Here is a 57671-nt window from a genome sequence, read left to right as displayed (position 1 = left end):
GAGCCCGGCGAGGAGAGGTCATGACCGAGCGCACCCACGACCAGTGGCTGGACGAGGAGGCAGGGCCGGTCGTCCCGGCCTACGCGCTGACCCGCGGGCGGGTGCTGCCCGCGAACAAGGCGATCGACCTGGTGGCCATCGTGACCGCCACAGGTGGGCCCACGCCGGTCAGCCTCAACCCGGAACAGTGGATGATCCTCAGCCTCTGTGCGCGGGCGACTCCCCTGGCGGACATCGCCGCGGCGATCGACCTTCCGCTGGGCGTCGTGCGCGTGCTGGTGGGCGACCTCCACGAGCAGGGGCTGGTGCAGGTGCGCCCGCCCGCGAGCGTGTCCCAACTGCCGAGCGCGAGCATTCTGACCGAGGTGATCAGCGGGCTGCGCGCCCTCTGATCCAGACTGATCCAGTCCTGAGCCAGATGGCCGCGCAGCCCCTGAACGCGTCTAGAACGCGTGGGGGTAGTACCGCCTCGCGTGCTCGGCGGTGATGTAGCCCTCCCGCAGATCCGCCTGGACGGCCCGGGGGTCGCGCTCGGACGGCGGGCCGTACCCGCCGCCCGATCCGGTGCGCAGGTGGACGACCGCGTCCTTGGGCAGGAAGATCCGCGTCTTCAGTGAGAACTCCTCCTCGCGCCCGTCGGAGTACTCGACCGTGAGCCGGTTGGGCCGCCCGGCCAGACCGCCGGACAGGCCCCAGGGCTCCAGCGCGGTCCTGGCCAGACCGGCGGTGAGGTACTGGTCCTCGAGCACGCGGAAGGAAAGGTCGAGCCCGAGCCCGCCTCGGTACGTTCCGGCGCCGCCCGAGTCCTCGGCCAGGGCGAGGCGCTCGATGCGCCAGGGGTTGCGGGCCTCCCAGATCTCGGCGGGCGTCAGACGGGTGGCCGACTCGGAGATGTACATCAGCGCGCTGGCGCCGTCCGCAGTGGGAGACGCGCCCTGCCCGACCGGGTGCGGCGCTCCGTCGGCCCAGGGCTCGCCGGTCGCCTCCCTGTTCCCCCACCACACCAGGGCGTTGATGTCGCCCCCGCTCGCCGCCGGCACGGAATCGGGCACGGCCTCGGCGAGCGCGCGGATGATGAGCTCGATGGCGTGGTCGGACGGGATCCCGTACATGAAGCAGGGGGCCGGCCGTACGGGATGGAAGAGCGACCCGCGCCTGGTGATCAGCTCGAGCGGCCGGAAGTGCCCCTCGTTGGGCTGCTCGCCCGAACCCGCGAGGAAGGCCACGGCGATCCGGACGGCCGCCACCGTCGAGGGGAGCGGGCAGTTGACCGGGCCGCCCACCTGGTCGGGGCAGTTCGTGAGGTCGACGGTCACCGACGACCCGCTGATCGCGACCTCGACGCCGAAGGGGATCGGCAGACCGTTCACGCCGTCGGAGTCGATCACGCTCTCGGCCGTGTAGACGCCGTCGGGCAGCCGCTCGAACCAGCCGCGCACCAGTGCCTCGCCGTGGGCGTACATGCGGGCCACGGAACGGCGGAAGGTGTCCAGGCCGTAGCGCCGCACCAGCGCGCCGAGCGCCTCGGCTCCCGTCCTGGCCCCGGCGACCATGGCGTTGATGTCCCCGATGACCATCTCCGGCATCCTGCTGTTGGCCAGGATCATCCGGTAGACGTCGCTCACCAGCCGCCCCGCGTCGTAGAGCTTGACCCCGGGGAAGATGGTGCCTTCCTGGTGCACGTCGACCGTGTCGGTGCAGTAGGGATCCTTGCCGCCGATGTCGAGCCAGTGCGCCTTGATCACGGCGTAGCCGACGAGGACGTCCCCCTCGCCGGTGAAGATCGGCGCGACCATCGCGGCGTCCTGCGGGTGCGAGCCGGTCCCGTAGGGGTCGTTGTAGAGGATCACGTCGCCGGGGCACAGGGCACCCGCCCCGCCGACGCCCTCCACCGCCTCCTGCACGCAGAACCCCAGCGTGCCCATGAACGCGGGCAGCGTGGGCGCCTGGGCGAGCATGCACAGGTCGACGTCGTAGAACGCGACGGCGAAGTCCAGCGCCTCGTAGATGATCGGTGAGAACGCGGTGCGGATCAGCGACTGCTTCATCTGCTCGGCGGCGGCGTTCAGCCCCTGGCGGATGATCTCCGTGGTGACCGGGTCGGCCCCGTCGCCGAGCCCGGGGTTCGCCTCGGTGTAGCGGGTGCGGACGATGCTCGTCATCGGTCGCCGTCCTTCCGTGTGATCAGCAGACAGCCGCTGGGATGCGCCTCCGCGATGAAGCCCGTGTCCACGTACGTCGTCGCGGTCGGCTCCACCACCAGGAGCGGCCCCTCCGCGGGCCCGGAGAATCCCTCTCTCGGCACGACCTGGGCGTCGGCCCAGGCGCGCCTGCCGAACGACCACAGCCGGGTCGTCCCCGCGGCGGACGCGCCCGACGGCGGCGCGGGCACCAGCGGGCGCGCCGCGTCGAGCACGATCCGCGTCGTCGCCCTGACCGTGACCACTTCCAGCGGATCGGGCAACTGGTGGCCGAACGTCCGGTGGTATGCCTGGGAGAACCGGTCCGCGACGGCCGCGACGTCGTCCTCACCCAGGCGCAGGGGGACCGTCAGCGTGTGCTCCTGGCCGCGGTGGCGCAGGTCCAGGTCGACCTCCCGTACGGCTCCCGCCGTGGACAGCCGTTCGAACAGCGCGCCGGCCATCGCCTCGATCGCCGGCAGTGCCTCCTCGTCGAGGGGCCGGACCATCGTCCGGGCCGCCGAGCGCACGATGTCGGCCTGGACGAGCCCGACGGCGGAGAAGTTGCCCGCGTTCGGCGGGACCACGACCGTGTCGACGTCGAGCTCGACCGCGAGGAGGCAGCCGAACAGCGGGCCCGCCCCGCCGAACGCGACGATGGCCGCGCCGCGCGGGTCGACTCCCCGCTCGACCGTCACCCCGCGCACCGCCTGGGCCATGTTGGCCGCCGCGATCCTGATGACCCCCTCGGCCACGGCGTCGGTGCCGGCGATCCCGGTCGGCTCCGCGAGGGGCGACAGCACCTCGGTGGCCTTCTCCGGGGAGAGGGATATCCCGCCCGATATGTGGCCTGCGGAGATCATGCCGAGATGCAGGGCCGCGTCGGTGACCGTGGGCTCGGTTCCTCCGCGCAGGTACGACGCGGGACCGGGCACGGCGCCCGCGCTGCGCGGGCCGACGCGGAGCAGGCCGCCGGCGTCGGCGTGGGCGACGGACCCGCCGCCCGCCCCCACCGATCGCACGTCGACCCAGGGGCTCTGCAGAGGGAGGCCGACGACCTCGCCCTGGAACATCAGGGGAAGCCTGCCGTCCTCGATCAGGGCCGTGTCGAAGCTGGTGCCGCCGACGTCCGCGGCGACGGCCGTGCGGAGCCCGAGGGTCTCCGCGAGCCTGGCGGTGGCGACGGCTCCGGCGACCGGCCCCGAGAGGATGGTCTCGAACGGCCGCGCGGCCGCCTCCGCGAGCGTGAGCGCGCCGCCGCCCGACCGGGTCACGAGCAGCTCGCCGGCGAATCCGCGCTCCCGCAGCTCCCGCTCGAGGTTGTGCAGGTAGGGGCCCATCCGATGGCGGACGAACGCGTCCACGACCGTGGTGCAGGTCCGCTCGTACTCCCGGTACTCCCCCGACACGTCGTGGGACAGCGAGATGGGCCCGTCGAACCCGGCCGCGCGGAGCAACTCGGCGGCCAGCACTTCATGACGGGGATTCGCGTAGGAGTTCATCAAGACGATCGCGACGGCGTCGACTCCCTCGGCCGCGAACAGCCGGGCCGCCTGCCGTACGCTCTCGGGGTCGAGCTCCCTGACCAGCGTGCCGTCCGCGGCGACCCGCTCGGCGGCCTCGGCCCGCAGCCGGCGCGGGACGAGCGGCGGCGGCGGCGTCCAGAAGAGGTCATAGGGATCGTCGCGGTCGCCGCGCCGGATCTCGAGCACGTCGCGGAATCCGGCCGTGGTGATCAGCCCCACCGTCGCGCCGCGGCGTTCGAGCAGCGCGTTCAGGCCGACGGTCGTGCCGTGGACGAAGTGGCCGCTGCGGGCCAGCAGTTCAGGGGGCACCGCCGCGTCCACCGCGGCCAGTACGCCGAGCTCGGGCGCGGACGGTGTGGTGGGCTGCTTGGCCACCCTGATCTCGCCCGTCGCCGCGTCGTGGAGCACGAGGTCCGTGAAGGTTCCGCCGACGTCCACTCCGATGACCGTTGCCATGACTGGCAACGTAGGACCACGGTGAGGTGGCGTCGATGTGGCCTCACAACGACGAGATGGCGTCCGTTGTGCCGGGGAGACATTCCCGATCGAGAACGACGTGGCAGGCCACGTGCAGGGCGAACCGGGTCTGCGGATCCGACAGGTCGGCGCCGAGCACCTCGCTGATGCGCCTGATCCGGTGGGCCACCGCGTTCGGGTGCAGATTGAGCAGCTCAGCGGCCCTGGTCCGCGACCCCCAGCTGTCCAGATACGCCTTGAGCGTGGGCACGGCGTGGTCCGCCAGCACGCCCAGGCCGTCCAGAGGGGCCAGCATGTCCCGCGCGGCGACCAGCGCGCTGTCGCTGCCGCCCAGTTCGGCGAGGATCGCGTAGGCCCCCAGCCGGTCGAACCGCGCCACCTCGCCCGCGGCCGCCCGGCCGGCCGCCGCCCTCGCCTGCGACGCCGTACGGCGCAGCCCGTCGGGGCCGGGCTGGCAGGTGCCGATGCCGGCGGTCAGCCGCGGCCACGCGTCGTTCGGAAGGTCGGCGACGGCCCGCTCGTCCGTCGTGAACAGGACGAGGATGCCGTCCTGCCAGCGGGTGACGACCGGAGACCCGGCGAGGTCCTCGCCCCAGGGAGCCGTGGCGACCGCTTTGCGCACCCGCCGGGTCGTGGTCTCGGCCGGGCCGGCGGGAGAGGCGGGATCGCGCAGGAAGACGGCGACGTGCCAGCCCTCCACCGGCACGCCCTCGTGCCGTGCGCGGCGGGCCGCGGTCCTGACCTCCTTCACCCCGACGCGCAGCAGGGCGAGCACCGCCTGTTCGCGGGCGCCCTCGGCGGCGCGGGCCGACGCGCGCACGCGGCCCAGGGTGGTGGCCACGACGCCCGCGACGATGGCGGCGGCGGGATCCTCTCCGTCCCAGCACACGTAGCCGTCGGGACGGCCGTCGACCCGGATCACGGCCGAGTTGGCGGACGGTCCCGCGACCTCGGCCACCCCGTATTCGACGCCGATCGCGCCCGAGGCCGCCCGGAGGATGTCGTCCTCCCCCGCGCCCTCGATCGCACCGAGTCCTTCGATCGCGTCACGGGTCCTTCGCAGCAGCAGGCTGGGGTCGGCCCGCAACACCGCGCTGAGACCGAGGACGGTCTCGGAGAGCGGCTGGTCGGAGGCGCCTGTCAGCAGCGCGACTCCGGCCCTGCGCGCCGTGCCGACGATGTCCGGCGAGGTGCCCGAAGGGCCCGGCACCACGATCGCGGCCAGTTCCCTGCGGCCCGCGACGGCCAGCGCCTCGAGCACGCCCGCTCCGTGCATGGCGTGGCGGGACAGGATGGCGAGCGCTCCACGCGCGGCCGACTCCAGCTCGCGCATCTCGTCGACCAGGATGACGCTGTCGACCGGCCGGGCGTCCCAGGGGCCCGCGACGAGCGTCAGCCGCCTACCCGCAGGCGTCCGCAGCAGGTCACTTACGTGGTGCACGGGGGACCTCACCTTCGGCCAGCACGTCCTCGGCGCGATGACATGCCACCATACGCCCCTGTACGTCCCGGATCCCCGGTGCCTCCTCCCCACAGACGCCCACGGCGAACGGGCACCGCAACCGGAACGGGCAACCCGACTCCGCCGGCGTCGCCTCGGTCCGCCCGCCGGGGCGGGGCGGCTCCCCGCCCAGCCGCGGCACCGCGTCGCGCAACGCCAGGGTGTACGGGTGGGCGGGACGCGTGAGCAGGTCCGTCGTCGGGCCCGACTCCACCACGCGGCCGGCGAACAACACGTGCGAGGTACGGCAGAGCCGGTCGACGACGCCGAGGTTGTGCGTGATCAGCAGGTAGCCGAGACCGTGCTCGGCGGCCAGCCCCTCCAGCAGGTCGAGGATCCTCGCCTGCACGGTGACGTCGAGCGCGCTCGTCGGCTCGTCCAGCACGAGCAGCCGGGGCTCCACGGCCAGAGCGCGGGCGATCGCGACCCGCTGCCGCTGACCGCCCGACATCTGGTGCGGCCTGCGCGCGGTCAGGGCGGAGTCGAGACCCACGTCGGCCAGGAGTTCCGCCACCCTCGCGCGGCGGTCGGCCTTCGCCATCCGGTGATGCGTGGTCAGCGCCTCGCCTATCGACGCCTCCACGGTCATGCGGGGGTCGAGCGCCTCGCTGCCGTCCTGGAAGACGGGCTGCACGTCGCTGCGGAACCGGGCGCGCTCCTTGCGATCGAGCGACGTCAGGTCGCGGGAGCCGTACGTGATCGTGCCGGAGCGCGGGCGCAGCAGCCCCAGCAGGGCGCGCGCGAGCGTGGTCTTGCCCGAGCCGCTCTCACCGATGAGGCCGATCCCGCCCTCGCCGACCGACAGGCTGACGTCGTGGACGACGGCCGTGTGCCCGTAGGCCAGGGTGACCGTCTCCGCACCCAGCACGGCGGGCCGCTCGCTCATGTCTCCTCCTCGCCCGGCCGCTCACCGGAGTGGCCGGGGAGCCGGGGAACCGCGGCGATCAGCTCGCGGGTGTAGGCGTCACTCGGCCGGGTGAAGACGGCGTCGGCCCGGCCGCACTCCACCACGGCGCCCTCCTTCATGACCACGACCCGGTCGGCGATCGTGGAGACGAGGGCCAGGTCATGGGAGACGAACAACACGGCGAGGCCGCGCTCGTCGCGCAGGCGACGCAGCACGGCGACGACCTCGGCCTGCACGGTCACATCGAGCGCGCTCGTCGGCTCGTCGGCCAGGATCACTTCCGCGCCGAGCGCCAGTGCCAGCGCGATGGCGAACCGCTGCGCCTGCCCGCCGGACACCTGGTGCGGATAGCGCCGCAGGATGGCGGGATCGAGCAGCACCGCCGCGACCGCCTCGTCGGCCCGGCTGCGCGCCTCGCCGCCCTTGACGCCGTGCCGGGCGAGCGCACGGCGCATCAGTGTGCCGAGCCGCATCGTGGGGTTGAGCGCGGCCTGCGGGCTCTGCATGACCAGAGCGGCCCGGGAGCCGCGGATCCGCAGCAGGTCGGCGGGAGCCGCCGTGAGCACGTCGACGTCGCCGACGCAGATCTCCCCGGAGACGGCGGCGCCCTCGACGAGGCCGAGCGTGGCGAGCAGCGTCGTCGTCTTGCCCGACCCGCTCTCGCCCACGATGGCCACGCACTCCCCGGCGGCCACATCCAGCTCGGGGACGGAGGCGATCACCCGGTCGCCGATCCTGACGGCGAGGTTCCTGATCCTGATCATCGAGCCAGCCTCGCCCTCAGTCCCTCGCCGAGCACGTTGAAGGCGAAGGCCGTGATGAGGATGGCCACGCCGGGGCAGGTCACCACCCACCAGTCGGTGGTGAACAGCGACTGGCCCTGCTGGACCATGAGGCCCCATTCGGAGGTCGGCTCGTGGGCCCCCAGGCCCAGATAGGACAGGGCGGCCGCGGTGAGGATGACGCCGCCGCCGTCGAGCGAGAGCTGAACGAGGACCGGCGTCAGGGAGTTCGGCAGGACGTGCCGGAAGACGATGACCGGCGCGGGCACCCCCAGGCAGCGGGCGGAGTCGACGAACCCCCGCGTGGACACCGAGGCCGCCACCGACGCGGTGAGCCTGGCGTACCACGGCCACCAGGTGACCGCGATGGCCACGATCACGGTCGTCACGCTGGGCTGGAGCACCACGGCGAGGGCGAGCGAGAGCAGCAGCGCGGGGAAGGCGAGGAAGACGTCGGTGACCCGCATGATCACGTCACGGACCCAGCCCCCGGCGTACCCCGCCACGACGCCGAGGACGACCCCGACGACTCCGGCGATCACCAGCACTGCCACGGCGATCAGCAGCGACGTCCGCGCGCCGTACAGAACCCGGCTGAGCACGTCGCGGCCGACCTGGTCGGTCCCGAACCAGTGGGCTCCGCTGGGCGGCAACAGCGCCTCGAGTGGATGGGTGGCCGAGCCGCCGTCGTCCGGGTACGGCGCGATCAGCGGGGCCAGCAGCGCGGCGAGCACGATGAGCGCGAGCAGCACCGCGCCCACGGTGGCCAGCCGGTCCATCCCCGCGAGCCCGCGCAGTGCCGTACGGCGAAGCTGCGGCTGGAGCGTGGGAGCCCCGGCCGGGCCTGAGACGGTCATCGCGACCTCACCCTCGGGTCGATCACGCCTTGGACCAGGTCCACGGCCAGGTTGGCGACGACGTACAGGATCGCGACGAGCAGGGTGACCCCGGCGATCGACGGGGTGTCCAGCGAGCGGATGGAGTCGGCGGCGTATCGGCCGAGCCCCGGCCAGTTGAACACGGCCTCGACGAGGAAGCCGTTCACGATCGAGTACGCGAAGACGAGCGCGATGAGCGACAACACCGGGTTGAGCGCCGGGCGGAGGGCGAACCGGGTGAGCACCGCCGTCTCGCCGAAGCCGAGGGCCCGTTCCAGCCGGGCGTGGTCGCGGGACGACTCCTCGATCAGGGCGGCACGCGTCATCTGGGCGATCACACCGGCCGGGTAGGCCGCGATCACCAGGGCCGGCAGCACGAGGTGCGCCAGCGTGCTGAGGAGGATCGGCCAGTTGCCGGTGAACAACGCGTCCACGGCGGTGATGTTGGTGTAGACGTGCAGCGGGCTCGTCGTGTCGAGGTTCGCGTCGTACTCCCCCGCGACAGGGAACCAGCCGAGGCCGCTGGCGAAGAGCGTCTGCAGGGCCAGGGCGAGCCAGAACACGGGGACGGACACGGCCAGCATCGAGGAGATCCGAATCGACAGATCCGGTAATTTCCCCTTATAGCGGGCGGCGGCGATCCCCAGCGGGATCCCCACCACGATCGCCACGACCAGGGCGGCGCCGACCAGTTCCAGGGACGCGGGAAACGCCTGGAACAGGTCGTCGCGGACCGGCCGGCGGGTGTGCAGGCTCGTGCCCCAGTCCCCGCCGAGCAGGTCGCGCACGTAGCTCCAGAGCTGGACGGGCAGCGAGTCGTCCAGCCCGAACCGAGCACGCGCCGCGGCGAGCTCCGCCGGCGACGCCCTCGGCCCCGCGTACGCCACGGCCGGATCCCCGGGGACCAGCCGCATGATGACGAACGTGAGGATGACCACGCCGGCCACGACCAGGACAGCCTGGCCGAGCCGGCGGGTCAGATAGCGGAGCATGCCTCAGGCACCGGGCTTGAGGTCGTAGACGAACACCACGTTGGGGTAGGCCGGGTTGTCCACGTACCCCTGGACCGACTTGGAGAAGGCCCGCTGGTAGTTCTGCACGTACGGAACCGCGACGGCGGCCTCCTGGCCGATGATCTTCGACTGGAGGTCGGCGTACGCCGCCTCCGCCCCCGCCTTGTCGATCGCGGTGAGCTCGGGCAGCTTGTCGATTTCCTTGTCGATCCCGTCGTTCTTCATGTAGGAGAGGTTGAAGGAGATGGGATCCGCGCTCCGGAAGACGTTCACGAACCACGAGTAGGCGTCGGCGTAGTCCGGATACCAGTACATGATGAAGATGTCCTGGCGCTTGGACGTGTCCTTCGACTTGCCCTGGTCCCACTGCGTGGTCCACTGCAGCGGCTTGGCCGTCAGCTTGACGTTGAGCTTGTCGAGCGCCGACGTCAGCAGGGTGACGAGCACCTCCTGGTCGCTGTCGCCCTGGGCGTAGGTCAGGGTGAGGTCGAGCGGCTTGCCGCCCGGCCCGTAACCGGCCTCCTTCAGCAGCGCCTCGGCGCCCGGGAGGTCCTGCTTGGGCGCCTGCCCCGGAGTGAAGCCGAGCAGGCCGTCGGGCACCAGGCCACTGGCCTGCACGCCGGCGCCCTTCAGCGCGGCGACGAGACCGTCGTAGTCGATGGCCTTCTGCACCGCCTGGCGGAGCTTGACGTCCTTGAGCGGGCCGCTCTCGGTGTTGAACAGCGCCAGCAGGTTCTGGAACGAGGGCGTCTGCGAGGTCTGGACGTTCGCGGTGCCGGCCGCCTGGGCGAACAGCTGCGAGTTCAGTCGCTGGACGAAGCTCACCTCGCCGCGCTGCAGCAACTGCCACGCGGTCGTGAGCTCCGGCGTCACCCTGTAGGAGATCTTGGAGTAGTGGGCACCGCTCCAGCCGCCCCAGTAGCCGTCGAACTTCTTCAGCGTGAGCTCGGTCTCCTGGCCCTTCTGCCACGAGTCGATCGTGTACGGGCCCGAGCCGGCGTCGTGTCCCTCGTTGAACCACTTCGCCAGGTCACCCGTGGCGGCGGTGGTGTCGTAGATGTACGACGCGTATCCGGCGGAGGCGACCAGGTCGAGCGCCGTCGGGTACTTGAGCGTGAACACCAGGGTGGTGGCGTCCTTGGCCTCGATCTTGTCGACCGCGCCCCAGATGTAGGCGGCGCCCTGCCCGACCTTCATGGTGCGCTCGATGGAGGCCTTCGCCGCGGCGGCGTCGAGCGGCTTGCCGGTGTGGAACGTCACCCCCGGCCGCAGGGTGAAGGTCCACTGCTTGCCGTCCGGCGTGCTGGTCCAGGACGTCGCGAGCCGCGGCTCCGCCTTCTTGGTCTGCGGGTTGTACCTGGTCAGCGACTCGTAGACGTTCTCCATCGCGATGATCTCGTTGGAGTACGAGCTCGCGGGGTCCCAGTCCGTGACGACGTCGAGGTTGGGGACATATACGAAGGTGGCGTCAGCCGCGCTCTGAGACGTGCCCGGCTGCGGGGAGTCTTCGGTGCCGCGGACCTTGCCACCCCCGCACGCGGAGGTGAGGGCCACGACGGCCACGGCTCCCGCCGCGAGCAGACGCTTGTGCCAGCGCATTTGTGGGGGTTCCTTTCGTTTCCACCGGCCTACCGGCTGAGTGGGCCGGCAGCCTTTACCTGCAGGCGCACAGCGGGCTCCGGCAGGTAGCTGAGGGGGATCTCGCTGAGCTCCACAATCTGGACCGACGCCGGATCGGCCCCGGCGGCGACGGCCCTCGCGGCCGCCTCCTCCTTGGCTTTCTCGATCAAGGCAGCCCGGGCGTTTCCGCCGTTTCCGGTCGGCACGATCGTTTCGAGCCGGCCACTCGCGAGCGCGATCGCCGCGCCGACCGCGTTGGCGACCTCCGCGTGGCGCGGCCGGATCACCTCGCTCGCCCCCGGAATACGTCCCGCCAGCAACAACGCGCCCCCGCCCACCGCGATGAGCGGCCGGTCGGCCTTCCCCAGCGCCACGCGGTCGACCGCGTCCGCGACCAGTTCGTCGGCCCGCGCCACGGCCTCCGCCAGCCGGTCCCGCCACTGGTCGGGAACGCCGTGCGTGCCGACGGTCCCCCTGCCCGCGGCCACCGCGGCGTCGGTCATCGTGGGCGTCGGCCCTCCGAAGACCAGTGCCTCCCGGCCGATCCGGTAACCCACCGAGCGGGGCTCCGCGCCGACCATCGTGCCCCCGCCGAGGGCGATCGACAGGATGTCGGGCATCCGGAAGTTGGTCGTGACGCCGCCGATCTCCACGGCCGCGGCGGACTCCCGGGGGAACCCGCCCACGAGGACGCCGAGATCCGTCGAGGTGCCGCCGACGTCGGCGACGATCGCGTCCTCCACGCCGGACAGGTAGGCCGCTCCCCGCAGGGAGTTGGCCGGCCCCGAGCCGATGGTCAGAACGGGATAGCGGGCCGCGTAGTCGACGGCCATCAGCGTGCCGTCGTTCTGCGCGAAGAACGTCTCCACCTTCAGCCCGCGCGAGTCCAGCGCGTCCTGGAGCGCGGTGGTGACGTCGCGGGCGACGCCGTACAGGGCGGCGTTGAGCACCGTGGCGTTCTCACGCTCGAGCAGCCCCAGCGAGCCGATCTCATGGCTCAGGCTGACCGCGACGTCACCGAGCTCGGCCCGGATGATCTCGGCGACCTGCTTCTCCTGGTCCGCGCTGCCCGGGCTGAAGACCCCCGCGACGGCGACGGCGTCGGCCGCGCTCCCCACCTCAGCGAGGAAGCGCTTGACCGCGTCCGTGTCGAGCGGGGCGATCGGCCGCCCGTCGACGAAGTGGCCGCCGCGCACGATCGCCGTGCCCGCCGCCACCACGTCCCGCAGGTCGGCCGGCCAGTCGCTCAGCGGAGGCACGGACGTCGTCGCCGGCAGGCCGAGCCGCAGCACGGCGACCCGCCCGAGCGCACGGCGCTCCAGGATGGCGTTGGTGGCGTGGGTGGTGCCCAGCATGACGCGGGTCACCAGCGAGGGGTCGTCGAGCTCGGCGAGGACGGCGTCCAGCGCGGCGCGCAGGCCCTCGGTCACGTCGGGACTGGTGGGCCGCTTGGCGGTCGCCACGACGCTGTCGGTCTCGTCGAGCACCACGGCGTCGGTGTTCGTGCCGCCCACGTCGATCCCGACGCGGAGGCGGTGGCGCTGGTCAGGTCGCTCGCTCATGGCGCGATCTTCTCGACGGGAAGGTAGTCGAGGTCGTAGCCGAAGGCCCGCGGACCAGCCGTCTCCAGGCCCTTGGGCGTGCGCCACAGCGGGTCACAGGGCCACGCGAGCACGGTCACCCGCTGACCATAGCGGAGGCCTTCCGTCTGGATGGCGGTCGCCGCCTGAGTATCCACAACTGTGATCAAATCGGGCACCATCGCTCTCACCCGGCCGTCCTCGACGGCGACGAGGTTCTCGTTCTGGATCTCCAGGCCGAGCGTCCTGCCGCGGTCGTCGCCGGTCCCCTCGATCGTCACGGTGCCCCGGACGAAGCCTCCGGTGGTCCGCCGGTCCAGGTCGGTGAGCTTGCCCGTGATGAGCCGTACGGCGCCGAGCTCGTCCTGGAGGGCGGCCAGCGGATCCTGTGCGCCGTCCGTCGCCCGGCCGATCGCGATGGCCCGGCTGACGGTCCCCTCGATCACCGCGCCGCGGCACTCGCCGGCCGTCAGGACGTAGTCGGCCATCAGCGCGCTGGAACCCGAGGCCACGCACACCGCGCGGGCGATCTGCTCCGACCACAGACCGTCGACCGGACGGATCGTCACGACGTTGCCGACCACATCGGACATGATCACGATGTTCGCCGGAATGCCGGCGACGTACATCGACACCATCTGGACCTCGGGGAACGCGCGTCCCATGGCGTCGGCGTCCAGCAGCGGCAGGCCGAGCCTGGCCGCCCACGCCACCGGGGCCACCCCGTTGCCGCCGCCGATCTCCGACGACATCACGGCCGCCGGGGGCCGGCCGAAGATCCGTTCGATCTCGTCGCGGATCCGGACGGGCTCGTCCTCGGCGTGGATCATCTCGTGGCTCACGGTCGGTGCGCCGATGCCGGAGAGCGGGAGGACCAGGGCGTCTTCGGGAAGCTCGTCGAGCCGGACGAGCGGGACTTCCCCGTACTCGAGGATGGCCCGACGTGCGGCCAACCCCCCGGCGCGGACGTCACCGCCACCACCCGTCCCGAGCACTGCGCAGCCACGGGCCAGGGCGGGCACGTCGTCAGTTGATATGCGGGCCTGCATGGCGGGAGCCTTCACCACTCACCGGTCCGGACTCAATGTCACCCTTCGACACCACTCCGACATACGTTGTCGTATCACGACAAAAGGCATACCGACCGGCGGAAACGCAGAAGGCCCGGAGGAGATCCTCCGGGCCTTCTGACCTTTGTAGCGGGGACAGGATTTGAACCTGCGACCTCTGGGTTATGAGCCCAGCGAGCTACCGAGCTGCTCCACCCCGCGTCGGTAATGCAAGATTATCCGGCGCGGGGAGAAGTAGCAAATCGGAGGCTCAGCCACTCGGTGAGGCGCTCGGACTCGCCGGCGGCGAGGCCGTAGACGAGGGCGTGGCCGTAGTCGTGGCCGTGGGCGTCGCAGACGGTGTGGCCGTGCCCTGCTGGCTCTGAATCTTGTTCAGGTCGTCCAGGGCCTGCCTCAGCTGGTCCTGGGCCGTGCCGTAGGCCGTCCAGTCGGGCGGGTTCGCGGAGAGCGCCTTCTGCGCGTCCTCGTACGCCTTCTGCGCCTGCGCGATGACCGACGTCAGCGTGCTGAGGTTGGTCGGATTCTCCTGTGGCGGGGCCTCCGGATTGGCGGGTGCCTGCGCACCGGTGCCGAAGACCTGATCCAGGGCGTCCTTGAGCGTGTCCGCCGAGCCGACCTTGTCGCCGAACATGACCAGGACGCGTCTGAGGATCGGATAGGGCTCCTGCCCCGCCCCCTCGGCCGTCTGGACATAGACCGGTTCGACGTACACCAGCCCCCCGGCGAACGGCAGGGTGAGCAGGTTGCCGTACAGGATCTGGGCCTTGCCCAGCCCCAGGATGTTGAGCTCTCCGGAGAACCGGTTGGTGAAGGTGTTCTGCACCTGCCCCGGACCGGAGATCGTCGTGTTGGCCGGCATCCGCAGGATCTGCAGCTGGCCGTAGCCGGGCCCGGGATTGGCGTCCACCGCCATGAACGCCGCCAGGTTCGGTCCCTGACGGGGCACGAACGTGGTGGTCAGCGAGAACGACGACTGGGCGCCGGGCATCTTGACCGACAGGAAGTACGGCGGCTGCTTGATGTTCTTCTCGCCGGACGACGGGTCGTCGGGGACGTTCCAGAAGTCCTGTCCGCTGTAGAAGGCCGGCGCGTCGGTGATGTGGTAGCGCGACAGGACGTCACGCTGCACCTTGAACAGGTCCTCCGGGTAGCGCAGGTGCTCCTTGAGTTCCGGGCTCATCGCCGTCTGCGGCTGGATGACCCCGGGGAACGCCTTCTCCCAGGACTTCAGCACCGGGTCCTGCGCGTCCCACTCGTAGAGCTTCACGGTGCCGTCGTAGGCGTCCACCGTGGCCTTGACCGAGTTGCGGATGTAGTTGATCTGGTCGCGCGGCTGGGGCGCGATCGCCCGCGGGTCCGTCGCGGTGTCCCTGATCATGTCGGAGAAGCTCTTGCTCTCCGAGTACGGGAACTCGTTCGCGGTCGTGTACGCGTCGATGATCCACACGATCCTGCCGTCGACGACCGCCGGGTAGGGGTCGGAGTCGAGGTTGAGGAACGGGGCCACCTTGGCGACCCGCTGGGCGGGGTCCCGGTCGTACAGGATGCGGGACTGGGAGTTGATGTCGCCCGACAGCAGCAGGTTCTTCTCGCCGTACTTGACGGCGTAGAGCAGCCGGTTGAAGAACGAGCCGAGCGGCACGCCTCCCGAGCCCGTGTAGGTGTTGTTCGACTGGCCGGTCCCGCCGCTCTCGGGGAAGTCGAGTTCCTGCGGCTTGTTCGGCGAGCCGCCGACGACGACATAGTCGGTGCCGCGCTCCCCGAAGTAGACGCGGGGCTCCTTGAGACCGGTGTCCGTGACGAGCGACCCCGATGCCGGCATGTCCTTGGCGTCGAAGTCGGGAAGCCCCTCGGAGTCGACCTCGTTGCCGGGGGCGGCGACGAACCCGTAACCGTGGGTGTAGACCAGGTGCCGGTTGATCCAGTTGTCCTGCTCCGCGGGCGGGCCCGTGAGCTCGCGGACCGCCACCACATGGTCGCGGACGCTGCCGTCCGCCTCCTTGTAACGATCGACGTCCAGCGGGTCGGCGAAGTCGTAGAACCCGCGGATCCGCTGCTTCTGCTGGAAGGTCTTGGCCACCAGCACCGGGTCGAGGAGCCGTACACCGGACACGGTCTCGTCGGTGGTGGCCTGGCCTGCCTCCGGCGTTCCCTTCGCCTGGTACGGCACCACCTTGACGTTCTTCACTCCGTACGCTTCGCGGGTCTCGTCGATGTTCCGCTTGATGTACGGCTCTTCCTTGCTCTGCTGGGTCGGCTTGACCTGGAACTGCTCGACCAGGACCGGGTAGACCGTGCCGATGAGGATCGCCGACAACACCAGGAGCCCGAACGCGACCCCGGGCCACATGCCACCGGGCCGGACCACCCCGGCGAAGAAGATCAGCGCGCAGATCAGCGCGATCCCGGCCAGGATGCCCTTGGCCGGGAGCACCGCGTTGATGTCGGTGTAGGAGGCCCCGTAGACGAAGCCACGGTTGGAGAAGACCAGTTCGTACCGGTCGAGCCAGTACGCCAGGGCCTTCAGCAGAACGAAGACGCCCAGCAGCACCGACAGATGGCTACGGGCGGCCCGGGAGGCGCTGACTCCACCCGGCGACTGCACCCGGAACCCGCCATAGAGGTAGTGCACGATCGCCGCGAGGATGATCGACAGGATGACGGCCGTGAACAGGAAGGTCAGCACCATCCGCAGGAACGGGAAGGTGAACATGAAGAACGACACGTCGACGTGGAACTGCGGGTCCTTGTGGCCGAACGGCGTGCCGTTGACGAACAGCAGCCAGGTCTTCCACTGCCCCGCGATCGACGAGCCGGTGAACAGCGCCAGGACGCCCATGCCGATCAGGAAGACCAGCCGCCGGTGCGGGTCGACAGACAGCCGGTATCGATCGGCTCCCTGCGGCGTCCCGAACATCCCCGGCCCGAACATCGGGCGCATGCGGTGGGCGAGCACCATGTTGCCGCCCACGATGCCCACCATCAGCGCGGCGCCGACGATGAACAGAAGAATCTGGGTGAGCAACATCGTCGAGAAGACCGACGAGAAGTTCACCGAATCGAACCACAGGAAGTCTGTATAGATCCCGTCGAAGATCAGAAGTAACACCACGATGGCTACGAGCGCGATCGTGACGGGAATGAGAAGTCTCGGCCGTCGGGGCAAGCGCATCGCCCGTCCGGCTCCGGGGCTCCGGAAGCTCAACGCCATCCCCTTGTCTCAGAGAGCAACGGTCCGTGCCTGGAAACCTACACCGCGAAATCTGAGGGTGGGTGATCCAGGAAGCCGGGTGTCAACCAGGCTAGCCCGCGGTGCAGGCGGGTACGTCGCCGGAACCCGTGCGGAGCGTGTCCAGTGCCGTGATCGCGCCCGAGAGAGTCTCGACCTTGACGAGCCTGAGGCCTTGGGGAACGGCCTTCACGGCGTCCCCGCAGTTGTCGGCGGGCGTGAGGAAGACCGTGGCTCCCGCGGCCTTCGCGCCGACCATCTTCTGCTCGATCCCGCCGATGGGCCCGACGTTCCCCGCGGGGTCGATCGTCCCCGTGCCGGCCACCGACTTCCCCCCGGTGATCGAACCCGGGGTCAGCTTGTCGTAGATGCCGAGCGAGAACATGAGCCCCGCGCTGGGGCCTCCCACGTCGCCCACGCTGATGTCGACCTTGAACGGGAACTTGTACGACGTCTGCATCCTGACGCCCACCACGGTCCTGCCGTCGTCGGCCTTGCCCGCGGTGAGCGTGACATCGGTCGAAGATCCCCCGCGCCGTACGGCGAACTTGACCGGGTCGCCCGCCTTGTGCTTCTGCACGGCCGTCGCCACCGACTCGAGCGCCGTGACCGGCGTGCCGTCGACGGCGGTGATCACGTCGCCCGGCTTGAGCTTCCCGTCGGCCGGCGCGCCCTTGTCGGTCTGCGCCACGGAGACGGACTCCTCGATCGGGACCTTCAGCGCGTTGAGCGCCGCCGCGGTCGCCCACTGCTGGGAGTCGGACATCTCCTGGGTGTTCTCCTGCTCGACCTGTTCCAGCGACGAGGTCCGAGGGAAGATCGCCTCCTCCGGCACCACGGCGATCGACGGGTTGGCCCAGCCGCGCAGCGCGGTGAGAAGGTCGAGCCGGTTGTCGGGGCCGCCCTGATAGGCGACGGTGACCAGGCTGAGCTTGCCGTCGGTGGGATAGGTCTGGTGCCCGTCGATGGTGATCACCGGCTTGCCGTTGACGTCCCCGATCGTGTTCTCCGTGGGGCCGGGGCTCAGCGCGACGTACGGCACGGGCAGCATGGCGCCGAACAGCGCGAGCACGACCGTCAGGAACCCTGCCACCATCAGGGCCAAAGCGCGTCGGGACATGGACGAACTCTATGCGTTCGCCCGGGCGCTAATCACAGGCCCCGACCCACTCGGCGTCTCCGTCGGTGAACTCCTGGTGCTTCCAGATCGGAACCTCCTGCTTGAGGTCGTCGATCAGGCGGCGGCAGGCATCGAACGCCTCCCCCCGGTGAGGGCAGGCCACCGCGACGATCACCGCGATGTCACCCAGCCGGAGGTCGCCCACACGGTGCACCGCGGCCAAGGCCGTGACCGGGTAGTCGGCGGCCACCTTCTCCGCCACGCGCCGGAGCACCTCGGCCGCCGACGGGTGGGCGGAGTACGACAGCAGCCGAACCGGCCTGCCGTGATCTTGCTCACGTACCGTCCCGACGAAGAGCGACGTTCCGCCCGCCGCATGATCGCCGACGGCGCTCAGCACCTCGTCGACGGACAACGGGGTGTCACGAATCCCCAGCAACCGGATGACGTCCACCCCATGAGGTTAGTACGGCCCAGCTCCTCAGGCCGAGGACGACGTGATCAAACCCATGGGAGGCGTGGCCGTGCCGTCCCCGAGCCACTCACACCCACGAGCAGCGGAACGTGAGTGGAGCGGCCGTGTTAGGACCTCGAACCTCACCACTGGCGCGAGGGGCGCGGCCGTGTCTGGACTGAGGAACGCCCGCAGCGAGGACGTGACGAGGGAAGACGCGGCCTCTATGGCGCCCCGAGCCCGCCGAGCCGGAGGCGAGGCAGGTGGACGCCGCGCCCCGAGCCCGCGCGAGCGGAGCGAGCGCAATCAAATACGCCGCTTTCTGCGGGCGGCGCGGACGATCGCGGCGGTGCCGATGACGGCCACCGTCGCACCGGCGGCGGTGATCGTGGCGTCCTTGCCGGACAGGCGCCGGCCCACGACGGCGTGCCGTCCCTCCCGAAGCTCCAGCAACTCCTGGAGTGCCGCGTCGTTCGTCCAGGCGGGTTTCCATCCGGCCTCACGGAGCGTGGCGGCGTCGACCACCCAGGGGTAGACGACGTAGTGCAGGTCGGTGGCGGGGGCCGGCGTGATCCCCAGCCGATGCAGCCGCTGCGCCGTGCCGAAGGTCAGCCCCGCGGGCAGTTCCAGGCGGCGCAATCCGGAGATCTCCTCCACCTGGTCGGTCTCCAGCCAGCCGTCGGAGCCGACGGCGACCACGCCGCTCACCTGGCCGAGAGCCGCGACCTCCAGTGCGGACACCAGGTCGTCGACGTGGCAGAACTGCCAGTGGGGCAGGCAGCCCTTGACCACCAGAAGCCGGGGAGCCTCGAAGTGCCGGGTGACGACGGTGTCGATCCCCTGCCCGACGAGCGCCGCCGGCCGGAGGACGGTCACCTCCAGGCCCGGGTGCGAGCGCGACGAGCGCCGGACCAGCGACTCGATCTCCAGGAAGTCGCCGACCAGCCCGGTGTCGGGCTCGGCCGCGACGGGGGCGTCCTCGGGCAGCGGCACCTCGTTGTCGGCGGCCGCGCCGTACACCATGGCGCTGGTGACCAGCACCACCCGGCGTACCCGGGCCGCCGCGCAGGCGGTGAGGACGGTTTGGGCGGCCCTGACGTTGTAGCGGCGGCGCTCGGCGGCATCGGAGTCCAGCGACATGTCCGTGCCCAGATGGACCAGGACGTCCACGTCTGAGATGCGGTTCGCCAAGAGCGGATCCCGGATGTCGAGCACCCTCCAGGTGACGTCGGGCACGTCGCCACGGTGGTCGTCGATGGCCACGACGCGGCGGAAATCCGCAGACGAGGCCACTTTTGAGAGGAACGCCCTGCCTATACCGGAGGCGCCGCCGGTGACGGCGACGACGGGCGGACGGAGGCGTTTCGAGGTAGGCACGAGGTCCTCACTTTGCACTGATCCGCCCCGCGGCGGATAACGTGGCGGATGTGGACTACTCCATCCTGCACGAGGTGGCGCGGTGACTGACCTGCCAGGTCGCGAAAACGACCCCAACGAGAACCCGTTCGCCATGTTCGGCAGTCCGGAGCAGGTCGCCGCTGCCATGAGGCAGTTCGCGGACATGTTGTCCGCCTCGCCGGACGCCGGACCGGTCAACTGGGACATGGCGAAGAACATCGCCCGGCATGTCGTGGCCGCTGAAGGTGACCCGAGCGTAATGGAGGGCGAGCGCCGCCAGATCGTCGACTCGCTCAATCTGGCCGATCTGTGGCTGAACGAGGTGACGACCCTTCCGAGCGGAGTGGTGAACCCTCAGGCCTGGAGCCGGTCGGAGTGGATCGAGAAGACGGTGCCGGTCTGGAAGCAGCTGTGCGACCCGGTCGCGGCCCGCATGGTCGAGACCATGGGCGGCACGCTGGGAGCCGCCGGGCTGCCCCCCGAGGCGCAGGCCATGGCGGGGCCGCTCATGGGCATGCTCAAGCAGATGGGCGGCATGATGGTCGGCCAGCAGATCGGGCAGGCCCTCGGGACTCTCGCGCGCGAGGTCGTGGGGTCGTCCGACATCGGCCTGCCTCTCTCGGACACGGCCGCGCTGCTGCCTGGCGGGATCGCCTCGTTCAGCGCGGGGCTGGAGACGCCGTCGGAGGAGATCCGGCTCTACCTCTCCCTGCGTGAGGCCGCACACCACCGACTGTTCCAGCATGTCCCGTGGCTCCGGGCGCACCTGCTCGGGGCGGTCGAGGAGTACGCCCGGGGCATCACCGTGGACGTCTCCGCCCTGGAGGAGAAGCTGCAGGGGCTCGATCTGAGCAACCCGGAGCGGCTCCAGGAGGTCCTGGGCGGCGGTGAGCTGCTCAAGCCGGAGGAGACCGAACGGCAGAAGGCCGCGCTCGTCCGGCTGGAGACCGCACTCGCCCTGGTCGAGGGCTGGGTCGCCACCGTCGTCGACGCGGCGGCCGAGGGCAAGCTGCCGTCCGCCGCGGCCCTGGCCGAGACGGTACGGCGGCGCCGCGCCACCGGAGGGCCCGCGGAGCGGACCTTCGCGACCCTGGTCGGCCTGGAGTTGCGCCCGAGGAGGCTGCGCGAGGCGGCGGCCCTGTGGAAGGCGCTGGGCGACGAGCGGGGGATCGACGGCAGGGACGCCGTGTGGGGCCACCCCGACCTGATGCCCACGGCAGGCGACCTGGACGATCCGGAGAGCTTCGTCAAGGGTGAGGCCGAGTTCGACATGTCCCTGTTCGAGGAGGACGGTCAGCGCCCGGACGCGGACGGCACGGACGAGACCGGCGGCAGGGACGGCTCCGGCTCCTCAGAGTGACGACCCCTTCGGAGCCCCCTCAGAGTGACGCCCGTTCGGGGACGGCCCCGTCGGAGACGACTCTTCGGAGCGCCGGACGGCGAAGGCCATGCCGCCGGTAGGCTGCCGCGGTGAATCTCCATGGTGACGCCCGAGCCGTACTGGAGGGGTGGACGGCCCCCTCCGCCGATGAGGAACTGCTGCGCGAGGAGTTCCTGGAGCACCTGCGAGCTCACGATGACGCGATGTGGCGCGAATGCGTCCCCGGCCATCTGACGGCGACGACCGCGGTGTTGTCGCACGACGGCACGCGGGTGCTGCTCACCCTGCATCCCAAGGCGGGGATGTGGCTCCCCATGGGCGGGCACTGTGAGAGATCGGACACATCCCTCGGCCAGGTCGCCCTGCGCGAGGCGGTGGAGGAGTCCGGCATCACCGGGCTGGTTCCGCTGGAGGGCCCGCTCGCCCTGGACAGGCACAAGGTCTGGTGTCACCCGCCGCACAGCTGGCACCTCGACGTGGAGTACGGCGCCGTAGCCCCGCCCGAGGCCGAGGCCGTGATCAGCGACGAGTCGCTCGACCTGCGCTGGTTCCCGATCGAGGAGATCCCCGAGTTGAGCGACGAGGCGACCCGGCGTCTCGCTCGCAGGGCCCGTGCGAGGCTTGCCACCGCTTGATGATGTTTCGCACGCAATCCTCAGGTCCGGCTTACGCGTGGTTTCACCTTCGCTCGTTAGGGTCGGCAGCATGACCAAGGCGTACGTAGGCGGCGTGATCGCGTCACCTCCGCGACGCCGTTGGCGAGTGTCTCCCGCTTTCGCGTGGGTCGCGGTGGCCCCGTTCATTCTCTGGACGGCCGGGCGGCTGACCGGCGTCGACCAGCGGCCGGTGATCGTCGAGTTCATCACGCTGACGCCGTATGTGGCGGCCGCGTCGCTGGGAGCGGTGCTGATCGCACTCGCCTCCCGCAACCGGGCCGCCGTCGCCGTGTCGGCGGTCACCTCCACGCTTCTGGCGGCGATGGTGCTGCCCCGGGCCCTCCCCTCGGCGCCCACGGCCACCGGGCCGACGTTGAAGATCCTCACCAGCAACATGTTCTTCGGCAGCGCCGATCCGGCGACCATCGTCGATCTGGTGCGGCGGCTCAAGCCCGACATCCTCAGCACCCAGGAGCTCACCCCCGCCGCCGTCGAGGCCCTGGACGCCGCGGGCCTGGAGGAGTCGCTGCCGTACACGTTCAACCAGGCGGCGTTCGGCGCCTACGGCAGCGGGATCTGGTCGCGTTACCCCCTCACCCCGATGCCGGACTTCGCCCTCCACGGCAGCCGCAACATGCCCCGTGCCCGGGTCGCGGTGCCCGGCGGACCGCCCGTGGAGATCGTCGACGTACACACCATCTCCCCGGTGGGCCAGGACGTCTACGAGTGGCGGGCGGACATGGCGTCCCTGCCGGCGCCGTCCTCGGATGTGATCAGAATCCTCGCCGGCGACTTCAACGCGAGCCTCGACCACTCACCGCTGCGGGACGTCCTCGCCCGGGGCTACGCGGACGCGGGCGACGCGACCGGGACGGGGCTGCACCCCACCTGGCCCGCCGACTGGCGTATCCCGCCCGTGATCACCATCGATCACGTCCTGTACGACGAGCGAGCCTCCGCGGTGACCACCAGCGTGCACACCGTGCCCGGCACCGACCACCGGGCGCTGTTCGCCGAGCTCCGCCTGTGATCAGGTGAGCAGGTCCCGGGTGTTGTCCCACCCTTCGAGGCCGGGATCGAGACGGGCGATGTCCGTGGGCTTCCTGAGGCGATGCCAGCCGGGACCGGTCGCGACCATGCGGGGTCCGGGGGCCTGACCGCGGAGCGTCGCGACCACGTCGGGCTCGTCGAAGTCGGGAACGGCCCAGTCCGGCAGCGGCAGGCGGGAGGCGATGGCCACCGCTCCCCCTCCCTCGGCCGGGCAGACGGCGATCGGGGCCCGTCCCAGCTCCCGGAAGAGCTTTCCCACCAGGAGCGGCGGCAGGTCGGGGGCGTCGGCGCCGATCACCACGGCCTCGGTCCCGTACGGCAGAGCCGCGAACGCCTCCGAAGGGGAGCCGATGGGGATCACGGGCGTGCCCGGCCAGGCGATGGCGTCCAGATCGGGGACTCCGGCGGACAGGATCACCGGCTCGACGAGTTCGAGGCCGGCGACCATCTCGTAGGTGTCCTCCGCCATGGCGAGCAGGAACTCTTCCGGGTCGACGCCCGGAGGTGAGGCGTCCGTCATCCCCGCCGTGACGAGGACCGCCACGATCCGGGTCAACACTCCTCCGCTGAGCCGTGTGCCCCCATGGAGAACCCCTCGAGGAACCCTCTGGCGCGTTCCGCCCGCGGGTATCGCTCGACCAGTTCCCAGAAGGCGGGGCCGTGGCTGGGGACGAGCAGGTGGACCAGCTCATGCATGATCACGTAGTCGACGACCCAGGCGGGCATCCCCTGAAGCCGGGTCGACAGCCGGATCGTCCCGTGGTCGGGAGTGCAGGAGCCCCACCGATGACGCTGGTTCTCGACCCACCTGACGCTGGTGGGGGTCGCCTTGCCGTCCAGATAACGGGTCGCCAGATCCGACGCTCGCTCGAGCAGATCGTCGTCGCTCGGCCGTCGCCGCTGCTCTTTGGCGGCGAGCCGGTCGAGCATGCGGCGTACCCATTGCTCCTCATCGGTCAGGCTCAGACCTGCCGGGAGCAGCACGATGGTCTTGTCTCCATCGCGGTATGCGGAAACGGTTCGCCGCCGACGTGTGCTCCGACGAACCTCGACTGTCTCGGGGGGCACATATGAAAGGTAGCCGACACGCGCGGATTTCCACAGGGGGGGAGTTATGTTCCCCCTGGTCAATCGAGCGAACGTGACCTTGCGAGCGCGAAAACGACCGCCCTCGCGTAGTTCACCCGCCACATTCACCCCGGTAATTATCCACAACCCCGAAGATTCCACCCTCACCCGGGGCGGTGTGTGGCAAGGTCTGGCGACTATGAGACCCCGTCTGAAGCCCGTTCTGCGCCGCGTCGACCGCGACGAGCACACCCTCCAGCTCGGCGTCCATCCCCACCGGGCCGTCGTCCTGACCGGCGTCGAGCCCGCCGTGCGCCGCCTGATTGACAGCCTGGACGGCACCCGGACCCTCACCCAGGCGGTGGCCGAGAGCGATCTCGACGACTCCTCGGCTCGCGAGGTGATCGCCCTGCTGACGGCTCGCGGCGTGATCGACGACGCGGCCGTGCGTCCCGAACCTCTGACCGGCCTGACCAGAGCCGAGCGTGATCGGCTCCGTCCCGACATCGACGTCCTGTCGCTCACGTCGCCGGACGGGGGGATGGGCGCGGTCGAGCGCCGGAGATCGGCGCGGGTCCGCGTGCACGGCGCGGGCCGGGTGGGCGCCCAGATCGCGGTCCTGCTGGCCGCCTCGGGCATCGGCCACCTCTGCGTCGTCGATTCCGGTACGGCACGGCGGGAGGACGTCGTGCCCGGCGGACTGGGCTGGTCGCAGGTCGGGACGGCCAGGGAGGAGGGAGCGGTGGCCCTCGCCCGCGAGATCGCACCCGGTGTCAACGCCTGGAGCGGCCGATCGGCGTCGCAGCTGAGCGATCACGGCTCCCGTCCCGATCTCGTGATCCTCGCGCCCGTCGGCCCGCTCGACCCCGTTCTGGTCCGCGAGCTCGGCGCCGAGGAGATCCCGCATCTTCTCGCCACGGCCTTCGAGGGCTGCGGCCTGGTGGGACCGCTGGTGATCCCGGGAGTGACGCCCTGCCTCGATTGCCTCGACCTGACCCGGCGCGACCGTGACCCCTCCTGGCCGGCCGTCAGGGCACGGCTCGGCGGCTATCCCGCCGGCGAATCCGCCTGCGACACGACCCTGTCGTCGCTGGTCGCGGCGCAGGCCGCCGGGCACGCGATCGCCTTCGTCGACGGGGCGGACACGCCGGCCGGGAGCCTCGACATCCTGCCTGATCGACGCTGGCGGCATCGGTCGTGGGAACGTCATTCACAATGTCAATGTGGTCGAAACGGCCCAAATTCGCTAACAATGGTCGCGTGACCGACCTTCCCCATCGCGCTGTGACTCGTTCAGCCAAGCTTGCCTCGCTCCCTCTCGGGTTCGCCGGCAGGACCGCGATCGGGCTCGGCAGACGGCTCGGCGGCGCGTCCGCGGAGATCGTCACCAGGGAGATCCAGCAGCGGACGGCGGACCAGATCTTCAAGGTGCTCGGCGAGCTCAAGGGCGGGGCGATGAAGCTCGGCCAGGCCCTGTCCATCTTCGAGGCGGCACTGCCACCCGAGTTCACCGAGCCGTATCGGGCGACGCTGACCAGGCTGCAGGACGCCGCTCCCCCGTTGCCCGCTGCGAGCGTCCACCGGGTCCTGGCGGAACAGCTCGGCGACGAGTGGCGGGACAACTTCGTCGAGTTCGACGACCACCCGACGGCCGCCGCCTCCATCGGCCAGGTGCACCGGGCAGTCTGGCACGACGGGCGCACCGTCGCCGTGAAGATCCAGTATCCGGGGGCGGGGAAGGCCCTGCTCTCCGACTTCAACCAGCTCTCGCGGCTCGGCAAGCTCTTCGGCGTCATTCTGCCCGGCCTGGACATCAAACCGCTCCTCAACGAGCTCAAGGAGCGGGTGGCCGAGGAGCTCGACTATCTGAACGAGGCCGAGGCCCAGCACGCGTTCGCCCAGGAGTTCATGGACGATCCGGACTTCTGTGTGCCCGACGTCATCGCGGCGAACGAACAGATCCTGGTCACCGAGTGGATGGACGGCACCCCCCTCTCCAAGATCATCACTGATGGCTCGCAGGAGGATCGGGACCGGGCGGGTCTGCAACTGGTCCGATTCCTCTTCTGCTCTCCGGCGAGGGTCGGCCTGCTGCACGCGGATCCGCATCCGGGCAACTTCCGGGTGCTGGAGGACGGCCGCCTGGGGGTGCTCGACTTCGGGGCGGTCAACCGCCTGCCCGAGGGTTACCCCCCGATGTTCGGCAAACTCACCAGGATCTTCAACCAGGGCGACATGGAGTCGGTGGTCCGCGGCCTGCGGGACGAGGGCTTCATCCGGCCGCACATCGAGGTCGACGTCGACGCGCTGCGCTCGTTCCTCGCCCCCTACCTCGAGCCCACCCAGGTGGAGGAGTTCACCTTCACCCGGGAGTGGCTGCGGCACCAGGCGGTGGCCGTCGCCGACCTGCGCCCGACCAACGTGGTGCGTCAGCTCAACCTGCCGCCCTCATACGTGCTGATCCACCGGGTGCACGCCGCCGGGGTGGGCGTGTTGTGCCAACTCGGCGCGACCGCCCGCTTTCGCGACGAGGCCATCCGGTGGGTCCCCGGTTTCGCCGACGACGACCCCGGTGAGCCGGAGGGCACCGTACTCGCCGCCTCCTGAGCTCTCCCCTTCCGAGCTCGCTCGGAAGGCGGCGTCGGTCCAGACGGGCCCTGGCGGCGAAAAGGGGAAGGCCCCGGTCCACATCGGACCGGGGCCGTCGCGTCTTCAGGCACGTCTGCCGTCACACACGCGATAACGCGTCGCTGAGGCGGCGGGAGGCGCGCTCCATCCGCCGGCGAGCCTTGCGCACGCTGTTGACCCGGCTGGCGAGCCGCTCCTCCTCGGCTTCGAGGTGGAGGGTTCGTATTCGCTCGTGAACCATTTCTTGATTCAGATACAACGACGCGCTCGGGGAGAGGTTCATGCGAGTGGTTCCTTTCGGATTGCTACTGCTTGTTGCTGGCGAAATTGCTGGTCAGGCCGCGACGGGGGCCTTCCTGGGACGCCCCCTCGGGCGCTTGCGGGGTACGACGACTCCCCGCAGGATCAGTTCGCCGCCCCAGACGCCCCACGGCTCCTCGCGCTCCAGCGCGCGAGCCAGGCAGGCCTTCTGGATCGGGCAGCCCCCGCAGAGCGCCTTGGCGAACTCGACGTCCTCGGGAGACTCGGCGAACCACAGGTCGGGCTCGGTACGACAGGGGATTTCGGCTTCGATCAGGTCCATGACCGGGGCCGCCATCTGCGTCACCTCTTCGTTCGTTCTGGTCTGGTTGTCCTCGTGGGTGGGCGGGAACGTGGCCGGACAATAAGAAAGGCCGCGGATCCTTTGCGGATCCGCGGCCTGGAGAGAGGTGACCGGTCAGGTTATGACTGGTTCTCTCCAGGCGTACCGCGGACCCTGCGCCCCACCATTGGCGGTGCGGTCGGTCTGCTCATCGCTCAGCGGTCGGACCACAGGGATCCGGACATAAGCGGGGGTGCCGTGGCTGGCCATGCCGGCGAGGTCGCCGAAGGCTGACGTCACACGCTCTCTGACGATCGGAGCCTCGGCGCGAACGGCCTTGCCACCCGAAAGTTCGATTTGCGCGATGACGGCGGCCAGGCATGCGAAAGCGAGCCACGTGGCCAGGAACACGGTCATGTTCTCCACGGGACTCACCTCCACTCGAATGCGATCGGCCGGACGGACTGTCCGGCGGCTTCCTGCGACCTCATGACTGCTGAGATCAGTCATGACCCTAAACGCGAACCGCAGGGGTGGGCAACCTATTTTCTACCTGCGATTTTCACGACTTCATGACATCTTCGCTGACCCGGATCATGCACTCCTGAACCACCGACACCACGAGGTCACCCGAGGGTGTGAACATCTCCCCGCGGGCGAGGCCTCGCGCGCCTCCCGACCAGGGCGACTCCTGGGCGTAAAGCAACCAGTCGTCGGCGCGGAACGGCCGGTGGAACCACATCGCGTGGTCGAGCGACGCTCCGCGGACGTTCGAAGAGCCCCAGGCCAGGCCGTGCGCGAGCAGCACGGTGTCCACGAGTGTGAAGTCGGAGGCGTAGGCGGCGAGCACCACGTGCAGCAGCGGATCGTCGGGCAGGTCCGCGTCGTAGCGGAACCACACGTGGTTCTCCGCGCTGATCAGGCTCGGGTCCTTCTGCGCCTCCCAGGTCAGCGCGTTCACGTAGCGGGCGTCGACCGGGCGCGGCCTCGACAGGTGGTCGCGCCACGCCGGATCGTCGCCGACGACGTTGACCATGCGCTCCTGGAAGGTGGGCAGCGTCTCGGGGGCGGGCACCCGCGGCATCGTCACCGCCTGGTGAGAAACCCCTTCCTCAAGGATGTGGAAGGACACCGACATCGTGAAGATCGCTTTGCCGTGCTGGACCGCCACCACGCGCCGCGTCGTGAACGAGCGGCCGTCCCGGATCCGCTCGACGTTGTAGACGATCGGGATGGCGGGGTCGCCGGGCCGGATGAAGTAGGCGTGCAGGGAGTGGACCATGCGGTCGGAGGGGACCGTGCGACCGGCCGCCACGAGCGCCTGCGCGGCGACCTGACCGCCGAAGACCCGCTGGATGCGCTCCTCTGGGCTGCGCCCCCGGAAAATGTCCAGCTCGATCTGCTCGAGGTCGAGCAGACCCAGCAACTCCTTGAGCGCCGAGTTCACGGGGCCTCCATCACGCGGGGGATTTATTACTCATCAGTAACACTAGTGGTGGCGCGGCACAGATCCAGAACGGCTTCGCCGTACCGGTCAAGTTTGACGCGTCCGATCCCCGCGATCGCGAGCAGGCCCTCCTCCGATGTGGGAACCCGCTCCGCTATGGCCTGCAGCGTCACATCGGTGAACACGACGTAGGCGGGGACCTTCGTCTCCTTGGCCACGGCGGACCGCCAGGACCTGAGGCTTTCCAGCAGGGCCTCATCGTAGTCGGCGGGGCAGGTCGCGCAGCGGCCCAGTTTCTGCTCGGCCGCCACGACCAGGGTCTTGCCGCAGATCCGGCAGTGCAGCGGCGCCGCCGTCTTCTTGGCGCCGCCGGAGGGCCGCTCCACCCGGCTCACGACCGGGGTCCGCGGCGACAGGCCGTCGAGGAAGCGTGAGGGGCGGCGGGAGCGACGTCCGCCGGGCGAGCGGGCCAGCGCCCACGACAGGTGCAGATGCTCGCGGGCGCGGGTGACCCCCACGTACAGCAGGCGCCGCTCCTCCTCGACCTGCTCGGGGGTCTCCGCGTAGATGATCGGCAACATGCCCTCGGTGAGGCCGATGAGGAAGACCGCGTCCCACTCCAGGCCCTTGGCCGCGTGGAGCGAGGCGAGCGTCACCCCCTCGACCGGCGGCGCGTGCTGCTCGGCCGCCCTGCGCTCGAGTTCGGTGACGAAGGCGGCCAGGTTCGCGCCCTCCGCCGCGAGGTCCTCCGCGAGATCGGCGAGGGCCTTCAGCGACTCCCACTTCTCCCTGGCCTTGCCGCCACTGGGCGGCTCGGCGGTCAGCCCGATCCCGGACAGGATCGCGTGCACTCCGGGGGCCAGCGGCTCCTCGTCGTTGGCCGACCGGGCGGCGCCCCTCAGCAGCACGACGGCCTGCCGGACCTCGGGGCGCTCGAAGAACCGCTCGGCGCCACGCAGCAGGTACGGCACGCCCGCCTCGGTGAACGCCTGCTCGTACGCCTCCGACTGGGCGTTGATCCGGAACAACACCGCGATCTCGCGGGTGGGCACGCCGTCGGCGATCAGCTTCTTGACCGTCAGCGCCACCCCGAGGGCCTCGGCCGGCTCGTCGTCGTACTCGGTGAAGACGGGCTCCGGCCCCTCCGGCCGCTGCGCGACCAGTTCCATCCGGTGCACCGACCGCGCGATCACCCGGTTGGCCAGCGTGACCACCTGCGGCGTCGACCGGTAGTCGCGGATCAGCCTGATCACGCTGGCGGAGGGGTGCTCGACGGCGAAGTTGGTGAGGTAGTGCGGGGTCGCCCCGGTGAAGGAGTAGATCGTCTGGTTCGGGTCGCCCACGACGCACAGGTCGTCGCGCCCGCCGAGCCAGGTGTCGAGCAGGAGCTTCTGGAGTGGGTTGACGTCCTGGAACTCGTCCACGACGAAGTAGCGGTACTGCTGGCGGATCTGCGAGGCGACCTCGCGGTGCTCGGTCATGACGGCCGCGGTGAGCTCGAGGATCGTCTCGAAGTCGATCAGGTTGCGCTGCCGGCGCAGGGTCTCGTAGCCCTCGTAGAGCCGGGAGACCTCCTCGGGCGCGACCGGAGGAGTGCGCCGGGCCTTCGCCGCCGCGGCCGGGTAGTCCTCCGGGGCGACCTGGGTGACCTTCGCCCACTCGATCTCGCTGGCGACGTCCCTCAGCTCGCCGCGGTCGGGATTCTTCCGCAGGCGCCTGCAGGCCTCGATCAGCAGCGGCAACTTCGACTCGACCACCTGGGGCGGGTCCCCGCCGATGACCCGCGGCCAGAAGTAGCTCAGCTGGCGCAGCGCCGCGGCATGGAAGGTCCGTGCCTGGACGCCGGGGGCGCCGAGTTGGCGCAGCCGCTGCTTGAGCTCGGCGGCCGCCCGGGTGGTGAAGGTGACCGCGAGAACGCCCTGCGGATCCACGATCCCGCTCTGCACGGCGTAGGCGATGCGGTGGGTGATGGCGCGCGTCTTGCCCGTGCCCGCACCCGCGAGCACGCACACCGGGCCGCGCACCGCCTCAACGACCTCGCGCTGTTCGGGATCAAGGCCCTCGAGGACGTCCAAATGGGCTCCCAATATGCGATGCGGACGGATGTACTGGCATCATCCTTCCAGCAGCCGCCCTGGCGTGTCCTGAGACCGGGTCGGCACACGGTACCAGCGGGGAGGAACCAGCCCGTGCGGAAAGCCGTGGGCGCGGCGATCGGGGTCGGAGCGCTCACCCTCGCCGTGATCCTGTTCGCCTTCCCCGGACAAAGAGCGGTGCCCGAGGCGGTGAAGTCCCCGGTGGCGGTGAAGACCACCTCCACCACGTCGCCCGCGCCATCCCACCAGCCGACGCCCACCACCCGGCCGCTCGCGTCCGCGTCCGACATCAAGGTCCGCACGGTGGCGTACGGCAGTGGCCCCCGGCAGCGGATGGACGTCTGGTGGCACACGAAGGGGCCGAGCCGCCCGGCGGTGTTCGTCATACACGGCGGCTGGTGGTCGGGCGGCGACAAGAAGACCATGACCACCGTCAGCAGGAGCTACGCCCGTCTGGGCTACACCGTGGTCAATCTCGACTACCGGCTCTCGGGGGACGCGCCCTGGCCGGCCCAGCGGACCGACACGATCGCCGCGATCGCCGCCGCGCGCGCTCACGCCGCCCGTTACAACACCGACCCCGACCGCTACGTCCTCGTCGGCTTCTCCGCGGGCGGTCACATCGCGGCCGCGGTCGGCACCTACGAGAACGGCCTTCCGGGCCTGCGCGGAGTCGTCGGCGTCTCCCCCGTGATCTCCCCGCTGACGTCCTACGCCGACGGGGGCGAGGGCGGGAGCCACGACCAGCGCAAGCTCCGCACGACCGCCACCGCGCTCGCCGGGGGCTGCACGCCCTCCGAGTGCCCCGACGTCTGGGCGAGCATGGAGGTCTCCGAGCACGCCTCGGCCGGCGACGCCCCGATGCTCGACGTGCACTCGCAGGACGAGTTCGTCCCGCCGTACCAGAGCGAACTGCTCCAGCAGGCGCTGAAGACGTACGGCGTGCCGATGTCCATCAAGGTCATGCCGGGCACCCAGCACAGCGCGCCGCTCTACCGGGAAAAGGGAGTGGCCAAGGCCGTCGAGGACTGGATAGCGGCACGACTCGAGTCCGACAGGTGATCACCGAACATGGTTCGGGAAAAGGGCCGGAACTGGGAACACGGCGCGAATCCGCCGTGTTGACGGTGATTACTCGGTTCCGCGCACGGAAGGACGATCATGTCGCTCACGGTCTACACAACCAGTTGGTGCGGCCCCTGTAAGCGGCTCAAGAGCCAGCTGACCCGGGAGGGCATCGCCTACAGCGAGGTCGACATCGAACGGCATCCCGACGCGGCCGAGTTCGTGATGAGCGTGAACAACGGCAACCAGGTCGTCCCCACGGTCGTGACCGACTGCCACACGATGACCAACCCCTCGGTCGCCGAGGTGAAGCGCCACCTTCAGGGCGCGTGCTGAGCGCGGCTCAGCCTGTCACCAATCGCCGGGGATCGGCTTGCCGTACCAGGTCTCGATGAGCCTGCGGGCGATCGAGACCTGGCCGGGCAGGCGAAGCCGGCCGGACTCGACCTGGGCGGTCAGTTCGTCCCGCGACAACCACTGGGCCTCGGCGATCTCGACGGGGTCCATGACGATCTCGGTCGTGGTCGCGCGGGCGACGAAGCCGAGCATCAGGCTCCGCGGGAACGGCCATGGCTGACTCCCCATGTAACGAGGAGCGGTGACCGTGATGCCGACCTCCTCCAGCACCTCGCGCATCACGGCGTGCTCCAGCGACTCGCCGGGCTCGACGAACCCCGCCAGGACGGACATGCGCCCCTCGGGCCACTCGGGGCCGCGGGCGAGCAGCACACGGTCCTCGTCGTCGTGGATCAGCATGATCACCGCGGGGTCGACCCGGGGGAAGTGCTGGCTCCCGTCCTTCGGGCAGACCCGCATGTGGCCGGAGGATGTGATCGTCGTACGGCTCCCGCAACGCGGGCAGAACTCGTGAGTCGTGTGCCACGCCTCCAAGGCGACGGCGTACACGACGAGTCCCGCGTCGCGATCGTCGAGCAGGGCGCCCGTCTGCCTCAGCCCCGCGGCCTCACCGGGCGGGAGTGGAGCCTGGACCGCGAAGTAGGCCACGCCGTCGGGGTCGACGCCGAGGAGATAGCGGGGACCCTCCGGCGCGTCCAGTGGAGACAGGAACACGACGGCGGCGCCGTCGGTGAACCTGCGGATGACGGTCTGGCCGTCGCGGACGACCAGGACCCGTGTCTTCTCGTCGGCCCACGCCCGGGCCAGCCACTCCTCGTCGCCCCTGAGCGCGGCCGACCGGTCGATCGCGTTCCGTGCCAGCAGCAGCGGGCCGAGCAGGCCTTCCGAGATCTCCACGGCGTCATCCTTCCACGGGTGCCTCCACAACACGCGTCCGCCGGTGGCGATTCCCGGCACGAACCGATCTGACCGTGACTAGGATGCAACGAGTTAGGTTAGGCTTACCTACGGAGGATCTGCGTGCGGCTCTACCTCACGGCGCTCAACCCGACCGACTCCGTGATGGACGGTTTCCTGCCCGCCGCCGCCGCGCTGGGGTGGGACGTCACCGTCCTGACCGACCAGCCGGGCGGATATCCGGACCATGAGGCCATCGAGACCGACGTGCGCGACCCCCGCGCGGTGATCGACGTCATCGCCGGTCACCATCGGCCCGACGTCGTCTTCTCCAACTCCGACCATCTCCAGGCGGAGACCGCGCTGGCCGCCGGTTACTTCGGCCTGCCGGGCAAGGACTGGCGCGCCTGCGTCACCGCCAAGAACAAGGCGCTCACGCGCCGCCGTCTCGCGCCGGTGGAGACCGTCCGGTCCGTACGGCTCCCGCCGGGGGGCGACCTGCCGCCGGCCCTGCCGTACCCGGTCGTCGTGAAACCGGCGATGGGCGTGGCCAGCGAGGACGTCATGCTCGCCGCGGACGTCCACGAACTGGCCGCGGCCGTCTCCGAGATCAGGAAGCGGCGGCCCGGCGACGTCCTGGTCGCGGAGGAGTTCCTCGACGGCCGTCTGCACACGCTGGAGACACTGGGCGACGGGCGGACGCTCCGCGTCCTGGGCGGCTTCAGGACCACACTCGGCCCGTTGCCGCACTTCGTCGAGGAGCGCCTGGATTGGCAGCCCGATCCCGGCGGCGAGCACGTGACGCACGTGGCCGCCGCCCTGGACGCGATCGGCGCCGGCTTCGGGGTGTGTCACACGGAGTACATGGTCACGGAGGACGGGCCGCGCATCGTGGAGGTCAACTACCGGCTGATCGGCGACAACTGTGACTTCCTGCTCGGCGACCTCGTCGGTGTGCCACTGCACGAATGGGTCCTGCGCGTCCACGCGGGCGAACCCCTGGACACGCTCGGCGGCCGGGCAGGCCCGCAGGACGACCTGTTCGGCACGGCGGTCAGCCTGATCGCCGACCGGTCGGGCGTCATCACGGCGGCGCCGTCGGCCGTGTCGCCGGACGAGTCACCCGGCGACACGGCCGGGGTCCGGCTCTGGCACCGGCCGCTGCGCGCGATCGGCGACCGGGTGGAGGTGACCCACACGAACAGGGACTACCTCGGCATCGTCCGGGCGATCGGCCCCGACCAGGTCACCGTGGACGCCGCCGTCGACTCCTTCCGCGAACTCCGGCCCTGGACGATCGCGTGACCGAGGTGCGCGGCAGGGAGACGTACCTTGCGGTCCGCGTCCTGGACGCCCTGCTCCGGGAGGACTACGCGAGCATCGCGTCCCGCCTGACGAGCGACAAGGACGGCGTCGCCGTCGTCCTCGCCTCCGGCAGGCGGGTGCGACTGGCCGTCGGCTCTCCGTTCCAGGACTTCGCCGTCGCCGAGGGGAGGGCGGGCCAGAACGGCGGACTGACCCTCGCGGAGGTGCTGCACACCCTCGCCGTGGTCGCCGACCCCGCCGACGCCCCCGGGGTCGCGGCCTTCACCAGGGAGTGCCACGAGGCGCTGGCCGCGCTGGTGCTCCATGACCGCCACCGCGCGGAGGTCGCGGCCCGGCTGCGCGGCCGGGAGCGCACACTCCTCTTCTACGAGGCGCTGGCCGCGACCGTCGACCATCCGATCTATCCCACGGCCCGGTGCCGTCTCGGCGTCTCGGAGGCGGACCTTCTCGCCCACGCGCCCGAGTTCGCCCCCTCCTTCGACCTGGCCTGGGCGGCGGTCCCCAGAGAGCGCGTCACACTGTCCGGCGCCGGACTGCCGGGCCGGTGGCCGGGGGCGGGCGACATCGGACTGCCGGACTGGTGGCCGGGGGCGGGCGACATCGGCCTCCCCGAGCGGTTCGCCGCCACCCATGTGCCGTTCCCCGTCCATCCGCTGACCGCGCCGGTGACCGAGGGCCTTCCTGGAGTCGTCATGGGAACCAAGCCGCATCTGACGGTCCGCCCGACCCTCTCCATGCGCACGGTCGAGGTCGACGAGCGGACCCACCTCAAGCTGCCCCTGGCGACGAGCACCCTGGGGCTGCTCAACCGGCGGTCGATCAAGCCGGCCACGCTCGGGGACGGGGCGCTCGCCGAGTCGCTCCTGCGTGAGGTGATCGCCCGGGAGCCCGCCGCGCGGGTCTCGCCGGCCGGCGAGCAGACCTACGGCCACGCCGGCCACGAGTACCTCGGCTGGCTGATCCGGGACCTCCCCGAGGGCGAGATCGTGCCCGTGGCGTCCCTCCTCGCCCCCTGGCCGGACGGCGACGGGAGGCGACTCGTGCTCCACGACCTCGCCGACCGCCACTACGGCGGGGACGTGCGCGCGCTGCTGCGCGACTACCTGTCGGTGCTCCTGTCCTGGAACACCTGCCTGTTCGTCCGGTACGGCATGGCCCTTGAGGCCCACCAGCAGAACCTGGCGCTCGTCTTCGGCGGCGGGCCGATGCGGCTGCTGCTGAAGGACAACGACGGCCTGCTCGTGTCCCCCGGTCTCCTGGGCGCGGCCGGGATCGAGACGCCCGCCTTCTCCGACCGGCGCATGCTCACCGACGACCCGCATGCGCTCGCCGACGTCTTCGTGACCATCACGCTGCACCTGGCCGCCGCCGCGATCGTGTTCCCGGCCCTGGGCGCGGCCGGCCCCGACTCCTCGGCGTCCGCGCTGATCAGGGACGAGTTGTCGGCGGCGCTCGAGCCCTACGGCGACGACCCGATGGCGCGGCTCCTGCGGGCCAGGACCCTCGACTCGGCCCGGCTGATCGGCAAGTCGATGGTCGTCGCCGGAACCCTCGTGGACAAGCGAAGGTCGGGAGCCGCCGACATCAACAAGTTCTACGGCATAACCGGCCCCAACTACCTCCGCCCATGACCCCCCACCACCCCCTTGGCCGTGATCATGCACACCTTCGTGATCATGCCCGTCGACCTGCGACAACCCCGAGCGTGATCATGCACACTCTCGCGATCATGCCCGCCGGCCTGCGGCGACTCCGGTCGTGATCATGCACGAATTCGGCGGCTTGCCGCCCGACCTGGCCTTCCCCGATCCGTGACCATGCAAAGGGGCACATCACCCATGGACCGCCTCCTGCTCGACCCGCACGTCTCCAGGGCCGAGGAGGTCACGCTGGGCGCGCTGCTGCGATGTTGCGCCCGGGAGCTCAGCGGCCCGCGCGGCCAGGTGTGGCCGGCCGAGCCGTACCTGCTGCTGGAGGTCGCGGGGACCCTGATCCGCGTGCGCGCGCACGGCGGCATCGCACTGCGCTTCGAGGGCCGGGCCGAGTGGCTGTCGGACGGGTCGTGGCTGCCCCTGACCTCCGACCTGCTCGTCGAACTCACCGAGCGCGAGTTGGAGGAGGCCGGCAGCGCAATCGACCGCGCGATCGACCGCGCGCCCGCCCGCACGTCCGCACACGGGAACGGGAACGGCCGCGGGAACGGGAGCGGGAGCGGGCACGGGGGTAACGACGAGTTCGCCGCGCAGGTCGCCGCCAGCCGCGACGCCATGGCGGAACTCCTCACCGCCCGTGCGCGGACCCGCCCGCCGTCGGACCCGTGGCTGACGTCCGAGCAGTCGCTCGTCGACGGCCATCCCTTCCACCCCTCGCCGAAGGCGCACACCGGCCCAGGACTGACCCGGTACGCCCCGGAGGCGCGCGCCGAGTTCCCGTTGCGCCTGCTCGGCGTCCGCGCCGATCTCGTGGCGGAGCAGGGGGACACCACGCCGCTCGACAGGCTCGGCGCCGCCCCCCGCGGGTACACGCTCCTGCCCGCACATCCCTGGCAACTCGAGCTCGTCGCCGACGACCTGCGGGACCCGCTCGCCGACGGACGGCTCATCGACCTCGGGTACGGCTCCCGCCCGGTGACCCCCACATCGTCGGTGCGCACGGTGTACGACGCCGTCACGGAGAACTGCCTGAAGTTCAGCCTCGACGTGCGGATCACCAACTGCGTCCGCAAGAACGCCTGGTACGAGCTGATCGGAGCCGTCGAGCTCACCGAGCGGCTCCGCCCGATCTTCGGCAGCCTGGCCGCCGACTTCCCGGGCACGCGCTGGCTTCCCGAGCCCGGCTACCGTTCGGCGGCGCTCGGGACCCGGCTGTTCGAGGCGCTCGGGGTGATCATCCGTTCCGGCCCGTGGCGGGAGTGCGGGCCTGGTGTGACCCCGATCCTCGCCGGGGCGTTCGCGACCGCCGGGGACGACCTGCCCGAGGCCGTGCGAGCCCGCCGGTGGGAGGACCCGCTCGGCTGGTGGAGGGCCTACGTGGAGCGGGTGGCTCCGCCGGTGCTCGACGCGTACTTCACGCACGGGGTCGTCCTCGAACCTCATGTGCAGAACGTCCTCATCGGCGTCGGCGCCGACGGGCTCCCCATGGAGGCGATCTTCCGCGATCTGGAGGGGACGAAGCTCGTGGCCGGCCGCCACGACCTGACCGGCCTGCCGGACCGGGTGGCCGAGGCGGTGACCTACGAGGCCGGCCAAGGCTGGAACCGGGTCGTCTACTGCCTCGTGGTCAACCATCTCGCCGAGGTGGCGGCCACGGTCGCCGGGACGGACCGGCTGCTGGACGACTTGTGGCACGTCGCCCACGAGGTCCTGGAGGACTACGCCGGGCGGCGCGGACGGCCTGCCCCGCTGGCGGAGCTGCTCGGGGGCGCGCCGCTGCCGGCGAAGGCCAACCTGGGCATCCGCTGGACCCGCTCGGCCGACAGGGCGGCGGGGTACACCACCGTGGCCAACCCGCTGGTCGCCTACTCGCCCCGGAGGTAGTGGAAGGCGGGCTTGGGGTGCATCAGGAAGTCGTGGTGGGAGATGTTCCACGCGTAGGCCCCGGCCATGGCGAACTCGACGACGTCGCCCACCTGCAGCCGCACCGGCACCCTGCGGGCGAGCACGTCCTTCGGCGTGCAGAGCTGCCCGACGATCGTGATGGGCTCGCCGGGCTCCCCCGTCGCCAGCGGCTGGTCGTGGCCCTTGGTGGCCGGGGTCCGCAGGTGGTGTGTGCCTCCCGCCACGACGGCGAACAGTTCGCCGTGCACCCGCTTGACGTCGATCACCCGGGTCACGTAGCGGCCGCAGTAGACGGTCAGGGCGCGGCCCGGCTCGACCCGCAGCACCTCTCCCGGACGGCGCAGCGCCGCGAGGCCCTTGCCGTACGAGTGCCAGTCGAACAGCGCGCCCGGGTCACGGTAGGACACCGCCATGCCACCACCGAGATTGATCTCGGTGAGACCGAGGCCGCGCGCGTAGTCGAGCACTCCGGCGGCCAGCTCCAGCAACCCTGCGGCGTCGAGCCCGCTCGCCAGGTGGGCGTGGAGCCCGCGGAGACGAACGGTGTCCTGCCTGTCCAGCAGGTCGACGCACTCGGCGACGCCCGCCGGATCCATGCCGAACGGCGTCGCCCCTCCCCCCATGACCAGTGAGGCCCCGTCGACCGGGAGATCGAGGTTGGCCCGCAGGAGCACATCGGCCGGCCGTCCGGACGCGAGCAGCCGGCGCAACTCACCGGGGCTCTCGACGTGCAGCCGGGTGACCTCGGCGGACAGCTCCGCGTCGGTCTTGCCGGGGCCGCCCAGCGCGACCTGGGCGCCGGGGAACAGCCCGCGGACGTGCGCGAGTTCCCCGCCCGAGGAGACCTCGAATCCGTCGACGTGGGGGGCGAGCACCCGCAGCAGCTCGGGATCGGGGTTCGCCTTCACGGCGTAGTAGAGCTCGACCCCTTCCAGCGCGGCCCGTACGGCTCCCGCATGGGCGTCCAGCCCGGCCAGGTCGTACACATAGGCGGGCAGTTCCCGACTGTCTGTCACGTGGACGCCTCCGATCGCTACGAGGGTTGCTCATACGAGTGAGAACTCTCCACCGCCGTGGGGATTTCCTCCACCCCCGCCTCTCGACCACTCTTCGGTGTGGCTACGTTCCGTCACACTCCTGCCACGACACGTACCATCAGACGCGTAGGGAGCCCGAGAGGATGGCGACGACATGGCGCTCACCAAGCCGACCCGGCACCGGCGGAACGACCACGTTCCCGCTGAGCGACAGCCCGACACCGAGCCCGAGGAACCCGACACCGAACCCGGGCCACGCGGCGCGGACCCCCGGCATCGCGGTGACGAGGCCGCGATCGAAGTGCTCTGCCGGCAGCTCAACGACGCGGGCTACACCGCGGAGATCTCCTGGGGTCAAGTCGTCGTGAGCCCCTGGCAGAGCAAGCAGAGTTCCCACATCGTGGACGAGCTGGCGGACCTGTTGATCCCGCTCAAGCTCGCGAACGGCTGGCGTTTCCACCACAACCTCGCCGTCCACATCCCGCCGTTCCTCGATCACCGGCTTCCGGACCTGATGGTCGCGCCGAGGAACGCCGAACATGTCGGCGATCTGCGGATCAAAGGCGACAGCGCCCTGCTCGTCGTCGAGGTGTGCTCTCCGGGAACACGCCAAACCGACTGGGACGAGAAGCCGTTCGACTACGCGCGTGCCGGAGTGCCGCTGCTACTCGTCGTCGATCCGCTCGCGGACCCGAAGACGGTCACTCTCATGAGCGAGCCGGTCAAGGACGTGTTCCCAGGCGACATGCGAGAGCCGTACAAGCAGGTCGTCACGGTAGAAGCGGGAGAGGCGCTGGAGTTGCCCGAACCGTTCGGGATCAAGCTCGAGACCGAGGCGCTATTCCGCTGACGGGATCCGGTGGATCAGAGCGGTGAGTCCCTCGGGCCCGAGGAGGTCGACCGGGCGCACCGTCTCGTTCGACCGGACGTAGTGGAAGGCCGCCCCGACCTTCTCCAGCGGCACGCCCGTGAGGGAGGCCCAGGCCAGACGGTAGGCCGCCAGCTGGACCGACGCGGTCTCCGCCGCCCTGCCGTGGAGCCGCTCCCCGGTCTTCCAGTCGACGACCACGTAGCCGTCGCCCTCACGGAAGACCGCGTCCATGCGGCCGCGCAGCAGGCGATCGGCGATGACGGTCTCGAACGGCACCTCCAGATCCAGCGGCTCCCGTCCGGCCCACTCGCTGTCCTCGAACCGTTCCTGCAACTCGGCCAGGTGGATCTCGGCCTCCGACGGCTCGTCGGAGGCTCCGGGCAGGTCGAAGTCGTCGAGCAGCCGCTGTTGTCCCCAGCGCGTTTCCAGCCATCGGTGGAAGGTCGTGCCCCGGCGGGCGAGCGGCGCGGGTTTGCGCGGCACGGGACGCCGCACCTGGCGTGCGAACGCCGCGGGATCAGAGGCCAGCGTGACGAGCGACGACACCGTCAACCGTGCGGGCAGTTCCACGGCTCCGCCGCCCCGCCGCCGGTTGGCCTCACGTTCCCGGATGAGGAGGTCGGTGTCCCGCGCCCAGGCCCGGGCCCGTTCCCGGTCACGATCCCTGATGTCGGCCGCGTCGGCGACCTCCGTACGGACTTCGCCGGCCAGCGCCTCCTCCACCAGGCGTGCGCCGTCCAGCACCGACTCGCGCACGGACACGAGCGGCCAGATGGCCTCGGCGGGCTCGGCGAGCAGGGGGTTCTCCCCACCGGTGTCCTCGGTCCAGCCCATGACCTGCGCGCCGGCCTCGCGGATCTCCATGAGGAAGTCGGACGGCTCCAGCGCCTTGGTCGAGCCGCCCCACCGGTACCCGGAGGCGATCAGCAGGTGGTGCGCCCGGGTCACGGCGACGTACGCGAGCCGCCGCTCCTCCATCAGATCCCGGTCGCGGCACCGCTCGTCGAAGTCCGCCAGCGCCTCCTTGTCCAGGCCGGCGAGAACCGGCAGATCCTCCTTGTCACCGCGAAGGGGGTAGGGCAGCTTGCGCGGGTTCTCCGTCCACCGGGAGTTCGTCACCGGCGTGGCGGGGAACACGCTGCCCCTGGCCAGCCCGCCCTTCTGCGTGGTGAGCTGCGACAGGCCGGGAACGACGACCACCGGCCACTCCAGGCCCTTGGACGCATGGACGGTCATGAGTTTGACGCTGTTGGTGTCGCCGACGCGTCCGGCCTCCAGGCCGAACTCCTCGGTCTCCGCGGCCTTGAGGTAGGCGAGGAAGGCCCCGAGGGTGGGGTCCTCGGCGTCGCCCGCGAACCGCGAGGCGGCGTCGAGGAACGCGTCCAGGTCGGCACGCGCGGCGAGCGGGCTCCCGCCGCGTGCCGCCACCTCGATGTCGAGCCCCAGACGTCGCTCGACCTCGCTGATGAGGTCGGGAAGCGGCTGCCCCGCGTGGGATCTCAGGTGGCGCAGTTCGAGGGCGAGCGCGGGCAGCCGAACGCGGGCGGGAGCCGAGAACACCTCCAGCCACTCGGACCGGTCGGGCAGTTCGTCGAGAGCGTCGACCAGGCTGCCGCGTTCCTCCGCCATGTCCGTGACGACCTGTTCGAGCGGGTCGTCGGGCCGTGGCCCGCCGTGGAACTCGCGGTTCAGCTCACGGGCGAGGTCGCCCAGAGCCTTCATGTCGGCGGGACCGATCCGCCAGCGCGGCCCGGCGAGCAGCCGCACCAGCGCGTCTCCGGCCGTCGGGTCGTAGAGCGTCCTGAGAGTCGCCACGATGTCGGCCACCTCCGGCACCGTGAGCAGGCCGCCGAGGCCGACCACCTCGACCGGGATGTCCCGCGCCTCCAGCGCCCGGCGCAGGGCGGGGAACTGCGACCGCTTGCGAGCGAGGATCGCGACGTCCTGCGGCTGTACGGCGGCGCCGCGCCTGGGGCGCTCTCCCTCCCCCCAGGGCAGCCCGTCGGGCGCCCCTTCGAGTCCGAGTGTCCTGGCCACGCCTTCCGCGACCCATTCGGCCTCGGCCTCCGCGGTGTCGTGGAACGCGCACACCACCCGTCCCCGGCCGGCCCGGTTCGCGCCGGGGACGAGCACGGGCACCTGCCCGGCCTCCTGCCGGAGCGGCGCCTGCAGCGCGGCGGCGACGCCGAGCACCCGCTCGCCGTTGCGGAAGCTGACCGACAACTGGCGCACGGGTGCCGGATCCCCCGACGAGGTGGGGAAGTCCTGCGGGAAGCGGGACAGGTTGCCCGACGACGCCCCGCGCCACCCGTAGATCGACTGGCAGGGGTCGCCCACGGCCGTGACCGGATGGCCCCCGCTGTACAGCGCCCGGAGCAGGACGAGCTGGGCGTGGCTCGTGTCCTGGTACTCGTCGAGCAGCACGACGGAGAAGTGGGAGCGCTCCGACACCCCCACCTCGGGATGCCGCGACGCGATCAGGGCGGCGAGCGCCATCTGGTCGCCGTAGTCGATGACCTCCCGGCGGCGTTTCAACCGTTCGTACGCTTCGACGAGCGGCAGCAACTGCTCCCGGACGGCCTGGGTCCTGACCGGGCGCTGCTGGGCCAGGATCGTCTTGCCCGGAAGGGCGGCGAGGCGGTCGCGGAGCCAGTCGCCGACCTCGCGCACCTCTCCCGAGGTCCGCAGGTGCTCGGCCATCTCACCGGCCAGCTCCAGCACGGCGGCGGTGACGCTCGGCGGACCGAGGTCCACCTTGTCCATGGGGCCGTCGTACTGCCCGACGACCCGCGCGGCCATCTGCCAGGAGACGGCCGGCGTGACCAGCCGCATGGTGGGTTCGAGCCCCTCGCGGAGCGCGTGATCGGTGACCAGCCGGGCGGCGTAGGCGTGGTAGGTCGAGATGGCCGGCTCCGCGTCGAGCAGTTCCGGCTCGACCAGCCCGGCCGCAGCCAGCCCGCTCAGCCGCTTTCGCACGCGCTCGGCCAGCTCCGCGGCGGCCTTCCTGGTGAAGGTGAGCCCCAGAATCTGCTCGGGCCGCGCCAGGCCGTTGGCCACCAGCCACACCACGCGCCCGGCCATGGTCTCGCTCTTGCCCGAGCCCGCACCCGCCACGACCACCGCCGGCTCCAGGGGCGCGTCGATGACGGCGGCCTGCTCCGGGGTGGGGGGAAGGACGCCGAGCTTGGCGGCGAGGTCCGCGGGGCTCAGCATCAGGCCATCGTACGGAGGCTCAGCACACCTGGCCCCCGTTGTCGTTGACCGGGCAGGCGACCCTGGCGGCGCACGTGCGGCAGCCGTCGTTGACCTTCGCCACGAACACGTTCCTCGCCATCCCCGCCGCGACGGTCTCGACCAGTTCCTCGGCCCATTTCGGCTCGGGATCGTCCCGCAGCGCGCCCTGCGCCTGTTCCTTGGCCGCGCCCGTCACGCCGGCCGCCTTGCCGACCTGGACGAGCGAGGCGCCCCCCGGCTCGACGAGGCCGTGCCGCTTGAACGCCCCGAGCAGCGTGGCGAGCTGGTACACCCCGAGCTGCGGATGCCGGTCGAGCTCATCGTCCTTCGGCTTGGAGGCGCCGGTCTTGATGTCGATGATGACGGCCCGGCCGTCGCCGTCGCGTTCCACCCGGTCGACGCGGCCCCGGATGTGAACGCCCTCGGCGACCACCGCCGTGAACGCCTCCTCCTGGGCGACGAGCTCGCGCGGGTTCTCCTCGTGCCACCGTACGAACCGCTCGACCATCTGCTCGGCGACCTTGCGCTGCTTGCGGTTGAACCAGACGCCGCCGAAGTCGAACTGCTCCCAGACGTCGTCGAGCCGCGCGACCAGGTCCACGCCGTCTTCAGCCGCCAGTACGGCTATCGCGTGGATGACCGACCCGAGGCTCTGAGTCACGCTGGAGTTGCCCGCGCCCACCGCGGTCTCCAGCACCCACCGCAGCCCGCACTTGGTGAAGTTCTCCACGGCCGAGGGCGAGATGCGCACGATGTCGTCGGGCCAGCCCAGAGGCCGGTCGTCGGAGAGCGGCGTCATCGCGTACCAGTCCCGCGGGCTCGCGCCGGGCACCCCCGCACGCGCCAGCCGGGCGAGGTGCCCGGCCGCGTCGCGGCGGAGCGACTCCGGCTTGGTCGAGTCGCACACGGCCGCCCGCAGGTCCGCCACCAGAGCGGACATGTTCAGCCAGCGGGCGCGGTCGTCGACGGTCGCCTCCTCGACGCCTCCGGGAAGCAGCTCGGTGAGGAACCGCGACGGGCGCTCGTCGGTGTCCTCGCCGCCCACGGCGGTGACCACCAGCTTGCGCCGCGCCCGGGTCGTCGCGACGTAGAACAGCCGCCGCTCCTCGGCCAGCAGCTTGGAGGACAGGGCGGCCGCCGTCGCCTGAGTGCTGTCGAGGGCGATCCCGGCGGACAGCTCGACGAGCTCCTCGGCTCCGAGGAGCGACCCCCGCAATCTCAGGTCGGGCCAGACGCCCTCCTGCACGCCGGCGATCACCACCACGTCCCACTCCAGGCCCTTGGACCGGTGCGCGGTGAGGATCCGTACGGCGTCGCCCTCCGGGGCCTGCTCGGCGAGGGAGTCGCCGGCGATCTCCTGGGAGGTCAGGTCGTCGAGGAACACCTCGATGCCGGCCTTGGGCAGCCGGTCGGTGAACCGGGCCGCGTGGTCGAACAGCGCGACGACGCCGTCGAGGTCCCGGTCCGCCTGGACTCCCCTCGACCCTCCGGACAGGCTGGTCTCGGTCCACCGCTCCGCGAGACCGCTGGCCTGCCAGACGTCCCAGAGCACGTCCTCCGCGCCGTGGCCGCGCCGTACGGCGTCGCGGGCGATCTTCAGAAGCTTCGCGACCCGTTCGGCGGACGCGCCCACGTGCGGCTCGACGTTGACGAGCTCGCGGGCGTCCCTGAGAGCGGCGACGAGCATCTCGTCGGACGACCTGGCCGTGAACGGCAGGGCCGGCTGCCCCTCCTCGGCGGCGGCCTCCGACGCGGACGCGGCCTCGTGCTCGGCGACGCGCAGGGCCCGGCGCAACCGGCGGACGCCGATCATGTCGGTGCCGCCCAGGGCTCCGGTCAGCAACTCCTCCGCGGTCGCGACGTCGAGGGACGACGAGTGCACGGCGACCTTCAGCAACGTGATCAGCGGCCGCACTCCCGGCTCCTGGACCAGCGGCAGCTCGTCACCTGCCACGATGACGGGCACGCCCGCCGTGATGAGCGCCCGCCGCAGCAGGGGAAGCTGCCGGGCGGCGCTGCGGACGAGGACGGCCATCCCGGACCAGGGCACGCCGTCGAGGAGATGGGCCCGGCGGAGGGTGTCGGCCACCACGGCGGCCTCCTGGCTGTCGCTGTCGGCGAGCAGCACCGAGACCTCGCCCGGCTCGGCGTCGGCGAGCGGCGCGAGCGCACGGTGGCGGCCCGCGGGCAGGCGGGAGGCGACGCGGCGGGACGCCTCCAGCAACTCCGGGCCGCTCCTGCGGCAGACGCCGAGCGCGATGACCGGGGCCTCGCCGCCGCCCGCCGTGCGGAACCTCTCCGGGAACCGCAGGATCCCCTGCACGTCGGCGCCGCGGAAGCCGTAGATCGACTGGTCGGGGTCCCCCACCGCGATCAGGTCACGCCCGTCCCCGGCGAGTTGCTGGAGCAGGAACTCCTGTGCCGGATCGGTGTCCTGGTATTCGTCCACGAGCACGACGTCGTAGGCGTCCCGCTCACGTCTCCTGACCTCGCCGTCGGTCAGCAGCCCGGCGGCCTCGCGGATCAGCTCCGCGTAGTCCATCGACGGCACGGGATCGAGGTCGAAGCGGTCCTGATAGCGGTAGGAGAACCGGCCCGCCGCCTCCCAGTCGGCCCTGCCGTGCGTGCGCCCGAGGTCGATCAGCGCGTCGCCGTCCAGCCCGCGCTCGGCCGCCCGGGACAGGAAGTCACGCAGTTCCTCGGCGAATCCCCGGGTCTTGAGGAGCTCGCGCATCCGGTCCGGCCAGCGCTCGGCTCCGTCCTCCAGCTCACCGTGGAGGAGTCTGCGGATCTCCAGGAGCTGTTCCGGTCCGGTCAGCAGGCGCGGAGGCGGCTCACCGGCGAGGACGGCCTCACGGCGCAGCAGGGCGTAGGCGTAGCTGTGGAAGGTCAGGGCGAGCGGGGTCCTCGTGGTCCTGCGCATCCGCCCTGTGATGCGCTCGCGCAGCTCACCGGCGGCCTTGCGGCTGAAGGTGAGGACCAGGACCCGTTCCGGATCGACGCCGCGCCGCTCGATGCGGTCGACGACGGTCTCCACGATGGTGGTGGTCTTGCCGGTGCCCGGTCCGGCCAGCACGAGCAGGGGGCCGCTCTCGTGCTCGACGACGGCCCTCTGATGCTCGTCCAGGACGGGGGCGGAACGGCTCACCCCGCCCCGGCGCACCAAACGGTATTTCTGACCACTCACAGCTCAGAATTCCATCAGAACACTGGGATAGATCGTGCCCGCTTGACCAGTACAGCGCGACGTGGTCGCGATCAGCCGCACGACACGCCGGACATGACCGGCGGATATGGGACATCCAAGGCGGCTCGCGTGAGTCTCACCACTCTCACACAAGCCGCCCCCTTTGGCGTGATCATGCACAGGTTCGGGATCATGCCCCGTGACCTGCCCAAACCTCCCACGTGATCATGCACACATTCGTACGCGTACGCCACGACCTGCGGAAACGCCACCCGTGATCATGCACAAAGCCCAGCCGCCACCCGAGGGGCGCGGCAATCAAACACCGTCCCAGCGGGCTCTGCGCATGTCCGCCCGGGTGCCCCTGAGGGGGGTGCCCTCCTCGCGCCATCGGGCGAGGCACTCGCTCTCCAGGCCGGGCGCGGCCGAACCGTCGGCTCTGATCACACGCCACCAGGGAACGGCGCCGCCCCACGTCGACATGACCCGGCCCACCTGCCGCGGCCCGCCCTCCCCGAGGTATTCCGCCACGTCCCCATAGGACATGACCCGACCTTTCGGGATGCGTTCGACCAGGTCGAGCACTCTCTCGGCGTACGGCGGGGGCTCACCGCGCCGTCGGCTCAGGTGCTCCATTCGGTGGGCCCGGCGGCGACGATCTCCTCGAGCTTCCCGAACTCGTACGTCGCGGAGCCGTTGACCTGCTCGACGACGCCGTTCCTGAGCCCGTAGGTCTCGCCGTCCTCGCCGACGAGCCATCCGCCGAGCATGTCGGCGACGCGGGCCAGCTGGGCCACCTGCCAGTCCGATCCCGGCCGACCGGCCAGCCGTCCCGACCAGGTCGCGATGTGATGCGCGGAGTCACCGTGCCACGCGACCAGCTCGCCGGCCTCCTGCGTCCCGCGCAGCTCGAATCCGGCGCCGGCCGAGATCACGCTCGCGAGTTCGGCGTAGGCGAGCGGTGCTGCACGCTCCACGCGCAACTCGTACCCCATGAGGCATGGACCTTAGCGAAACTTGATGTCGCCCTGTCGTCGAAATCCGAAACGCCGCCAAATGGCGGCCAACATGTGATCACCTGCGGCTGAGGACGACGATCGCGCCGCAGAACCCGCCCAGGCCGACGAGGGCGGCGATTGCGTAGATCCAGAGCCTAACCGGATCGGGCCCCGGGCGCATGGGCGCTTCGGACATCGGCCCCTTCCCGAAGTGGAGATCGTCCCGCACGGGGGCCGCCTGGGCGTATCCCGCCAGTTCGGCCGCCTTGGCAATCGCGGCCCCCGCGTCGACTTCACCGAATCCCACTTTGTCGTCATAGCCGGCGTTCGGACTGGGGTGCGAGGTCGAGCTGAGCGCCCGCGACACGAGTTCGGGCGCCATATTCGGATATTTCGCCTTTATCAGCGCGACTGTCCCCGCCACGAGCGCGCTCGACGCGCCGGTCCCCGACACCGTGCCGTGCTTGCCCCCGGGCAGGACCACCGGCACGTCGGCCCCCGGAGCGGAGACGAGGACCGACAGGTTGTCACTGCTGGAGGTGGTCTTACGGCCCTGCCTGTCGACGCCCGCCACGCCGATGACACCGGGATAGCCCGCGGGGAAGCGCCAGTAGGAGGTGCCCGTCTGCTGGGTGTACGCCGACCGGCCCCCGTCCCCCGCCGCCGCGACCAGGACGATCCCGCGCGACAGCGCGTAGGAGACCGCCTCGCGGTCCGCCCGGTCGATCCCGTAGCCCGCGATCGGGATGCAGATGACCGTGGCCCCGTGGTTGGCGGCGTACCGGATGCCGCGCGCCATGGGACTGTCCTGGGCCCCGGTGGGTCCGGACTGGGGATCGGCCGCGATCAGCTCAGGCTCGCCGGTGGCGACCCTGATGGACAGGATCCGCGCCTCAGGCGCCACACCGGACGGGCCGCCGCCGTTTCCGGCGATCAACGACGCCGCGGCGGTGACGTCGCCCGTGGACTTGTCCGGCGAGTTGTCCAGGGAGTCGTCGAAGAGCGCGCCCGACAGATCGGGCCCCTGCGTGACCCTTCCCTTGAGTTCGGACACCTCGGCGTCCACCTGCTCGGCGCCCAGCAGGGCCACGGTCACACCGGCGCCCTTGGTGACCTTCCACGCCTCCTCGGCGTTGATCGCGTCCAGCGCCCAGCGCTCCTCGCCCGCGCCGGGCCTCGACTCGGCGTGCGCCGCGTAGGTCGGCCCCGCGGCCAGCAGGGCGCTCGCGACGGCGGCGCACAGCGCGATCGGCTTCAGCACACGTTCCCCTGGGTGCAGCGCGGGACGTCGGGCGGTTCGCCCAGGGACCGCGCGATGCGTCCGGCGATCGACTCGGCCGTCGGCCACATCTCGCTGTTCAACTGCTCCTCCATGGGGACGGAGTCGCGGGTCCTGCCATCGGTGTACCCGACGGCGGAGAAGACGATGTACGGCCCCGCTCCCACCCATCCGGTCCGCTGCCGCTGGGCGGCGCCGAACATGTCGGTCACCGTCCCGGGGAAGGCCACGGGCCGGATGCCCACCCGGTCGTCCACGGGCAGCTTGGTGGCCGCGTCCAGCCGGGCGTCCTCGTCCTTCAGGACGGCGACGCCCACGGTGATGGCGAACGTCGACGTCTGGTCGACGTAGGTGGCCCGCAACATCGTCCGGCAACCCTGCTCGCGCAGGACCGAGGCGACGGGCGAGTCGACCGTCGTGGCGCAGACCTCCTCGGGGGCCACACCGACGCGGTGGGCGTACTGCTGGGCCCGGCCGAGGCCGTTGTACGGAAGCTCCTCGGGGAAGACCATCCCGACCGGCCAGGCGTGCCACCGCCTGGCCACGTCCTGCGCGGCGTACTGGGCCCGCTCCTCGTCGGTGAGGGGACGCGAGCGCGTCTCCTGGATCAGCCCGACCGAGCCCAGCAGGATGTCGAGGGCCGCGACGGCGAGCACCACGCCCATCAACGTCAGGAAGAGGGAGCGGAACCGGAGGCCCCGCCTGAGCTCCGCCTGTTCCTTCGCGGCCTGGGCCGCCATCGCCCGTCTGCCTGACGCGGGCCAGCGACGCGCTCGTACCCGGCCGGCGGACGAGCCCAGAGGCAGTCCACGCCGACCACCGGGCGGTGTCCTGGGCTCCTCGGGCGGCATGATTCGATGCTACGTCGGAAGGCCCGGAGGCTGAGGAGGCGACATGGCGAGATCGTCGTGTTCCTCCCGTCGTGCCCGGCGGAGGAGGAGGATCAGCACGATCAGACTGGCGGCCGCGCTGACCAGCCCCGCGAGGGCGATGCCGCCGGAGATGGCGATCGTCCGCTGATCGCGGCGCACCTTCACGGCGACGGGCGTGTCGTGGGCGCCCTTCCCGACGGCGCGGGCCGGATCCTGCACTCCGGGACCCGACGCGGTGGCCCGGTGGCGGGCCAGGGTGTTCGCGGCGGTCAGGGCGCGGGCGGCGTCGACGACGCCGAAGCCTGTTCCCGTGTTGTAGGCCGCCTTCCTGGCCGGCGACGAGCTCAGCGCCTGGGCCACGAGAGCGGGGGACATCGCCGGGTGGCGCGACTTGATCAGCGCCGCCACTCCCGAGACCAGCGCGGTGGCCTGCGAGGTGCCCCGGCCCACCCAGTACTCGTCGCCGGGGCCCGCGCCCAGGACGTCGACGCCCGGCGCCGCCACGAGGACGGAGGAGTTCCGGTTGGAGAACGAGGCGCGGATCAGGGCCGGCGTCACGGCGGCCACTGAGATCACGCCGGGGATCGCGGCCGGGTAGGAGTACGGCGCGGTCCGCTTGCCCGTGCCGTCGTTGCCCGCCGCCGCGACCAGGACGACGCCCTTGGAGATCGCGTAGCGGATGGCCTCCCGCTCGGCCTCCGTGGGCCGGTCCTTGGAGATCGACAGGTTGATCACGTCCGCCCCGCGGTCCACGGCGTACCGGATCCCCTTGGCGACCACTCCCGCGTACCGCGGGTCGGAGTTGAACTTCCGGAAGCCCGCCTCCTCGTCCTCGAGGATCACCCGGACGGAGAGGATCTTCGCCTGCGGCGCGACCCCCATGACTCCGTCGGCCGCTCCCGGGCCGTGCCCGTGGCCCGCGATCAGGGACGCCATGTAGGTGCCGTGCAGGCGCACCTCAGCGGTTCCGCGCGGCGTCGCGCCGTCCGTGAAGTCCTTGCCGGTGATCACCGATCCGGCCAGGTCGTGATGCCGGGCGTCCACGCCGGAGTCGAGGACGGCGACCGTCACCCCTCGCCCCTTGGTGACCTTCCACGCGTGCTCGACGTCGAGCGTCCGCAACACCGACTGCTGGCTCGTACGGACCGAGTCCGCGAGAGCCGTACCGGTCGTGCCGGGGAGCAGCAGCGCTGCGGCCGTGAGGGTCGTGACGACTCCGAGCGCCAGGCGTCTCAGCACGGCGCCTCCTTGCCCCCGCATTCGAGAGGTGACGGGACGGTGAGAGCGTCGGCGACTCGCTCGGAGAGGTCGTCCGTGAACGAGAACATCGCCGGGCGCTGCTTGCCCAGCGCGCGGGCGGGACGCCCGTCGACCTGGCCAACTGTGGTCAGGACGATGTACGGCCCGGCCTGCCGCAGGGTGGCCGCCTGGCGGGCGGCCGCGGTGAACCGGTCGGTCACGGTGCCGTCGAAGGCCAGGGCGCGCAGGCCCGGGGAGGGCTTCCCCTGCTGGGGCAGCGCCGCCTCGGCGGCGTCCGCCGACCGGGCGTCGGGAAAGGCCGCGACACCGATCGTGACGACCATGCCCTGGAGTGCGTCCAGATACGTCGCCCGCAGGATCGCCCTGCATCCAGCGGTCCGGACGGCCGCCTGGAGCGTGGCGTCGACGGCGCCCTTGCAGTCGGTCTTCGACGAGATGCCGACCCGGCTGGCCTTCTCCTCGCCGCCCTGTTCGCCCGTGTACGCGAGGGTCGGGGGGAAGATCCGGCCGGCGGGCCACGTCTGCCAGCGGCCCGCGACCTCGGTCGCCGCGGCCTGCCGCACCTCGGCCGCACTGGGACCCCGGGTGAACTCGGCGGCCGCGGAACTGGCCGCGACACCGGCGACGACCGCGCAGACCAGGGTGAGCACGGAGGCGACCACGAGAGCCGGCCAGGTCCGCCACTCACTCACCGGGGTCTCCGCTCCCTCGCTGCGGGTTTACCAAGCGACCTTAGCCCCACCAAGGGCGGCTATCTCCCCAAATACCCCGGAAAGTACTTGACGCTATGGAAAGCAGAAAGTACTTTCCATGATGGAAAGATAATGCTGCGACGTCCCGAGGAGCCCCCCGTGAACGCCGACGAAGCCGCACAGAGTCTCGCGACGATCCGGGACACGCAGACCAGGGCCGTGAGATCACAGCCCTGGTTCCCGACGTGGTACGTGATCGGCGTCTCGCTGTTCGTGACCGGGATGCAGATCGTGACCGAACCCGGCGTCCCCGGCCCGCTGAGCGGCGGCGTGGCCGTCCTGCTCTGCGCGGCGCTCGGCGCCATGGTCGCCGTGCTCGTCAAGACCCGCCGGATGACGGCCCACCGCAGCCTGCTGCCGCGCGGCGGGTTCGTCGTGTTCGGGGTGTGGCTCGCCACCTGCTTCGTCGTCTGCCTCATCCTGGCCCTGCGCTGGCACGCCGACGAGATCGCCTACGCTCGGACGTACGCCGCTCTCGTCATGACGGGCTATGTGGCGGCGACCGGTCCCCTGGTGTCTCGGGGGATCTCCCGGATGATCGCTCGCAAGATCGAGAAAGGGGCGTGATGGAGCTCGATCCCGTGATCCACGCCCCCACCCGGCTGCAGATCGTGTCGGTGCTGGCGGCGGCCGAGGAGGCCGAGTTCGGTTTCGTGCGGGACACGCTCGGCATCAGCGACTCGGTGCTCTCCAAGCACGCGAGCGCCCTGGAGACCGCCGGATATGTGCGCATCCGCAAGGGATACGTCGGCAAGCGGCCCAAGACCTGGTTCAGCCTCACCGAGCAGGGCCGCTCGGCGTTCGCCGACTACGTGCGGAACCTGCAGAAGATCGTCTCGCCGAGTGGACTGACGGTCCTGCCCGGCTGACCGCCCAGGGTGACGGCGACGCCCCGAAACGCCCGTACGGCCGCCGCCTCGCTCAGCGAGGACGACGGCCGTACGTCAGCCGATCAGCGAATGCCGGTCAGTAGGTCGGCAGGCTGGGGTCGATGGTCTTGATCCAGCTCAGGACGCCGCCGCCGACGTGGACGGCGTCGGCGAAGCCGGCGTTCTTGAGAACCGCCAGGACCTCCGCGGAGCGGCCGCCCGACTTGCAGTGCACGACGATCTTCTTGTCCTGCGGCAGGCCCTCCAGCGCGGATCCGTTCAGGAACTCGCCCTTGGGGATCAGCACGGCGCCGGGGATGTTGACGATCTCGTACTCGTTCTGCTCCCGGACGTCGATCAGGTAGATGTCGTCTCCCCGATCCTGCATGTCCTTGAGCTCCGCCGCCGTGATGGTCGAGCCCGCGGCGGCCTGCTGCGCCTCGTCGGAGACCGTGCCACAGAACGCCTCGTAGTCGATCAGCTCGGTGATCGAGGGGTTCTTGCCGCACAGCGGGCACTCCGGGTCCTTGCGGACCTTGACGTCGCGGTACTTCATCTCCAGCGCGTCATAGATCATCAGGCGGCCGACGAGAGGGTCGCCGATGCCGGTGATGATCTTGATGGCCTCGTTGACCTGGATGGAGCCGATCGAGGCGCACAGCACCCCGAGGACGCCGCCCTCGGCGCAGCTCGGCACCATGCCGGGAGGCGGGGGCTCCGGGTAGAGGCAGCGGTAGCAGGGGCCGTGCTCGGACCAGAACACGCTCGCCTGGCCGTCGAAGCGGTAGATCGAGCCCCAGACGTACGGCTTGCCGAGGAGGACGGCCGCGTCGTTCACCATGTAGCGGGTGGCGAAGTTGTCCGTCCCGTCCACGATCAGGTCGTAGCCCGAGAAGATGTCCATCACGTTGTCCGTCGTGAGGGCGACGTTGTGGATCACCACGTTGACGTTCGGGTTGACCTCGCGGACGCTGGCCGCGGCCGACTCCGCCTTGAGGCGGCCGACGTCGGACTGGCCGTGGATGATCTGGCGCTGCAGGTTCGACTCGTCCACGATGTCGAAGTCGACGATGCCGAGGGTTCCCACCCCGGCCGCGGCGAGGTACAGCAGGGCGGGTGAGCCCAGACCGCCCGCGCCCACACACAGGACCTTGGCGTTCTTGAGCCGCTTCTGCCCCGCCATGCCCACGTCAGGGATGATCAGGTGGCGTGAGTAGCGGCGCACCTCGTCGACGGTCAGCTCAGCTGCCGGCTCTACCAGCGGTGGCAACGACACAGTTCCACTCCCGTTTTCGCGCCAATGGTCGCGCTCGGCTCCATGGGCCCATCACAAGCTCTTCTCACAACCTAACCGGGGTATCCCGCATTCCCCAATCAGGCTGATCGCGCGGCGGACAACCGTGGAGCGGCCGTCTCGACGATGAGCCGGCGCGCCTCCCTGGCGACGGCCTCGGGGAACTCCATCTGGGCGACGTGCGCCGCGTTCGCGAGCGTGACGAGCCGGACGTCCGGGAACACCCGGCCCGCGCGCAGGGCCATCCTGGCGTCGACGAGCCGGTCGCGGCGGCCGTAGATGACGAGTGTGGGGGCCGTGACCTGGGCGGCCTGCCTCCACAGGTTGCCGGGCCCGACGCGGAAGTACTCGTTCACGATCGCCCGGGCGCACCCGACCATCGCCGCCGCCGCGTACGGCAGGCCGTCACGGCGCCGCAACTCCTCCTCCGCCTCACGGAGACGCTGAGGATGGACCCGGCTCCCGTCGGCGTAACACCAGCTGAGGGTCGCCCGGACGCGCCGATCGACGGGGACGCCGTTGAGCTTCCTGATCGCGATCTCGCCCAGGCGCGGTGCGGCCGACATGGCCACGCGGGCCGGGCCGAACCGGGGCAGCAGGTCGGGCAGGGCCGGAGAGATCAGCGTCAGCGACCTGACGAGGTCGGGCCGCGTCGCGGCCACCCGGACGGAGACGGCCCCGCCCATGGAGTTGCCGAACAGGTGGACCGGCCTGCCGACGTGCTCGATCACCTTCGCCACCACGCTCGCGTGGCCGTCCACCGAGTAGTCGCCGTCCAGGGGCTCGGGCGAATAGCCGGCTCCCGGCAGATCGAGGGCGTATCCCCTGACGTCGCCCGCGAGTTCGCCCATGAGATCGGTCCAGTTGGTGGCCGAGCCGGCCAGGCCGTGGACGAACACCGCGGCCTCTCCGGGGCCCCCGGGTGTGGATCTCACGTGGACCCGTGTATCGCCCATCTCGATGAGCTCTCCCGGCCACGACGGAATCGGCTCGACACCCACGCGTCCTCCCCTGTTCGCCTTCTGTTTCGACGATAGCCCCCTGCCGTGCGGCCCTGCCATGGGTCGCACCCATACCCGGACGGCCTGCAGGCATGCCGCCATTAACCGGGAACAAAGCCGTGAATATCGCTCATATTAGGACATTCTAAATCCGACATAAATGACATTTCCGATGAAAATGATCAGAAATGGTTCAACGTCGTCAATAAAGAGATAAGCAGATGGCAAAAGCCGCCGATCGCCGTTTGTCGCTCCGCTGACGCGGAAAACAAGACAATGCAGGGAAGACCCACTAAGGGTCGCCAGAAGAACATTTTCCAAGCTATTTGGACAATGTCAGCGCATAGGACGTAAGTCCTTTCAAGGGGGAAATGAAATGCCCAACTTCAAGAGCCTCGTCGGAGTCCTCGCCATCAGCACCGCGCTGACCGGCGGGGCCGTCGCCCTCGGTACCGCTGTCACCGCCGGCACCGCGAACGCCACCACCGTCATGGGCTGCGGCGGCGGCTGCGGCGGCGGCGGCTGGGGCCGTGGCCACCGGAACCACAACCGCAACTGGAACCGGAACCACCAGTGGCAGCACGAGCGTCAGCACCAGCACCAGCGCCAGTACCTGCTGCGCGACTTCACCCTGGTCGTGACGCCGTTCCAGAAGAGCGACAACGACGCCACCCCGTGGCAGAAGCAGGACACCGACTCCAAGTCGAACGCTGAGGCCGAGGAGAAGTACTACGGCCCGGGCGCCGGCACGAGCACGACCGCTCCGGTCGCGCCGCCCGTCATCGGCTAATACGCCGCCGACTCACGGGCGTCCTGACCGGATGGTCAGGGACGTGAGCACCGAATGAAGTGCCCGTGGCCGCCGACGCCGTAAGGCTCACCCCGTCCGGGGGACGCCACACCTGGCGGTCACGGGCATCTTCGAAAACTCGCGATCGTCAAGCGGATTTCCACGGCGCACATTCACCGGAGGCCGTCCGCAATTCGGCGCCCGCATCCCACTCTCCTGTTTCTCCCTCGCCGCGGCGATTCCACAACGACGTGGAGCCGTCTTCGCGTGGGGAAACGCATACATCAAAGGGAAAAGCACATGTCCAAGCTCAGCAACATCATGGGCGTTCTCGCCGCCAGCGTCGCGCTGTCGGGCGGGGCACTCGCCCTCGGCGCCACCTCCGCGAGCGCGTCCGTCGTCATGGGCGGCGTTCCCGCTCCGGCCCCGGCTCCGGTTTCGGTCTCGCGGCCCGTCTGCCACAAGTCGGTGTGCGTCCGCGAGGGGCGCAACCACAACCGCAACCACAACTGGAACCACAGCCGTCAGCGTCAGCACGCGCGCCAGTTCGAGTTCCAGCGCCAGTACCTCATGCGCGACTTCTCGCTGATCGTGACGCCGTTCCAGTCGTCCGAGAACGAGGCCACGCCCTGGCAGAAGTCGGACACCGACTCGCGCTCCGAGGCTGAAGCCGAGGACTGATACAGGCCCGTCGTGTCTTGATCCAGGTCTGAGAGGTGCGGGTGCGTGCTCGCCACGGTTTCATCCGGGGCGGGAGTCGCTGAGCGGAGAATGCCGTGCTCGCTGACATCGCGGTTCCAGGAACCACGGTCACTGAGCGGGCACAGGCATCTCCCTGACGTCCACGCACCCTGACATCGCCCGGGCCGCAGCAACGGATCGCCCAATCTCATGAAAGGGAAAGAGATATGTCCAAGATCGCCAACCTCGTTGGGATCCTCGCTGTCAGCACCGCGCTGACCGGTGGGGCCGTCGCCCTCGGAACTGCTGTCACCAGCACGTCCGCGAGCGCCACCACCATCACGGGTTGCGGCGGCGGCTGCGGCGGCTCCGGCTGGGGCCGTGGCCACCGCAACCACAACCGCAACTGGAACCGGAACCACGAGTTCCAGCACACGCGTGAGCACCAGCACCAGCGTCAGCACCTGCTGCGTGACTTCTCGCTGATCATCACCCCTTTCCAGAAGTCGGACAACCAGGCCGTCCCGCAGCAGAAGCAGGACACCGACTCCAAGTCGAAGGCGGAGGCCGAGGGCCACTACTACGGAACGCCCGCTCCGGTCGTCACCGTGACGGTCACCGCCGTCCCGTAACCCGGGTGTCCGACGCACGTCCAGTAGTGAGTCAGTCCCGCACCGGCGGGGACATCGCGGTTGTGATGAACCTCGGTCAGCCGGTGAGAACGAAAACCAGGAGAGGACACGACGGGCATCACGGCCGTCCGTGACCGCAATGGATCTGGAACCGCAATCCAGGTGCCTTCTGTCCGCATCGCCTTCCTGGCCGCGTCATACGGCCCAGGGAGTGCATTCCGTACACGACAACGAGCGAGGGCTCCGCGGCATCGTCCGCGGAGCCCTCCTCCATTTCTCCACCGCGCCCGCCCTCTCGGCCCGTATCTTCTCCGCCGCGCCCGTTCCCCCGCCCCTCAATCCCCCGCCTGTCGTCGCGATCCGAATCGGACATATGCGACATATCCACCGCTATTAGTCTAAGGCCGTTCACAGCCTGTCAATAAGCATCTAAAAGCACCAGATCGTCGTTTGTATGGCCCGAATGCTGGAAATCTAGACAGCGCAGGACGATAGCCTCTTAGGGGGCTGTCAGCGACATTCTTTCTCGTTTCAGAAATTGTCGCAATAAGGGCAACCGATCCTTTCAAGGGGGACACCCAATGCCCAAGCTCAAGAACGTCATGGCCGGTCTTGCCATCAGCACGGCGCTTGCCGGCGGTGCCATCGCTCTGGGCGCCACCTCCGCGAGCGCCGCCACCACCGGCTGGGACCACGAGAACCGCTTCCAGGACGAGGACTGCACCAACTTCACCGTCGGTGCCAACAACGCCTTCGTCCACTTCTCGGAGTTCGACAAGGACTGCAAGCGGTTCAACTGGGGACGCTAGTCCGGACATGCTCCGGAATGAGCTTCGGCGACAGGGTTGGGGAGCCGACGAGCGGCATGCCCTGTTCGCCCGGATCTTCTGATTTCGATTCTCGACATAGCGGTGAAGCGTCGGCCTCAATGACGCGGTCCCGTTAAGGACCGCTATCTCATAGAACGTTCTCAATCGAATATCCGAGCTCAGGCACGAAGGCGAGGGCTCCGGTGGATGACCAATCCACCGGAGCCCTCGCTTTTTCGCGCGCCGGGCTCCTTCGGAA

52 protein-coding genes and 1 tRNA gene (1 of these 53 cut by a window edge) are annotated in these 57671 nt (G+C 70.5%); 19 read left to right on the top strand and 34 right to left on the bottom strand.

All coding sequences use genetic code 11. From position 1 onward, the window contains the following. A protein-coding gene (locus Psi02_RS09265; protein ID WP_203973017.1) for a sensor histidine kinase crosses the window boundary here: on the top strand, positions 1–24 show its end. Its footprint begins 1986 nt before the window's first position; the window shows 24 of its 2010 coding nt (coding positions 1987–2010); the start codon falls outside the window, past its left edge; it ends in the stop codon at positions 22–24. Then, positions 21–392, top strand: a complete 372-nt coding sequence (locus Psi02_RS09260) for a DUF742 domain-containing protein (protein ID WP_203953605.1) — start codon at positions 21–23, stop codon at positions 390–392. The genes Psi02_RS09265 and Psi02_RS09260 overlap by 4 nt, the downstream gene beginning before the upstream one ends. A 51-nt stretch (positions 393–443) precedes the next feature. Here the strand turns inward: Psi02_RS09260 and Psi02_RS09255 are convergent, their stop codons facing one another. The 15 genes from Psi02_RS09255 to Psi02_RS09185 all read right to left on the bottom strand — a co-directional run bounded on the left by Psi02_RS09255 (position 444) and on the right by Psi02_RS09185 (position 19714). Further along, complete coding sequence (locus Psi02_RS09255; RefSeq protein WP_203973016.1) at positions 444–2162, bottom strand: hydantoinase B/oxoprolinase family protein; 1719 nt, start codon at positions 2160–2162, stop codon at positions 444–446. After that, entirely contained in the window at positions 2159–4162 is a 2004-nt protein-coding gene (locus Psi02_RS09250) for a hydantoinase/oxoprolinase family protein (RefSeq protein WP_203973015.1), read from the bottom strand. Before Psi02_RS09250 ends, Psi02_RS09255 begins: the two co-directional genes overlap by 4 nt. Positions 4163–4205: 43 nt before the next feature. After that, a complete protein-coding gene (locus tag Psi02_RS09245; RefSeq protein ID WP_203973014.1) occupies positions 4206–5624 on the bottom strand; it encodes a PucR family transcriptional regulator in 1419 nt (472 codons plus the stop codon). Then, positions 5608–6570 (bottom strand): ABC transporter ATP-binding protein, encoded by a 963-nt coding sequence (locus tag Psi02_RS09240; protein WP_203973013.1) that lies wholly within the window; start codon positions 6568–6570, stop codon positions 5608–5610. Before Psi02_RS09240 ends, Psi02_RS09245 begins: the two co-directional genes overlap by 17 nt. Further along, on the bottom strand, positions 6567–7355 hold the full coding sequence (locus Psi02_RS09235; RefSeq protein WP_203973012.1) for an ATP-binding cassette domain-containing protein: 789 nt from the start codon (positions 7353–7355) through the stop codon (positions 6567–6569). Before Psi02_RS09235 ends, Psi02_RS09240 begins: the two co-directional genes overlap by 4 nt. Next, a complete protein-coding gene (locus Psi02_RS09230; RefSeq protein ID WP_239094740.1) occupies positions 7352–8230 on the bottom strand; it encodes an ABC transporter permease in 879 nt (292 codons plus the stop codon). The genes Psi02_RS09235 and Psi02_RS09230 overlap by 4 nt, the downstream gene beginning before the upstream one ends. After that, positions 8227–9243, bottom strand: a complete 1017-nt coding sequence (locus tag Psi02_RS09225; protein ID WP_203973011.1) for an ABC transporter permease — start codon at positions 9241–9243, stop codon at positions 8227–8229. Before Psi02_RS09225 ends, Psi02_RS09230 begins: the two co-directional genes overlap by 4 nt. Before the next feature lie 3 nt (positions 9244–9246). Then, positions 9247–10863: an ABC transporter substrate-binding protein gene (locus Psi02_RS09220; RefSeq protein ID WP_203973010.1), complete on the bottom strand. Its 1617-nt coding sequence runs from the start codon at positions 10861–10863 to the stop codon at positions 9247–9249. Positions 10864–10892: 29 nt separating this feature from the next. After that, entirely contained in the window at positions 10893–12446 is a 1554-nt protein-coding gene (locus tag Psi02_RS09215; protein ID WP_203973009.1) for a hydantoinase/oxoprolinase N-terminal domain-containing protein, read from the bottom strand. Beyond that, the gene (locus Psi02_RS09210; protein ID WP_203973008.1) at positions 12443–13513 is read right to left on the bottom strand and encodes an S-methyl thiohydantoin desulfurase family protein; all 1071 of its coding nucleotides are present in this window, start codon (positions 13511–13513) and stop codon (positions 12443–12445) included. Before Psi02_RS09210 ends, Psi02_RS09215 begins: the two co-directional genes overlap by 4 nt. Positions 13514–13661: 148 nt before the next feature. Continuing rightward, positions 13662–13735 (bottom strand) — tRNA-Met (locus Psi02_RS09205). A 49-nt stretch (positions 13736–13784) separates the two neighbouring features. After that, positions 13785–16706: a UPF0182 family membrane protein gene (locus Psi02_RS09200; RefSeq protein WP_203973007.1), complete on the bottom strand. Its 2922-nt coding sequence runs from the start codon at positions 16704–16706 to the stop codon at positions 13785–13787. Between the two features lie 130 nt (positions 16707–16836). Continuing rightward, a complete protein-coding gene (locus tag Psi02_RS09195; protein ID WP_203973006.1) occupies positions 16837–17883 on the bottom strand; it encodes a YlbL family protein in 1047 nt (348 codons plus the stop codon). A 28-nt stretch (positions 17884–17911) separates the two neighbouring features. Then, positions 17912–18337: a molybdenum cofactor biosynthesis protein MoaE gene (locus Psi02_RS09190; protein ID WP_203973005.1), complete on the bottom strand. Its 426-nt coding sequence runs from the start codon at positions 18335–18337 to the stop codon at positions 17912–17914. Positions 18338–18643: 306 nt separating this feature from the next. Continuing rightward, entirely contained in the window at positions 18644–19714 is a 1071-nt protein-coding gene (locus tag Psi02_RS09185) for an NAD-dependent epimerase/dehydratase family protein (RefSeq protein ID WP_239094739.1), read from the bottom strand. Between the two features lie 82 nt (positions 19715–19796). Here Psi02_RS09185 and Psi02_RS09180 point away from each other — a divergent pair, with 82 nt between their 5' ends. The 3 genes from Psi02_RS09180 (at position 19797) to Psi02_RS09170 (ending at position 22802) form a co-directional block, all read left to right on the top strand. Continuing rightward, positions 19797–21095 (top strand): zinc-dependent metalloprotease, encoded by a 1299-nt coding sequence (locus Psi02_RS09180; protein ID WP_373317612.1) that lies wholly within the window; start codon positions 19797–19799, stop codon positions 21093–21095. A gap of 110 nt (positions 21096–21205) precedes the next feature. Then, positions 21206–21751, top strand: coding sequence for an NUDIX hydrolase (locus Psi02_RS09175; RefSeq protein ID WP_203973004.1), 546 nt, complete (start codon positions 21206–21208; stop codon positions 21749–21751). A gap of 70 nt (positions 21752–21821) precedes the next feature. Further along, positions 21822–22802: an endonuclease/exonuclease/phosphatase family protein gene (locus Psi02_RS09170; RefSeq protein WP_203973003.1), complete on the top strand. Its 981-nt coding sequence runs from the start codon at positions 21822–21824 to the stop codon at positions 22800–22802. Here the strand turns inward: Psi02_RS09170 and Psi02_RS09165 are convergent, their stop codons facing one another. Together Psi02_RS09165 and Psi02_RS09160 are read right to left on the bottom strand one after the other, a co-directional pair. Next, a complete protein-coding gene (locus Psi02_RS09165) occupies positions 22803–23378 on the bottom strand; it encodes a DUF2064 domain-containing protein (protein ID WP_203973002.1) in 576 nt (191 codons plus the stop codon). After that, positions 23375–23890: a M48 metallopeptidase family protein gene (locus Psi02_RS09160; RefSeq protein ID WP_203973001.1), complete on the bottom strand. Its 516-nt coding sequence runs from the start codon at positions 23888–23890 to the stop codon at positions 23375–23377. The genes Psi02_RS09165 and Psi02_RS09160 overlap by 4 nt, the downstream gene beginning before the upstream one ends. Positions 23891–24089: 199 nt before the next feature. Between Psi02_RS09160 and Psi02_RS09155 the strand changes: the two genes are divergently transcribed. Both Psi02_RS09155 and Psi02_RS09150 read left to right on the top strand, forming a co-directional pair. Further along, positions 24090–25154, top strand: a complete 1065-nt coding sequence (locus Psi02_RS09155; RefSeq protein WP_203973000.1) for a ThiF family adenylyltransferase — start codon at positions 24090–24092, stop codon at positions 25152–25154. Positions 25155–25174: 20 nt separating this feature from the next. Further along, positions 25175–26497, top strand: a complete 1323-nt coding sequence (locus Psi02_RS09150) for an ABC1 kinase family protein (RefSeq protein WP_425564391.1) — start codon at positions 25175–25177, stop codon at positions 26495–26497. Positions 26498–26618: 121 nt separating this feature from the next. On the opposite strand, the gene Psi02_RS09145 is transcribed toward Psi02_RS09150, so the two are convergent. The 5 genes from Psi02_RS09145 to Psi02_RS09125 form a co-directional block, all read right to left on the bottom strand. Next, positions 26619–26801, bottom strand: coding sequence for a hypothetical protein (locus tag Psi02_RS09145; RefSeq protein WP_203972998.1), 183 nt, complete (start codon positions 26799–26801; stop codon positions 26619–26621). Between the two features lie 51 nt (positions 26802–26852). Beyond that, a complete protein-coding gene (locus tag Psi02_RS09140) occupies positions 26853–27116 on the bottom strand; it encodes a WhiB family transcriptional regulator (RefSeq protein ID WP_203953879.1) in 264 nt (87 codons plus the stop codon). Between the two features lie 120 nt (positions 27117–27236). Next, positions 27237–27527: a hypothetical protein gene (locus Psi02_RS09135; protein WP_203972997.1), complete on the bottom strand. Its 291-nt coding sequence runs from the start codon at positions 27525–27527 to the stop codon at positions 27237–27239. Between the two features lie 136 nt (positions 27528–27663). Beyond that, positions 27664–28548 (bottom strand): acyl-CoA thioesterase II, encoded by an 885-nt coding sequence (tesB, locus tag Psi02_RS09130; RefSeq protein WP_203972996.1) that lies wholly within the window; start codon positions 28546–28548, stop codon positions 27664–27666. Positions 28549–28574: 26 nt separating this feature from the next. Further along, positions 28575–30623, bottom strand: a complete 2049-nt coding sequence (locus Psi02_RS09125) for an ATP-dependent DNA helicase UvrD2 (protein WP_239094738.1) — start codon at positions 30621–30623, stop codon at positions 28575–28577. Positions 30624–30737: 114 nt separating this feature from the next. Here Psi02_RS09125 and Psi02_RS09120 point away from each other — a divergent pair, with 114 nt between their 5' ends. After that, a complete protein-coding gene (locus Psi02_RS09120) occupies positions 30738–31706 on the top strand; it encodes an alpha/beta hydrolase (RefSeq protein WP_239094737.1) in 969 nt (322 codons plus the stop codon). A gap of 99 nt (positions 31707–31805) precedes the next feature. After that, positions 31806–32045, top strand: coding sequence for a mycoredoxin (locus tag Psi02_RS09115; RefSeq protein WP_203953628.1), 240 nt, complete (start codon positions 31806–31808; stop codon positions 32043–32045). 15 nt (positions 32046–32060) lie between these two features. Here Psi02_RS09115 and nudC read toward each other — a convergent pair whose 3' ends face one another. Further along, complete coding sequence (nudC, locus tag Psi02_RS09110) at positions 32061–32963, bottom strand: NAD(+) diphosphatase (protein ID WP_203972995.1); 903 nt, start codon at positions 32961–32963, stop codon at positions 32061–32063. A 123-nt stretch (positions 32964–33086) separates the two neighbouring features. Here nudC and Psi02_RS09105 point away from each other — a divergent pair, with 123 nt between their 5' ends. From Psi02_RS09105 to Psi02_RS09095, 3 genes are all read left to right on the top strand, one after another. Then, positions 33087–34268 (top strand): ATP-grasp domain-containing protein, encoded by a 1182-nt coding sequence (locus tag Psi02_RS09105; protein ID WP_239094736.1) that lies wholly within the window; start codon positions 33087–33089, stop codon positions 34266–34268. Further along, positions 34265–35920, top strand: coding sequence for an IucA/IucC family protein (locus tag Psi02_RS09100; RefSeq protein ID WP_203972994.1), 1656 nt, complete (start codon positions 34265–34267; stop codon positions 35918–35920). Before Psi02_RS09105 ends, Psi02_RS09100 begins: the two co-directional genes overlap by 4 nt. Before the next feature lie 207 nt (positions 35921–36127). After that, a complete protein-coding gene (locus Psi02_RS09095) occupies positions 36128–37825 on the top strand; it encodes an IucA/IucC family protein (protein ID WP_203972993.1) in 1698 nt (565 codons plus the stop codon). Here the strand turns inward: Psi02_RS09095 and Psi02_RS09090 are convergent. After that, on the bottom strand, positions 37807–38862 hold the full coding sequence (locus Psi02_RS09090; RefSeq protein WP_239094735.1) for a type III PLP-dependent enzyme domain-containing protein: 1056 nt from the start codon (positions 38860–38862) through the stop codon (positions 37807–37809). The genes Psi02_RS09095 and Psi02_RS09090 overlap by 19 nt on opposite strands. A 175-nt stretch (positions 38863–39037) precedes the next feature. Here Psi02_RS09090 and Psi02_RS09085 point away from each other — a divergent pair, with 175 nt between their 5' ends. Further along, on the top strand, positions 39038–39733 hold the full coding sequence (locus Psi02_RS09085) for a Uma2 family endonuclease (RefSeq protein WP_203972992.1): 696 nt from the start codon (positions 39038–39040) through the stop codon (positions 39731–39733). Here Psi02_RS09085 and Psi02_RS09080 read toward each other — a convergent pair. The 8 genes from Psi02_RS09080 to Psi02_RS09045 all read right to left on the bottom strand — a co-directional run bounded on the left by Psi02_RS09080 (position 39722) and on the right by Psi02_RS09045 (position 51276). Further along, complete coding sequence (locus tag Psi02_RS09080; RefSeq protein WP_203972991.1) at positions 39722–42967, bottom strand: ATP-dependent helicase; 3246 nt, start codon at positions 42965–42967, stop codon at positions 39722–39724. The two genes, Psi02_RS09085 and Psi02_RS09080, sit on opposite strands and share 12 nt — an antisense overlap. Positions 42968–42986: 19 nt before the next feature. Beyond that, positions 42987–46136: an ATP-dependent helicase gene (locus Psi02_RS09075; RefSeq protein ID WP_239094734.1), complete on the bottom strand. Its 3150-nt coding sequence runs from the start codon at positions 46134–46136 to the stop codon at positions 42987–42989. A gap of 357 nt (positions 46137–46493) precedes the next feature. Continuing rightward, positions 46494–46811, bottom strand: a complete 318-nt coding sequence (locus tag Psi02_RS09070) for an MGMT family protein (protein WP_203953635.1) — start codon at positions 46809–46811, stop codon at positions 46494–46496. Then, positions 46799–47170: a hypothetical protein gene (locus Psi02_RS09065; protein ID WP_203972989.1), complete on the bottom strand. Its 372-nt coding sequence runs from the start codon at positions 47168–47170 to the stop codon at positions 46799–46801. The genes Psi02_RS09070 and Psi02_RS09065 overlap by 13 nt, the downstream gene beginning before the upstream one ends. A gap of 79 nt (positions 47171–47249) precedes the next feature. After that, positions 47250–48434: a S8 family serine peptidase gene (locus Psi02_RS09060; protein ID WP_239094733.1), complete on the bottom strand. Its 1185-nt coding sequence runs from the start codon at positions 48432–48434 to the stop codon at positions 47250–47252. After that, positions 48428–49192: a hypothetical protein gene (locus Psi02_RS09055; RefSeq protein WP_239094732.1), complete on the bottom strand. Its 765-nt coding sequence runs from the start codon at positions 49190–49192 to the stop codon at positions 48428–48430. The genes Psi02_RS09060 and Psi02_RS09055 overlap by 7 nt, the downstream gene beginning before the upstream one ends. A gap of 120 nt (positions 49193–49312) precedes the next feature. Then, the gene (locus Psi02_RS09050) at positions 49313–50563 is read right to left on the bottom strand and encodes a S8 family serine peptidase (protein WP_239094731.1); all 1251 of its coding nucleotides are present in this window, start codon (positions 50561–50563) and stop codon (positions 49313–49315) included. Then, positions 50557–51276 (bottom strand): hypothetical protein, encoded by a 720-nt coding sequence (locus Psi02_RS09045; RefSeq protein ID WP_239094730.1) that lies wholly within the window; start codon positions 51274–51276, stop codon positions 50557–50559. The genes Psi02_RS09050 and Psi02_RS09045 overlap by 7 nt, the downstream gene beginning before the upstream one ends. A gap of 159 nt (positions 51277–51435) precedes the next feature. Here Psi02_RS09045 and Psi02_RS09040 point away from each other — a divergent pair, with 159 nt between their 5' ends. Together Psi02_RS09040 and Psi02_RS09035 are read left to right on the top strand one after the other, a co-directional pair. After that, complete coding sequence (locus Psi02_RS09040) at positions 51436–51903, top strand: hypothetical protein (RefSeq protein WP_203972986.1); 468 nt, start codon at positions 51436–51438, stop codon at positions 51901–51903. Further along, positions 51903–52205, top strand: coding sequence for a winged helix-turn-helix domain-containing protein (locus Psi02_RS09035; protein WP_203953641.1), 303 nt, complete (start codon positions 51903–51905; stop codon positions 52203–52205). The genes Psi02_RS09040 and Psi02_RS09035 overlap by 1 nt, the downstream gene beginning before the upstream one ends. A gap of 97 nt (positions 52206–52302) precedes the next feature. On the opposite strand, the gene moeZ is transcribed toward Psi02_RS09035, so the two are convergent. Both moeZ and Psi02_RS09025 read right to left on the bottom strand, forming a co-directional pair. Beyond that, positions 52303–53481: an adenylyltransferase/sulfurtransferase MoeZ gene (gene moeZ / locus Psi02_RS09030; RefSeq protein ID WP_203972985.1), complete on the bottom strand. Its 1179-nt coding sequence runs from the start codon at positions 53479–53481 to the stop codon at positions 52303–52305. Positions 53482–53579: 98 nt separating this feature from the next. Then, positions 53580–54500, bottom strand: coding sequence for an alpha/beta fold hydrolase (locus Psi02_RS09025; protein ID WP_239094729.1), 921 nt, complete (start codon positions 54498–54500; stop codon positions 53580–53582). A gap of 376 nt (positions 54501–54876) precedes the next feature. On the opposite strand from Psi02_RS09025, the gene Psi02_RS09020 reads away from it, so the two are divergent. The 4 genes from Psi02_RS09020 to Psi02_RS09005 all read left to right on the top strand — a co-directional run bounded on the left by Psi02_RS09020 (position 54877) and on the right by Psi02_RS09005 (position 57412). Beyond that, the gene (locus Psi02_RS09020; protein ID WP_203972983.1) at positions 54877–55290 is read left to right on the top strand and encodes a hypothetical protein; all 414 of its coding nucleotides are present in this window, start codon (positions 54877–54879) and stop codon (positions 55288–55290) included. A gap of 300 nt (positions 55291–55590) precedes the next feature. Then, the gene (locus Psi02_RS09015) at positions 55591–55971 is read left to right on the top strand and encodes a hypothetical protein (RefSeq protein ID WP_203972982.1); all 381 of its coding nucleotides are present in this window, start codon (positions 55591–55593) and stop codon (positions 55969–55971) included. A gap of 227 nt (positions 55972–56198) precedes the next feature. Next, a complete protein-coding gene (locus Psi02_RS09010; RefSeq protein ID WP_203972981.1) occupies positions 56199–56603 on the top strand; it encodes a hypothetical protein in 405 nt (134 codons plus the stop codon). A 581-nt stretch (positions 56604–57184) separates the two neighbouring features. Next, a complete protein-coding gene (locus Psi02_RS09005) occupies positions 57185–57412 on the top strand; it encodes a hypothetical protein (protein ID WP_203972980.1) in 228 nt (75 codons plus the stop codon). Positions 57413–57671: the final 259 nt, after the last annotated feature.

The organism is Planotetraspora silvatica, from assembly GCF_016863315.1.
Taxonomy (GTDB): domain Bacteria; phylum Actinomycetota; class Actinomycetes; order Streptosporangiales; family Streptosporangiaceae; genus Planotetraspora; species Planotetraspora silvatica.
The sequence above is the reverse complement of the archived record's forward strand: the minus strand, read 5'-3'. Positions and strand labels throughout refer to the sequence as shown.

What these genes read in the sequence shown, in the direction of transcription:
- Psi02_RS09260 (WP_203953605.1), top strand. Translation starts at nt 21, where the DNA reads ATGACCGAGCGCACCCACGACCAGTGGCTGGACGAGGAGGCAGGGCCG.
- Psi02_RS09255 (WP_203973016.1), bottom strand. Translation starts at nt 2,162, where the DNA reads ATGACGAGCATCGTCCGCACCCGCTACACCGAGGCGAACCCCGGGCTC.
- Psi02_RS09250 (WP_203973015.1), bottom strand. Translation starts at nt 4,162, where the DNA reads ATGGCAACGGTCATCGGAGTGGACGTCGGCGGAACCTTCACGGACCTC.
- Psi02_RS09240 (WP_203973013.1), bottom strand. Translation starts at nt 6,570, where the DNA reads ATGAGCGAGCGGCCCGCCGTGCTGGGTGCGGAGACGGTCACCCTGGCC.
- Psi02_RS09235 (WP_203973012.1), bottom strand. Translation starts at nt 7,355, where the DNA reads ATGATCAGGATCAGGAACCTCGCCGTCAGGATCGGCGACCGGGTGATC.
- Psi02_RS09230 (WP_239094740.1), bottom strand. Translation starts at nt 8,230, where the DNA reads ATGACCGTCTCAGGCCCGGCCGGGGCTCCCACGCTCCAGCCGCAGCTT.
- Psi02_RS09225 (WP_203973011.1), bottom strand. Translation starts at nt 9,243, where the DNA reads ATGCTCCGCTATCTGACCCGCCGGCTCGGCCAGGCTGTCCTGGTCGTG.
- Psi02_RS09220 (WP_203973010.1), bottom strand. Translation starts at nt 10,863, where the DNA reads ATGCGCTGGCACAAGCGTCTGCTCGCGGCGGGAGCCGTGGCCGTCGTG.
- Psi02_RS09215 (WP_203973009.1), bottom strand. Translation starts at nt 12,446, where the DNA reads ATGAGCGAGCGACCTGACCAGCGCCACCGCCTCCGCGTCGGGATCGAC.
- Psi02_RS09210 (WP_203973008.1), bottom strand. Translation starts at nt 13,513, where the DNA reads ATGCAGGCCCGCATATCAACTGACGACGTGCCCGCCCTGGCCCGTGGC.
- Psi02_RS09200 (WP_203973007.1), bottom strand. Translation starts at nt 16,706, where the DNA reads ATGCGCTTGCCCCGACGGCCGAGACTTCTCATTCCCGTCACGATCGCG.
- Psi02_RS09195 (WP_203973006.1), bottom strand. Translation starts at nt 17,883, where the DNA reads ATGTCCCGACGCGCTTTGGCCCTGATGGTGGCAGGGTTCCTGACGGTC.
- Psi02_RS09170 (WP_203973003.1), top strand. Translation starts at nt 21,822, where the DNA reads ATGACCAAGGCGTACGTAGGCGGCGTGATCGCGTCACCTCCGCGACGC.
- Psi02_RS09155 (WP_203973000.1), top strand. Translation starts at nt 24,090, where the DNA reads ATGAGACCCCGTCTGAAGCCCGTTCTGCGCCGCGTCGACCGCGACGAG.
- Psi02_RS09145 (WP_203972998.1), bottom strand. Translation starts at nt 26,801, where the DNA reads ATGAACCTCTCCCCGAGCGCGTCGTTGTATCTGAATCAAGAAATGGTT.
- Psi02_RS09140 (WP_203953879.1), bottom strand. Translation starts at nt 27,116, where the DNA reads ATGGCGGCCCCGGTCATGGACCTGATCGAAGCCGAAATCCCCTGTCGT.
- Psi02_RS09115 (WP_203953628.1), top strand. Translation starts at nt 31,806, where the DNA reads ATGTCGCTCACGGTCTACACAACCAGTTGGTGCGGCCCCTGTAAGCGG.
- Psi02_RS09095 (WP_203972993.1), top strand. Translation starts at nt 36,128, where the DNA reads ATGGACCGCCTCCTGCTCGACCCGCACGTCTCCAGGGCCGAGGAGGTC.
- Psi02_RS09085 (WP_203972992.1), top strand. Translation starts at nt 39,038, where the DNA reads ATGGCGCTCACCAAGCCGACCCGGCACCGGCGGAACGACCACGTTCCC.
- Psi02_RS09080 (WP_203972991.1), bottom strand. Translation starts at nt 42,967, where the DNA reads ATGCTGAGCCCCGCGGACCTCGCCGCCAAGCTCGGCGTCCTTCCCCCC.
- Psi02_RS09070 (WP_203953635.1), bottom strand. Translation starts at nt 46,811, where the DNA reads ATGGAGCACCTGAGCCGACGGCGCGGTGAGCCCCCGCCGTACGCCGAG.
- Psi02_RS09065 (WP_203972989.1), bottom strand. Translation starts at nt 47,170, where the DNA reads ATGGGGTACGAGTTGCGCGTGGAGCGTGCAGCACCGCTCGCCTACGCC.
- Psi02_RS09055 (WP_239094732.1), bottom strand. Translation starts at nt 49,192, where the DNA reads ATGGCGGCCCAGGCCGCGAAGGAACAGGCGGAGCTCAGGCGGGGCCTC.
- Psi02_RS09035 (WP_203953641.1), top strand. Translation starts at nt 51,903, where the DNA reads ATGGAGCTCGATCCCGTGATCCACGCCCCCACCCGGCTGCAGATCGTG.
- Psi02_RS09020 (WP_203972983.1), top strand. Translation starts at nt 54,877, where the DNA reads ATGCCCAACTTCAAGAGCCTCGTCGGAGTCCTCGCCATCAGCACCGCG.
- Psi02_RS09015 (WP_203972982.1), top strand. Translation starts at nt 55,591, where the DNA reads ATGTCCAAGCTCAGCAACATCATGGGCGTTCTCGCCGCCAGCGTCGCG.
- Psi02_RS09010 (WP_203972981.1), top strand. Translation starts at nt 56,199, where the DNA reads ATGTCCAAGATCGCCAACCTCGTTGGGATCCTCGCTGTCAGCACCGCG.
- Psi02_RS09005 (WP_203972980.1), top strand. Translation starts at nt 57,185, where the DNA reads ATGCCCAAGCTCAAGAACGTCATGGCCGGTCTTGCCATCAGCACGGCG.